The organism is Acidovorax sp. JHL-9 (genome assembly GCF_000426205.1).
GTDB lineage: Bacteria > Pseudomonadota > Gammaproteobacteria > Burkholderiales > Burkholderiaceae_C > Acidovorax > Acidovorax soli.
The window spans coordinates 168,495-225,625 of sequence record NZ_AUEX01000004.1 but is presented as its reverse complement, the minus strand read 5'-3'; the positions used below and the strand labels follow the sequence as shown (position 1 = coordinate 225,625).

The following is a 57,131-nucleotide window of genomic DNA, read 5'->3' as shown; positions in this document are numbered from 1 at the left end:
AGTACCTGCCGGTGCTGGCGCAGACCAAGGGCTACCAGGGCGTGACGGGCAGCATCAGCTTCGACGCCAAGGGGGATCTGCAGGGCGGTGCGCTGACCCTGTACACCTACAAGGCCGGTCAGCGCGAGGCCATCGGCGTGGTGCGCTGAAGGAGGGCGGCCGGGGCGGGATTCCCTGGCCGCCGGGAGCAACCAAGGTTTGCCTCCATGCAGAGCGGCATGGGGGCATTTTTTTAGCGGTTCCTGGCGGGTTCATTGGGGAAGGGCGTGGATCCTCCATTGCTCACGATTGGTATTTTTGGTATACCTAAACATATTTATGTATCCATTGATTCAAAATCACCAACCACGAGGATCTGTATGAACTCTTCCATGCACCGGGCGCTGGCGTTGGCTGGCTGCGCCATCTTTCCGCTTGCCACCTCGGCCCAGTCCGCGGACACCTCCCGGGTCAGCCTCTATGGCTTTCTCAAGGTCGATGTCGAGCAGGTGCGCGCATCGGGCACCCCGGGGGCTGTGGCCCTGCGCGCCAACCGCCTGTCCAACAACCTCTCGGTGCTGGGCTTCCGGACCCGGGAGGACCTGGGTGGCGGCATGGCCGCCTGGGCCCAGTTCGAGGGCAATGTCCGCGTGGACACTGGCGACGGGCCGTTCAACGGGCGCAACACGGCGGTGGGCCTGTCCACCCCGGCTGGCGAGCTGGTGCTGGGGCAGTGGGAGGCGCCGCTGCGCTTCACCTCGGTGTATGCCATCGACCCCTTCACGGCCGGCATATTCGCCTCCAACTCCATCATGGGCAACGGCTTCGCGACGGGGGCCAACGGCCAGTCCCCTGCCTCGTTCGACCGGCGCCAGCCCAATCTGCTGCAGTACTGGTCGCCTGCGATGGGGGCCTGGTCGCTGCGGCTGGCCTATGCCATGCCGGAGGAAAAGACCGACCAGTCCTCCCCCGACATGTTCAGCGGCCTGCTGAGCTACCGCGACGGCCCGCTCTATGCGGCCTGGGGCTACGAACTGCACCGCGCCTACTTCGGCGCGCACAGCCGCGACGATGCCCACCGTCTGGCGCTGGCCTACAGCTTCGGGCGGACCCGGCTGCGTGGCAGTTGGGAGCAGTTGCGCTACGAGCCCGCACCCGGCCAGTCCCTGCGGCGCAGTGCATGGCAGGTTGCCGTGACGCACCAGCTCGACGACTGGCAGGAACTGGCGCTGTCCTACGTCCAGGCCCAGGCGGCGCGCGGCAATGCCACCAGCGCAGTAGGCGGCATCGGCATCCCGGGCACGGACTCGGGGGCCCGCCAGATCTCGCTGGGCTATACCTACCGCCTGTCCAAGCGCACGGACCTGTGGGCGGCCTACACGCGCATTGCCAATGGCGCCACGGCGGCCTACAACCTGTCGGCCAATGGCATCAACGGTCTCAAGCCAGGGCAGGATCCTTCGGGCATGGGTATCGGCATCACCCACCGCTTCTGAGCAGCGGCCAGAAAAAACGGCACCCGAAGGTGCCGTTTTTTTCTGGCGCTGGTCGGGGCTCAGGCGGCTGCAGCGGCCTTGAGCTTCAGGCGCCAGGCGTGCAGCAGCGGCTCGGTGTAGCCGCTGGGCTGCTCGATGCCCTTGGTCACCAGCTCCACTGCGGCGCGGTAGGCGTACGAAGTGCCGAAGTTCCCCGCCATGGGGCGGTATAGCGGGTCGCCGGCATTTTGTTGATCGACCACGGCGGCCATGCGGCGGAAGGTTTCCTGCACCTGCGCCTCGGTCACCACGCCATGCAGCAGCCAGTTGGCCATGTGCTGACTGCTGATGCGCAGCGTGGCGCGGTCTTCCATCAGGCCCACGTTGTGGATGTCGGGCACCTTGGAGCAACCCACGCCCTGGTCCACCCAGCGCACCACGTAGCCCAGGATGCCCTGGGCGTTGTTGTCGAGCTCCTGCTGCTTTTCGGCATCCGACCAGTTCGGGTTGGCGCTCACGGGTACGGTGAGCAGGCCGGTCAGCAGGTTGTCGCGCTCGGCATTGGCGTCGATCTTCTCCAGCGCGATCTGGATGTCGCTCACCTTCACCTGGTGGTAGTGCAGCGCGTGCAGCGTGGCGCCCGTGGGGCTGGGCACCCAGGCGGTGTTGGCGCCGGCCTGGGGGTGGGCGATCTTTTGCTTGAGCATGTCGGCCATCAGGTCGGGCATGGCCCACATGCCCTTGCCGATCTGTGCCTTGCCGCGCAGGCCGCACGACAGGCCGACCAGCACATTGCTGCGTTCGTAGGCGGGCAGCCAGGCGCTGGTTTTCATGTCGCCCTTGCGCACCATGGGGCCGGCGTGCATGGCGGTGTGCATTTCGTCGCCGGTGCGGTCGAGGAAGCCGGTGTTGATGAAGGCCACGCGGCTGCGGGCGGCGGCGATGCAGGCCTTGAGGTTGACGCTGGTGCGGCGCTCCTCGTCCATGATGCCCAGCTTGACGGTGCTGTCAGTCAGTCCCAGCAGCTGCTCCACGCGGCCGAACAGTTCGGCAGCAAAGCCCACTTCGGCCGGGCCATGCATCTTGGGCTTGACGATGTAGACCGAGCCCTTGCGCGAGTTGCGGATACCGTTCTTGCCGTGGCCTTGCAGGTCGTGCAGTGCAATGGCCGTGGTCACCACCGCGTCCATGATGCCTTCGGGAATCTCGCGCTGCTGGCCCTGGGCGTCGGTCCACAGGATGGCCGGGTTGGTCATCAGGTGGCCCACGTTGCGCAGGAACATGAGCGAGCGGCCATGCAGGCGCACTTCGCCCTGGCCGCTGGCGGCCGTGTAGATGCGGTCCGGGTTCAGGCCGCGGGTCACGGTCTTGCCGCCCTTGTCGAACGACTCGGTCAGCGTGGCCTGCAGGATGCCCAGCCAGTTGGCGTAGCCCAGCACCTTGTCGTCGGCATCGACGGCGGCCACCGAGTCTTCGAGGTCGAGGATGGTGGACAGCGCCGCTTCCAGCACCAGGTCGCTCACGCCGGCAGCATCGGTCTGACCGATGGGCGTGGCGCGGTTGATCTGGATATCGAGGTGCAGGCCGTTGTGCTGCAGCAGCACCGACGAGGGCTGGGCTGCGCCGCCCTGGTAGCCGGTGAACTGGGCCGGGTTCTTGAGGCCCGTGGTGCTGCCGTTCTTCAGGGCCACGACCAGCTGGCCACCCTCCACGCGGTAGCCTGTGGCGTCCTTGTGCGAGCCACTGGCCAGCGGCGTGCTCTGGTCGAGCACATTGCGGGCGAACTCGATCACCCTGGCGCCGCGCACCGGGTTGTAGCCCTTGCCCTTTTCGGCGCCGTCGGTTTCGGGGATGGCATCGGTGCCATACAGCGCGTCGTACAGGCTGCCCCAGCGGGCGTTGGCGGCGTTCAGGGCGTAGCGGGCATTGAGGATGGGCACCACCAGCTGGGGGCCGGCCTGGATGGCGAGCTCGTCGTCCACGTTGGTGGTGGTGGCCTGCACGTCGGCGGGCTGGGGCACCAGGTAGCCGATGGTTTCCAGGAACTTGCGGTAGGCCGCCATGTCGGTGATGGGGCCGGGGTGGGCCTTGTGCCAGGTGTCGAGCTCGGTCTGCAGGCGGTCGCGCTCCGCCAGCAGCGCGATGTTGCGCGGGGCCAGGTCGGACACGATGGCGTCAAAGCCTTTCCAGAAGGCGCTGCTCTGCACGCCGGTGCCGGGCAAGACCTTGTCTTCCACGAAGCGGAACAGGGAGGTGGCCACTTGCAGGCCGTGGACAGAGGTGCGTGCGGTCATGGTGCGATGCCTAAGGTAGAGAAGTAAAGGGGGAAACCAGCCATTGGGCCCGCTGGCGCGAACCATGGAGAGACTGTATTGCAATTGTTTGGTGGCATAAAGTCTCTGGATATCTCGAAACCAATGACTTTTTTGCAAAAATAGCGTGACTGCTTCATGCAAAAACAATAGCTATCAAAGCTTGTTGAATAGGCGATAGAGGCATTTTTGGCGGAAATTTCTCGATCGCCACCATCCGATGGCGCAATTGCTACTTGTCTCCATAATCAGCGCCATGGACAAACTCAAGGCTTTCGAATCCTTTGTGTCGGTGGCGACGCGTGGCAGCCTCACCGCTGCTGCCAAGGCTGAAGGCGTGGCACCCGCCATCATGGGGCGCCGGCTGGATGCACTCGAAGAAAACCTGGGCGTGAAGCTCCTGGTGCGCACCACGCGGCGCATCAGCCTCACGCACGAGGGCAGCGCCTTTCTGGAGGACTGCCAGCGCCTGCTGTCCGACGTAGCCAATGCCGAGGCCAGCGTGTCAGCAGGGGGCGTCAAGGCCACGGGCCACCTGCGCATCACCGCGCCCGCCGGCTTTGGCCGCCGCCATGTGGCGCCGCTGGTGCCGCGTTTTCGCACGGCGCACCCCGATGTGACGATCTCGCTCAATCTCAGCGACCGGGTGGTGGACCTGGCCGGCGAGGGCTTCGATTGCGCCGTGCGCGTGGGCGATCTGCCCGATTCGTCGCTGGTGAGCGTGCGCATCGCCGACAACCGCCGCCTGTGCGTGGCCACGCCCGCCTACCTGCAGCGCCATGGCACACCGCGCCATCCGGGCGAGCTGTCGGCGCACGATTGCCTCACGCTGTCGAGCGAGGCCTCGCAGACGCGCGGCTGGGCGTTTCGCATGCCCGCCGAGAGGGGCGGCAGCGAGGTGGTGCACCTCAAGCCGGGCGGCCCGCTCGATTGTTCGGACGGCCAGGTGCTGCACGACTGGTGCCTGGCGGGCTATGGCCTGGCCTGGCGCAGCACCTGGGAGGTGGAGGCGGAAATCGCCGCGGGCCGTCTGGTGGAGGTGCTGGAGGAGTTTGCCGCGCCGCCCAATGGCATCTACGTGGTGTTTCCCCAGCGCAAGCACATGCCGCTGCGGGTGCGCCTGTGGATCGATTTCCTCAAGCACAATTACAGCCAGCCCGGTTTCTGGACGGCTGCGTAGCCCCCGCGCCGCCTTTTCTCTGGATCTGCAGGGCTTTCACAAGGAACTGACCCCATGACTCTCGAAGCCGTCCTGGCCGCCCTGCACCTGGTGGCCATACTGACCTTTGTGGTCTTTCTCTCGAGCCAGGCTGCGCTGTGCCGCATCGAATGGCTCAATGCCGCCGTGGTCGAGCGCCTGGTCCGGCTCGATGTGATCTATGCCGTGGCGGGGACGGTGATGGTAGCCAGCGGCCTCGCGCGCCTCATCTGGGGCGTCAAGGGCGCGTCGTGGTATCTGTCGCAACCGCTGTTTCACCTCAAGATCACCCTCGTTGTGGCCATGGTCGTGTTGTCGTTTGTGCCTTCGCTGGCGTTTCGCCGCTGGCACCGGACGCTCCGCAGCACCGGCGCCCTGCCGGACGCCACGGAAGTCGCGCGGGTGCGCCGCCTTGTGATGATCCAGTCCCATGTGCTGCCGGTGGTGGCGGTGATCGCCGTCTTCTGGGCGCGCGGCTGGTAGGCTCGCCCGGCACCGGGCGGTGCACTTCCTGGTTTCAACAACTGGTGGGCAGCCTGCGTCCCCGGGAGCGTGCGTCACTTCATTCAACCAAGGCTTTGCTGTGAATCGATCCTATCTGGATGGCCGTGTGGGCACATCCATGGCCCCAGTGCGCAGGGTGCTGCAAATGCCACTGGCCATGGCCATGCTTTTGCTCCTGTTCGGCGCGTTATGGCTGTGGCATCTGGACAGTGTTGCCCTGAGTCCGCCTGCGGACAACATTGAGCAGCTGACCTGGATGCGATCGCTGGAGTGGGGGTACTACAAGCACCCTCCGCTGCCCACCTGGATCATGTGGGCGTTCGTGCAGTTGGCGGGCTGGTCTGCGTGGTCCAGCTACCTGCTGGGGAGCTTGTTCACGCTGGCCAGTCTCGCCATTTTCAGCGCGCTGCTGTATGAAATCCATGGTCGCCACTATGCCTGGGTGGGCCTGTTGGCCGCCCTGGGAATCACGTTCTACAACGGGCGCATGAACTACTACAACCACAACATCGTGCTCATGCTCTGGGTCGCGTTGAGTGCATGGCTGTGGTGGCGCATCCTCACCCGGCCGCAACGGCGCTGGTGGCTGGCGCTGGGGGTGGTTGCCGGGCTGGGAATGCTCAGCAAATACCAGTATGCCGTGGCGGCGGTGTGCGGGCTGTGGCTGTTCGTGCGGCACGGGCTGTGGCGCAGTCCGGCCCAGCGCCAGGGCTTGCTGATGGCGCTGGCCATTGCGCTCGTGATCTTCTTGCCGCATGCGTTGTGGTTGCTGGAGCAGGAACGTGGGCCGATTGCCTACGCCATGCAGTCATCCCTGGGGGCACAGTTCGGGCCCGGCCAGCGGCTGACCGCCACGGCCCGGTGGCTGCTGGACTGGCTGTTCAACCGGTGCTTGCCCGCCGTCCTGCTGTTGCTGCTGGTGTGGTGGGCGCAGCGCCGCGCGCGCCGTCAATTGCCTTCACCGTCGGGGCCGCAAGAACCGCATGGGGCCGCGGTGCTGGGGCAGTCGCTGCTGTGGTGCTGGGGCCTGTTGCCGCCGGCGTTCATGGCGGCCATGGGGGTGCTGTGGGGCGTGGACCTGCAACTGCAGTGGGGCACGGCGTTTGCCCTCTGGACGGTACCGGCCTGCATGGCCGTTTTGGGTTTGCGCGAGGCGACTTTGCGCGCAGGATGGACATTGCCCGTGGCGGGCGTGGCGTTTGTGGCGCTGCAGGGCCTGCTGGTATGGCAGTCGTACGACACCTCCGCTTTTGGCCGCCATCCCCCGCGCTCGGCGCACTGGCGCGAATTCCGGTCCCAGGCGCTGGCGGAGGCGGTGGCACAGCCCGCGCGGCAGGAACTGGGCGGCCCCGTGCGCATCATCAGCGGGCCGGCAGCCGCCAGCGGCGCAGTGGCGCTGTGGCTGCCGGAGCAGCCACGGGTGCTCATTTATGGCGATCCGGCGTTGAGCCCCTGGATCACACCGCGCGAACTGGAGCGCGGGGGAATCCTGGAACTGTGGCCTCCCGGCGAGGGTCCTGCGGATGCGCACCGGGTGCTCGACGGCTGGGGCTGGCGGGTGCGGCCGCAGGCCGCTGCCAGCGGGGGCGGCGCCTGACATGGCGCGCCCCATCGTGATGTGCACCGACGATTTGGCGCTGGACGCCGACATATCGCATGGCAGACAGGGCCTTGCAGCGCTGCCAGCGCCTGCGGCGCGACAGTGGCCTGGTTGCGGCGCATGAAGCAGGAGATGGACGGTGTCTGGGCGGCGCAGGCAGCCATGGGAGTCCAGCAAGGATATGGAGCGCATCGCCGGCAGGGCATGGAGATGCGAGGTGCAAACATAAAAAAACCCCGCCATGCTGGGCTGGCGGGGTTTGGGGCCGATGGCCGTGAGAGCCTGTTTGCGATCCCCTGCGAGATCGTAAACAGGCTCTGAGATCTTACTTCTTGAGGCATTCGCTCATGAAGGCCTTGCGTTCATCGCCCTTCTTGCCTGCGGCCTCGGCGTTGCAGGTTTTCATCTTGCCTTGCTGCGTGGCCGGCTTGTTGCTCAGGCAGGTCTTCATGAAGGCCTTGCGTTCATCGCCCTTCATCTCGCCGGCATCCTTGTTGCAGGTCGCCATTCTGGATTGCTGCTTGGTGGGGGCCGGGGTGTTCTCTGCAGCGTGGGCGCTGAAACCCAGCGACAGAGCCAGACCGAGTGCAGTCAGGGAAAGAAGCTTTTGCATGGAATCTCCTGGTGTGAATGCGTTATGGGGGGTCCCGGCGGCATTGCACCATAGAACGTGCTGCGCGACAACGCGGACAAGCCATGAAAACAACCGCGTGAACTGCGACGGAGGGCTGTGGACGTTGATTTCTCAGCGCACGCGGGGTCTTGGCGCAGCTTGACCAGGATCACGTTGTCCTGGTTGTCCAGGTGCACGTGTTCCATGGTCTCCCAGGGCGCGGTGTGCGGGGCCTCCTGGCGCAGGTCGGTGATGCCGGTGGCGTCCATGGCCATAGCAGGGTCCCGTGCCCGGTAAGCCTCCGGCGCCGCTCTGCCCAGCGCCCCGGCGATACCCAATGCCACCAAAGCAGCGCACAAAAAGAATGCTGTGAAACAGGACGCATCCGCAGCGTGCAAGGTACCTGAAACACCAGGGGCCAGCGGCGTCGGTACAGCCCGATGGGCTGGGGCGGCCTGCGCCCAATCTCCTCGGCAATGGGTGGGTTGCGCCATTCGGCCTGGGGGCCCCGCCAGCCTGCGCGCATGCCCGCCGGGGTGCGCTGGCGTGGGCGTTCGATGGTCTGTGCCGGCCGCCCCGTAAAATCCACCGATGCTCACAGCCAAAAATGAATTGCTCGCAGCGCTTGCTGCCGAGCTGGAAATCCTGTCGCCCGGCGCTGGCGCCAAGGCAGCGTTTGAATCCCCCAAGGTCGCGGCCCATGGCGACTTCGCCTGTACCGCCGCCATGCAGCTGGCCAAGCCGCTCAAGCTCAACCCGCGCGCTCTGGGCGAGCAGCTCAAGACCGCGCTGGAGGCCACGCCTGCCTTCCAGCGCTGGGTGGCCGCCATCGAGATCGCCGGCCCCGGTTTTCTGAACATCCGCCTGCAGCCCGCGGCCAAGCAGGAGGTGGTGCGCGAGGTGCTGGCCGCTGGCGCGCGCTTTGGTTACCAGGCCGATCGGGGCGAGAAGGTGCTGGTCGAGTTCGTCTCGGCCAACCCCACCGGCCCGCTGCATGTGGGCCATGGCCGCCAGGCGGCTTTGGGCGATGCCATCTGCAACCTGTTCGGCACGCAGGGCTGGAAGGTGCACCGCGAGTTCTATTACAACGACGCGGGCGTGCAGATCGATACGCTGACCAAGAGCACGCAGCTGCGCGCCAAGGGCTTCCAGCCGGGCGATGACTGCTGGCCCACCGACAGCGACAACCCGCTGGCCAAGAACTTCTACAACGGCGACTACATTGCCGACATCGCCGAGGCCTTCAAGGCCCGGGCCACTGTGAAGGCCGATGACCGCGAGTTCACCGCCAACGGCGATGTGGAGGACTACGACAATATCCGCCAGTTCGCCGTGGCCTACCTGCGCAACGAGCAGGACAAGGACCTGCAGGCTTTCGCCCTGCACTTCGACGAGTATTACCTCGAATCGAGCCTGTACACCAGCGGCCGCGTCGAGGCCACGGTGAACAAGCTCATCGCCAACGGCAAGACCTACGAGCAGGACGGCGCGCTGTGGCTCAGGAGCACCGACTACGGCGACGACAAGGACCGCGTCATGCGCAAGCAGGACGGCACGTACACCTACTTCGTGCCTGACGTGGCCTACCACATCGCCAAGTGGGAGCGCGGCTTCACCAAGGTCGTCAACATCCAGGGCACGGACCACCACGGCACCATCGCCCGCGTGCGCGCCGGCCTGCAGGCGGCCGACGTCGGCATTCCCCAGGGCTACCCCGACTACGTGCTGCACACCATGGTGCGTGTGGTCAAGGGGGGCGAGGAGGTCAAGATCAGCAAGCGCGCGGGCAGCTACGTCACGCTGCGCGACCTGATCGAGTGGACCAGCAAGGACGCCGTGCGCTTCTTCCTTTTGAGCCGCAAGCCCGACACCGAGTACACCTTCGATGTGGACCTGGCCGTGGCGCAGAACAATGACAACCCGGTGTACTACGTGCAGTATGCGCATGCGCGCATCTGCTCGGTACTGCGCGCCTGGCAAGAGGCGGGCGGTGGCGATATGGCGGCGCTGAAGGATGTGGATCTGTCGGCCCTCGAAGGCCCGCAGGCCCAGGCGCTGATGCTGCAGCTGGCCAAATACCCCGAGATGCTCACCGCCGCCGCGCAGGGCGAGGCGCCGCACGACGTCACCTTCTACCTGCGCGACCTGGCCGCCAGCTACCACAGCTACTACGATGCCGAGCGCATCCTGGTGGACGACGAGGCCGTGAAGAAGGCACGCCTGGCCCTCGTCGCCGCCACCGCGCAGGTGTTGCACAATGGCCTGGCCGTGCTGGGCGTATCGGCTCCAGCCAGAATGTAAGCAGTTACTACCATGAAGAAAAAACAGACGGGTGGCGCCATCATCGGGTTCATCGTCGGGGTCGTCGTGGGCCTGGGTGCCGCGCTGGCCGTGGCCGTGTATGTGACCAAGGTGCCTGTGCCTTTCCTGAACAAGGGCGGCCTGCGTGGCGTGGACCAGGATGCCGCCGAGGCCCAGAAGAACAAGAACTGGGATCCGAACTCGCCGCTCTACGGCAAGAACCCCGCGCGCCCGCCGGCTCCGGCCGCCGCCGCGTCGGCCAGTGCCAATGGCACGGCCCCGGCCGCCGATGCCACCGCTGCGCGCACGCCCGCCAGCAAGCCTGCAACGGCCGAGGCCAAGCCCGCCACGAAGGCCGACGCCAAGCCTGCCGCCTCGGCGGACCCGCTGGGCGACCTGGCCAAGGCCAGGTCGGCGGCGGTCGATCCGTTTGACTATTTCGTACAGGCCGGGGCGTTCCCCACCCAGTCTGGGGCCGATGCGCAGCGCGCCAAACTGGCCATGCTGGGCTGGGAAGCCCGCGTGAGCGAGCGCGAACAGAATGGCCGCACCATGTACCGCGTGCGCGTGGGCCCGTTTTCCAAGCGCGACGATGCCGAGCAGCTGAAGGAAAAGCTGGAAGGCGCCGGCGTCGAGTCCGCGATGGTGCGTGTCCAGCGCTAGGATGTTCATCGCCATCGCCTGAACTTTTTCGTGGGGGCGTTCTCACACCCCCAGACCAGAACAAGGAGTGTCCCCGTCATGAAACGCCGCGAGTTTTCCCTGTCCACCGCTTCGGTGGTTGCCGCTTCCGCCCTGACCCTGCCGCTGGCCACGCCGGCCATGGCGCAGGCGCGCCAGTTCAAGGAGGGCAAGGACTACACCAGGCTCGCCAAGCCCCTGGCGCCGGATGCGCCCGCCGGCAAGGTCGATGTGATCGAGTTCTTCTGGTACAGCTGCCCGCACTGCAACTCCTTTGAGCCCGCGCTCGATGCCTGGGTCAAGGCAGCCCCCAAGGATCTCAGCATCCGTCGCATTCCCGTGGCTTTCAATGCCAGCTTCGTACCCCAGCAAAAGCTGTATTTCGCGCTCGAAGGCATGGGCAAGCTCGACACCTTGCACGCCAAGGTGTTCCGCGCCATCCACGTCGAAAAACTCAAGCTGGCCAAGGACGAGGACATCTTCGCCTGGGTGGCCCAGCAGGGGGTGGACGCAGCCAAGTTCAAGGAGGTCTACACCTCCTTCACGGTGTCCAGCCAGGTGCGCCGCGCCTCGGCGCTGCAGGAGGGCTATGGCGTGGAAGGCGTTCCTTCGATGGGCGTGGCCGGCCGGTTCTATACCGATGGCACCATGGCCGGCAGCATGCAGACCGTGCTGCAGGTGGTGGAGTATCTGGCGGGCGTGGCGCGCAAGGGTTGATGCCACATTTGCCCCCGTTCGAGAGGCCCGCGTTTGCGGGCTTTTTCATGGGCGCCAGCGCTGTGCGTGGCTACAATGAACGCAAGATTTGTGCCTCATGAAAAAAAGATACCTCCCGATCCTGCTGCTCTCGGCCCTGGCCTGCGCCCCTGGCGTGGGCCATGCCGAAAAGGCCGACCGCAACAAGCCCATGAACATCGAGTCCGATGCGCTGCGCCACGATGAGCTCAAGCAGACCAGCGTGTTCACGGGCCGGGTGGTCATGACCAAGGGCACCATCGTGCTGCGCGGTGCGCAACTGGATGTGCGCCAGGATGCCGATGGCTACCAGTACGGCGTGGTGACGGCCGAACCCGGCAAGCGCGCATTCTTCCGGCAAAAGCGCGACACCGTGGCCGGTGCCCCGGACGAGTTCATCGAGGGCGAGGGTGAGGTCATCGAGTACGACGGCCGTGCCGACAATGTGCGCTTCATCACCCGTGCCGAAATGCGCCGCTACCGGGAATCGGTGGTGACCGATCAGCTCTCGGGCGCCGTCATCGTCTACAACAACCTCACCGACGTGTTCACTGTCGATGGCCAGAAGAAATCGGCCAACAGTGCAGCGGGTGAAGCGCCGGCCCCCGGCGGGCGCGTGCGCGCCGTGTTGTCGCCCAAGGAGCAGCCTCCTGCCGCTGCCCCGGCCCCAGCAGCCAGCGGGCCGGTGCTGCGCCCCAGCAACACCCTCGGCGGCGCAAGCAAGTGAGTGCCGTGATGGTGAACACAAGCCCTGACACCCAGGCGGGCAGCCGCCTGGAAGTCGCGCACCTCGAAAAGTCCTATGGCAGCCGCAAGGTCGTCAAGGATGTGTCGCTGGTCGTGCAAAAGGGCGAGGTGGTGGGCTTGCTCGGCCCCAATGGCGCGGGCAAGACCACTTCGTTCTACATGATCGTGGGCCTGGTGCGCTGCGATGGCGGTGACATCCGCATCGATGGCCACTCGGTGGCGGACATGCCCATCCACCGGCGCTCGCGCCTGGGGCTGTCCTATCTGCCGCAAGAGGCGTCGATTTTTCGCAAGCTGAACGTCGAGGAAAACGTGCGCGCCGTGCTGGAGCTGCAGCGGGGCGACGACGGCAAGCCGCTCGCCAGGAAGGAGATCGAAGCACGCCTCACTGCCTTGCTGCAGGAGTTGCGCGTGGACCATCTGCGTGAATCGCCGGCCCTGGCCCTGTCGGGTGGCGAGCGCCGCCGCGTCGAGATCGCCCGCGCCCTGGCCACCCAGCCGCGCTTCATTCTGCTCGACGAGCCCTTCGCCGGCATCGACCCGATTGCCGTGATCGAGATCCAGCGCATCATCGGTTTCCTGAAGGCGCGCGGCATTGGCGTGCTGATCACCGACCACAACGTGCGCGAGACGCTGGGCATCTGCGACCACGCCTTCATCATCAGCGATGGCCGCGTTCTGGCCCAGGGCACGCCGTCCGAAATCGTGGACAACGCCGAGGTGCGCCGCGTCTATCTCGGCGAGCACTTCCGGATGTGAGCATGGCCCCCACGCTTCCTCACTTCGTGTGGTCGCTGCCCCCCAGGGGGCCCCAGACCGCCTTCGGGCGGCCGGGCGACGGGCGGATGGCTGCCCTTGTGTTGGCCGTTGCATGAAGCCCGGCCTTTCGCTGCGCGTTTCGCAGCACCTGTCGCTCACGCCGCAGTTGCAGCAATCGATCCGGCTGTTGCAGCTGTCGACGCTGGAGCTGTCGCAGGAAGTCGAGCAGATGCTCGACGAGAACCCTTTTCTGGAGCGCACGGCCGATGAAGCGCCGCGCGAGGAGTTTGGCCTGGAAACCGCCGACATGCCCGCGCAGGCCGATGACTACAGCGCGGACGATGCGCTGTTTTCAGGAGCTTCCAGCGCAGGCAGCACAAGCGCTGAAGGCCAAAATGATGTTGAAATGGCCAGCGCCGGTGCGGACGAGCCCGACTGGAGCGGCGACGGCACGGTGGACATGGCGCCCAATGACGCCGAGTGGGGTGGCGATGCGCCGGCCCGCAACCGCAACGATGCCGAAGGCGACGAGGCCGACGCCACCGAGCTGGCCCGCTCGCACGAATCACTGACGGCCTTCTTGCACCGCCAGGCGCTGGCACTGCGCCTGTCCGAGGTGGACCGCGCCGCGCTGCGCTTTCTCATCGAATCGCTCAACGACGACGGCTATCTCGAAGAACCGCTCGAAGCGCTGGCCATCGGCCTGGCCGGGCCGGACGACCTGGAGCAGATCGAAGAACTGGTGCACCGTTTCACCGTGGCCCAGCGCCTGCTGCAAAGCCTGGATCCCGTGGGCGTGGGCGCGCGTGGCCTGGCCGAGTGCCTGACCTTGCAGCTCAAGGCCCTGGCCGCCGACGAAGACAGCGAGATCGATCCTGGTACCGTGCAGACCGCGTTGCGCGTGTGCCAGCAGCCGCTGGAGATGCTGGCCCGCCGTGACATCCGCCGCCTGACGCAGTTGTGCGGCGATGGCGAAGAGCGCACGCGCGCCGCCATGGCGCTGATCGCCCGCCTGGAGCCGCGCCCCGGCCGCCGGTTTGCCGATGTGGAGCGCAACATCATCGTGCCCGACGTCATCGTGCGCAAAGCCGGGCGCGCCAACGGGCGTGACGGCCAGCACAACTTCATCGTGCAGCTCAACCCCGACGTGATGCCGCGCCTGCGCGTGCACGACATCTATGCCGGTGCGCTGCGCGGCCACAAGGGGGGCGAGGGCCACCAGGGCATGCAGCAGCGCCTGCAGGAGGCGCGCTGGTTCATCAAGAACATCCAGCAGCGCTTCGACACCATCCTGCGCGTCTCGCGCGCCATCGTCGAGCGGCAGAAGAACTTCTTCACCCACGGCGAGCTGGCCATGCGCCCCCTGGTGCTGCGCGACATCGCCGACGAGCTGGGACTGCACGAGTCCACCATCAGCCGCGTGACCACGGCCAAGTACATGGCCACGCCGATCGGCACCTACGAGCTCAAGTATTTCTTTGGCTCGGGCCTGGGCACCGAAACCGGCGGCAATGCATCGAGCACCGCCGTGCGCGCGCTGATCAAGCAGTTCGTGTCGGCGGAGAACCCGGCCAAGCCGCTGTCCGACAGCCAGATCGCCGAGATGCTCAAGGAGCAGGGCATCGAATGCGCGCGCCGCACCGTGGCCAAGTACCGCGAGGCGCTCAAGATCGCGCCGGCCAATCTGCGCAAGGCGCTGTAGCCTTTTGGGGGGGCGCGTGCCTGCTGCAGCGTGCCCTGTTTGCTGTTTTTTCTCCCGTCACCCCGCTTACCACGCCATGGCCCGCATCGTCTTCGACCTCCCCGCGCATTTCGGCTTTGCCACCGAGCTGCAGATCTACATCAGCCACGTCAACCAGGGCGGGCACCTCGACAACGCGCAGCTGCTGAGCCTGGTGTCCGAGGCGCGTGTGCGCTTCTTCCAGTCGCTGGGTTTCCCCGAGGCCGATGTGGGGGGCCTGTCGATCGTGGTGGGTGACATCGTGGCGCAGTACCGGTCGGAAGGATTCCATGGCGAAACCATGCGCGTCGAGATGACCCCCGTGGACTTCAACCGCTATGGTTTCGATCTGGTCTTTCGCATGACCGAGAAGTCGCAGGGCCGCGAAGTGGCGCGCGGCAAGACCGGCATCGTTTTCATCGGCAAGGCCGATCGCAAGGTGGCGGTTATCCCTGAATCCATCCGCCAGCTGCTGCTGGCCCGCGCGGGTGAGCCCGGTTCCCCCGTACTGCCCGAGCGCGTATCCTCCCCATCGACATGAACCAACTCCAACTTTTCCTGCCCTGCGCCGCCGGCGTCGAGGGCTACCTGGCCGATGAGGTGCATGGCATTACCGGCCTCACGGGGCAAGACCTGCTGGTGGGCCGGGGCGGCGTGCTGCTGCGCGCTTCGTGGCGCGATGCGCTGCTGCTCAACCTGCACAGCCGCCTGGCCCAGCGCGTGCTGGTGCAGCTGGCGCACCGGCCCTACCGTTCCGAGAACGACCTCTATGGCATGGCCAGCGACGTGGCCTGGGAGATCTGGTTCACCACGCGCCAGACCTTCAAGGTCGAGGTGACGGCCCAGCACAGCCCGCTGCAAAGCCTCAATTTCGCGGGGCTCAAGGTCAAGGATGCCGTGGCCGACCGCTTTCGCCACAAGAGCGGCGTGCGCCCCGACGTGAACACCCAGTGGCCCGACGTGCGCATTCACCTGCACCTGACCACCGACGAGGCCACGCTCTACATCGACACCTCGGGCGAGCCGCTGTTCAAGCGCGGCTGGCGCGAGGACAAGGGCGACGCCCCGCTCAAGGAAACCCTGGCCGCCGCCATGATCGCCGCCAGCGGCTGGGACCCGCTGGGCGACAACCCCCAGCCCCTGTACGACCCCTGCTGCGGCAGCGGCACCATCGTGGTCGAGGCGGCCCAGATCGCCTGCCGCATCCCGGCCGGCATGCTGCGGCGTTTTGCGTTCGAGAAACTGCTGCCGTTCCAGCCCCATGTCTGGACTGCGATCAAAAACGAGGCTGAAGGCGCCATACAGAAAAGCGCCGTACCCATTTTTGGCAGTGATGTTGCCTTCCGCATGGTCGATTTTGCCCAGCGCAATGCCGAGCGTGCCGGCGTGGCCGAGGCCGTGCAGTTGCGCGGTGGCGATGCCCTGCAGCGCATGCCGCCCTGCGAGCAGCCCGGCGTGATGCTGCTCAACCCGCCCTATGGCGAGCGCATCGCCGCCGCCGGCACGGCGGGCCGCAACGCCAGCGAGCGAGCGGCCGACCGCGCCCAGGGCCTGGCCGTGGGCCGCGAAGAAGCGCACACCGACGATGGTGGCGAGTTCTTCAGCCAGCTCGCCGCGCACTGGAAGAAGCACTACGCCGGCTGGCAGGCCTGGATGCTCACGCCCGACCTCAAGCTGCCCGGCAAGATGCGCCTGAAGGAATCGCGCCGCGTGCCCATGTGGAACGGCCCCATCGAATGCCGGCTGTTCCGCTTCGACATGGTCAAGGGCTCGGTGCGCGCGCCGCGTGCCGCCGATGGCACAGCCCCCAAGGCCCATGGCGGCTAGGCCACCGCGCTGCGTGCTGCAGTGGCCCGCACGCGGGCAGAGTGATGCTGGCGCGCGCCCGCTGGTGCTGGACACCAATATCGTGCTCGACCTGCTGGTGTTTGCCGACGCCGCCGTGGCGCCCGTGCGCCAGCTGCTGGATGCGCAGCGGCTGTGCTGGGTGGCCACGCCACCCATGCGCGACGAGCTGGCGCGTGTGCTGGCCTATCCGCAGATCGTGCCGCGGCTGGCTTTTTATGGGCTCAGCGCCGGCCAGCTGCTGCAGAGCTACGAAGCCCAGGTGCGCTGGGTTCACGTCGCACCGCGCGTGTCGGCCGTGTGCAAGGACGCCGACGACCAGCATTTCATCGACCTGGCCGTGGCCCACCGCGCCATCCTGCTCAGCAAGGACAAGGCCGTTCTTTGCATGCAAAAACGGCTGCTGGCGCTGGGTGCGCATGCGGCGACAGCGATTGTTCTTGAAGCAGACGAGCGGCTGGAAATGTCGGCGGCAAGCACCATCGCCCCGCCTGCTGCCATGCCCCCGGCTTGACTTGCCGCACCGGCTGGCGGCTACACTGGCCGCCTTTGCCCGGGGCCGCGGGCAGCATCCCAGCCCCGAGGCCCTGCCGACTGGAGCCCCGCCATGAACAACACCCCCCACCCAGAACCCACGGACGCCGCCGTCGCATCTGCCGCATTGGCCGCCCCGGCCCTGGGCCCCGATGAACTCGACGAGATCGACACCCTGCTGGACGATTTGCGCACGCGCGGCGAAGAGATCCCGCAGTGGGAGTTCTGCGACGGTTTCCTCACGGCGCTGATCTGCAGCCGCCGCCCCATTCCGCCCTCGGAATACCTGCCCATGCTGCTGGGCGATGGCGCGGCCATCGACCTGGCCGAAGGCGAGCCCCTGCCGCTGCTGTCGGCGTTTGCCGACGCGGCCCAGCAGGCGCGTTTCCTGGAGCTGTGGATGCTGCGCTGGAACGAGGTCGAGGCGCAGCTCGACGCTCCGGTCGAGTCGCTGGACGACGACCGCACCTTCCAGCCCGAGGCCATGGACATGCGTGGCGCCGTGGCCAGCCTGCCCGAGGACCAGCGCGCCGAAATGGCCGGCCAGGAGATCCCTTCGTTCGGCCAGGTGTGGGCGCTGGGCTTCATGTTCGCCGTCGAAAACTGGCCTGAGGACTGGGCCGCGCCGCGCGACAAGGAAGCCGCCAAGTGGCTCGACGATGCGCTGGACAGCATCGTTGCCCTGACCGAGGACGACACCGGCAAGCCCGAGGTCTGCATGTTCAGCGAGGACGGCCCGCCCAGCACCAGCCAGGCCCGCGTGGAAACCTTCGGCGAAGCCATCTGGGCCGTGTACGACCTGCGCCAGCTATGGAAAAGCCTGGGCCCGCGCATCGAAACCGTGCGCAAGGTGGCCGAACCGGGCCGCAACGAGCCCTGCTGGTGCGGCAGCGGCAAGAAGTTCAAGAAGTGCCACGGGGCCTGACGCGGCGCTGCCGTGCCGCGTGCGGGCTCCCCTGCGGCGCACGCGCGGCCCTGTTGCGCCCGCCGTCCTGGGCTTGGTAGAGGGCCGCGTCGGCACGTCGGACCAGTTTTGTGGGGCCGCCAGCAGGCGATTGCGCAGCGCATGGCGGGGCTCGATGGTGTGCTCCAGAGGCTGACGGGCGACACTGCGCCATACACAGGTGGTGCGGTGTGCGCGCATCCGCGGCAGCCACAAATGCGGACCCTTGCTCCGCAGGGCGATCCTCAGCTCGCGCTCGCGCAGGTTCGCACCCAGCAGGTTGGCCGCGCGGACTCCGCAAGAGGGATACGCCGCGAGCGGCCAGCCGCTACTCCTTCTTCAACAGCTGGATCAGTCGTGTCAGTGCATGCCGTGCCGTGGCCGTACGCACGGCGGCGCGGTTGCCCGGAAAGTGCCGCAGTTCGCTGTGCCTATGTCCGTCCACGCTCCAGGCCAGCCACACCGTGCCCACCGGCTTCTCGGCGCTGCCGCCCGTAGGCCCGGCCACCCCGGTCACGGCGACGCTGACCTGCGCGCGCGAATGCGCCACGGCGCCCTCGGCCATGGCGCGTGCCACCGGCTCGCTCACCGCGCCATGCGCTGCGATCAGCGCGGCGGGCACGCCCAGCATCTCGGTCTTGGCGGCGTTGGAATAGGTGACGAAACCGCGTTCGAACCACTGGCTGGAGCCCGCCAGGTCGGTGCAGGCGGCGGCGATCATGCCGCCGGTGCAGCTTTCGGCGGTGGCCAGCATCCAGCCGCGCGCCAGCAGCTGGGCGGAAATTTGAGTCAAAGTAGCCTCTGGCGCTGGTGCATCAGGCGCTGGCAGCGCATCTTTGGAGGGTAACGACGGGCTCACCAGAAGAACCTCCACAGCGCGATGACCAGCAGGGTGCAGAACGCCGCCACGAAGTCGTCGAACAGGATGCCCCAGCCGCCACGCCAGCCGAAGCCTTTGAACAGCTGGTCGGCCCAGCCCACGGGCCCGGGCTTGGCAGCATCAAAGTAGCGGAACAGGGCAAACGCCACGGCCTGGCCCCAGAACCCCATGGGCATGGCCAGCCACAGTACCAGCCAGAAGGCCACCACCTCGTCCCAGACGATGCTGCCGGGATCGGACACGCCCATGTGCCGCGCCGTGACGGTGCAGGCCCACCAGCCGACCAGCGTGCCGGCGCCGATCAGCAGGCCGATCTGCTGCGCGCCCAGCCAGTACTGCAGCACCAGAAAGGCCAGCCAGGCCCACAGGGTGCCCACGGTGCCCGGTGCCTTGGGGCTCAGGCCAGCGCCAAAGCCCAGCGCAATGCAGTGCGCCGGGTGCTGCAGCATGAAAGTGGCGCTGGGCCGCCGTGGCGGCGGTGGCGTGCCGAGGGGGCGCGGCGTGGCATCGGTCACGTCAACCGGGTCAACTGGACCGCGCGGGGCGCCAGGGGGGGAGGGAATCACGCAGGGGCTCCGGGCGTTGCATCAGGGGTGGGAATGCTAGCAGCCCACGCTGCCGTCGCCCGGCTGCAGCGCCAGCAGCGTTTTCAGGCGGACGGGGCGGGCGCGGCCTCGGGCAGGCGCACCAGCAGCACCGGCACGGGGGAGGTGCGGGCGATCTGCTCGGCATCGCTGCCCAGAAACATGCGCGCCAGGCCGCGCCGCCCCTGGGTGCCCAGCACGATCAGGCGGGCGCCCCATTGCCGGGCCTCGTCGATCACCAGCGTGGCCACCTGGGCGTCCATGGCTTCCAGCAGCCGGGTCTCGGCCTGGATGCCTTGCGCGCTGAGCTGATCGCAGGCCTTGCGCAGCATGGTGTCAGCGCCCTTCAGGGCCACGGGCAGGAAGTCGGTGCGATACACCTCGGGGCGCACGAAGCCAACCGCGTGCGTCAGCGGATCGATGATGTGCAGCAGGCGCACCTGCGCACCCACCTTCAGTGCCAGGCCGGCGGCTTCTTTCAGCGCTTGTTCCGAGGCGGGGCTGCCGTCGAAGGGGACCAGGATTTTTTCGTACATGGACAACTCTTTGCAAAGGTGGAAAAGGTGAGCTCAGTGGCCTGGCATGCCGACCAGCGCGAGGGCGCGCCAGGCGGCAATCCACTCTTCATTGGTGGGCTCCACCGCCACGGGTACGCGGCTGGCGGCGGTTGAGATGAGAGGGGCGTTGCGTGCATTGGCATCGCCATCCAGTGCCACGCCCAGGAAGGCCAGATCGCGGCAGATGCGCGCGCGGATGGCGGCGTTGTGCTCGCCAATGCCGGCGGTGAAGACCAGCATGTCCAGCCCGCCCAGCACGGCGGCCATGGCGCCGATCTCGCGCACGATGCGCCGCACATACAGCGCCAGCGCGGCCTGCACGCGTTCGTTGCCGGCCTCCTGCTGCAGCAGCACGCGCGGGTCGGACGACACGCCCGACAGGCCCAGCAGGCCCGATTCGTGGTACAGCACATGGCCCACCTGTTCGAGCGTGAGCTTTTCGATCTCCATCAGGTACAGCACCGCGCCGGGGTCGAGCGCGCCGCAGCGCGTGCCCATCATCAGCCCGTCGAGCGCCGAAAACCCCATGGTGGTGGCCACGCTGCGCAGGCCCTGCAGGGCGCACAGGCTGGCGCCGCTGCCCAGGTGGGCCACGATGGTGCGCCCGCGCGCGGCATCGCCATGGCGTTCGGCCAGCGCGACCGACATGTATTCGTACGACAGGCCGTGAAAGCCGTAGCGGCGCAGGCCACGCTCCCAGGCGTCGTAGGGCAGGGGCAGCATTTTTTCGACATCGGGCAGCGTGTGGTGGAACGCCGTGTCAAAGCAGGCCACCTGGGGCAGGCCGGGTGCCGTGGAAAGCAGCGCCTCGATGGCTTCGAGCGCAAACGGCTGGTGCAGTGGCGCCAGCGGGATGTAGGTTTGGAGGTCGGCCAGCACGGCGGCGTCCACGCGCACCGGGTCGAAGTATTTGGCGCCGCCGTGCACCACGCGGTGCGCCACGGCGGCGATGCGGTGGCTGCCCAGGCGGGCGAGCACGCGCGCGCGGATGTGCTCCAGTGCCGCGTGGTAGGGCTGGGCGGCATCCAGCGCCACCGGGCCGGGCGCGCTGCCGGTCTCGCCAAAGGTGGGTGCAGGGCCGGTGATGCCATCGACCTTGCCGTTCCACAGGGGCTGGCGCGGCAGTGGGCGGGTGCTGGCATCGAACAGCGCGAACTTGATGCTCGACGAGCCGCAGTTGAGCACCAGGATGAGGTCGCTCATGGCGGCAGCACCTTGTAGCGGTGCGCCAGCAGCACGGCCACGGCGCAAGACGCAATGCGGGTTTCGCGCGAGTCGGCGCGGCTGGTGAGCACGATGGGCACGCGCGCGCCCAGCACGATGCCGGCGCTGGCCGCGCTGCCCATGAATTCGAGCTGCTTGGCCAGCATGTTGCCGCTCTCCAGGTCGGGCACGACCAGAATGTCGGCCCGGCCCGCCACCTCGGAGACGATGCCCTTGGTGTGCGCGGCTGCCATCGACACGGCGTTGTCGAAGGCCAGCGGCCCATCGAGCAGGGCGCCGGTGATCTGGCCGCGGTCGGCCATCTTGCACAGGGCGGCCGCATCCAGCGTGGCCGGCATGTGCGGGTTGATGGTTTCCACCGCCGCCAGGATGGCCACGCGCGGCTCGGCCACGCCGATGGCATGGGCCAGGTCGATGGCGTTGCGCACGATGTCGGCCTTGTCGTCCAGCGTGGGCGCGATGTTGATGGCGGCGTCGGTGATGATGAAGGGGCGCGGGTAGGCCGGTGTCTGCATCAGGTAGCAGTGGCTGATGCGCCGCTTGGTGCGCAGGCCGGTGCCGCTGGCCACCACGGCCGCCATGAGCTCGTCGGTGTGCAGGCTGCCTTTCATGAGGGCCTCCACACGCCCTTTCGCCACCAGCTCCACCGCGCGTGCGGCGGCCGCATGGCTGTGGGGCACGTCTTCGATGGCGATGCCGGCAATGTCCAGCCCGCTCTCTTGCGCCACTGCCAGGATGCGCGCGCGCGGGCCCACGAGCACGGGCGTGATGAGCCCGGCCGCACGCGCATCCAGCGCACCCGAAAGGCTGAGCGCGTCGCAGGGGTGCACCACCGCCATGGGGCTTGCGCCCAGCGGGCGCACATGGTCCAGCAGCCGGTGCAGGCCGTCGCCGTTGACGGTCAGGCGCACCTCGGGCAGCGTGGTGCGCGCGCGTTCGATGCGCTCGGTGGGGGCGATCACATCGGCCTCGCCGCTGATCACGGCCACGCCGTCCTGGTTGGTGCAGCTGCAGGCCAGCTTCAGGCGTTTCTTGGCCTCGTCGCGTGCGGTCACGGTCACGCCCACGCGCAGGGTGTCACCCACGCGCACGGGTGCCAGAAATTGGAGCGTCTGCCCCAGGTAGATGGTGCCGGGGCCGGGCAGGCGTGTGCCCAGCACCGCCGAAATCAGGGCGCCGCCGAGCATGCCGTGGGCAATGACGCCCTGAAAGCGCGTGGAGGCGGCGTATTCCGCGTCCAGGTGCTGCGGGTTCACGTCGCCCGAGAGCACCGCAAAGAGCTGGATGTCCTCGGTGCCGAGCGTGCGCTCGAACGATGCGGTGTCGCCCACCGCGATCTCGTCGAAGGTGCGGTTGCGCACCGTGCCCAGGTCGTTGCCGGCAGCGATCGCGGGGGGGAGAGCGGGCAGGGTGTCTGGCATGGGACTCCGGAGGATGGGAAGGATGGATCAGGCCATCTGGCTGATGGTCTTGCGAAAACGCGCCAGCGAGGCCGTGAACAGCACGGCGCCAATGGCCAGTATGGCCAGCCATTGTGGCCAGACCATGTCGAGGCCGGCGCCCCGGTACAGGATGGCCTGCGCGGCCGTCACGAAATGCGTGGTGGGCGCGGCCAGCATCACATATTGCACCAGCTCCGGCATGCTTTCGCGCGGGGTCACGCCCCCCGACAGCATCTGCAGCGGCAGCAGGGTCAGCACCAGCAGCATGCCGAACTGCGGCATGGAGCGGGCCACGGTGGCCAGGAAGATGCCCATGGAGGTGGTGGCAAACAGGTGCAGCGCCGCCAGCACCATGAACAGCGGCACCGAGCCCTGCACTGGCACCTGCAGGGCGCCCTGCACCACGAACACCAGCGCCACCAGCGCCGCCAGCAGCACCACCAGCCCCATGGACCAGACCTTGGCCAGCATGATCTCGCCGGGCGTCACGGGCATGACCAGCAGATGCTCGATGGTGCCGTGCTCGCGCTCGCGGATCAGCGCCGCGCCGGTCAGGATGATGGACAGCATGGTGACGTTGTTGATGATCTCCATCAGCGAGCCGAACCAGGCCTGCTCCAGGTTGGGGTTGAAGCGCATGCGCACGTTCAGATCGACCGGCAGCTGCGCATCGCCGCGGTGGCGCTGCACGAACTCGCCCACCTCGCCCGCCACGATCTGCTGGATATAGCCGCTGCCGGTGAAGGCCTGGCTCATGCGCGTGGCATCCACGTTGAGCTGCACCACAGGGGCCAGCCCGGCCAGCACCTCGCGCTGAAAGTTGGGCGGAATGTCGAGGACGAAGGTGTAGTTGCCGTTGTCCATGCCGGCATCCATCTCGGCCAGCGTGATCAGGCGCGGGGTGGTGAAGTACGGCGGATAGAAGCTGGCCACGATGCGCGCCGACAGCGGCGAATCGTCTTCGTCCACGATGGCGATGGCCGCCTTGTGCAGGCTCTCGGGCATGGCCGTGGCGGCCACGTAGATCGACACGGTGAAGGTGTAGACGATCAGCACCAGCATCATGGGGTCGCGCACCAGGCTCCACAGTTCCTTGATGCCCAGGCGCCAGATGTTGGCAAGGGATGCGGCGTGCATGCTCAGGCCTCCTGCTTGCGCAGCAGCAGTATCGCCGCGCTGACGATCACCGGCGCCGCGATCAGCAAGGGCCAGAACGACGGCAGCAGGCTGCCCAGGTCCAGTGCCTTGCTGAAAACGCCCCGGCTGATGGTCAGGAAATGCGTGGCCGGGAAAATGCGGCCCACGAAGGCGCCCACGCCTTCGAGCGAGGACACCGGGTTGATCAGCCCCGCATACTGGATGGACGGAATCAGCGTGCCGATCATGGTGACGAACATCGCCGAAATCTGGCTGCGCGTGAAGGTGGAGGCCAGCAGGCCAATCCCCGTGGAAGACACCACGAACACCAGCGCTGCCAGCGCCAGGGTGGCAAAGCTGCCCTTGAGCGGCACGTCAAACACCGTGACGGCCATCGCGGTCATGAGCAGGAAGTTGAACATGGCCAGCACGATGTAGGGCAGCTGCTTGCCCAGCAGGAACTCGGCCCGCGTGACGGGCGTGACGTAGAGGTTGATGATGGAGCCCAGCTCCTTTTCGCGCACCACCGAGAGCGCCGTGAGCATGGCCGGTATCAGCATCAGCAGCAGCGGAATCACGGCCGGCACCATGGCGGGCAGGCTCTTCACGTCGGGGTTGTAGCGAAAACGGGTCTCGACCGCGCTGGCCGTCGCCAGCCGCACGCCCAGCCGGTGCCGCGCCTGGTCGGCCAGCCACATCTGGTGCATGGCGCCGATGTAGCCGCGCACGGTTTCCGCCCGCATGGGCATGGCACCGTCCACCCAGGCGGCCACCTGCACCGCGCGCCCATGCTGCAGGTCGCGCGCAAATCCGGGCGGGATCTCGATGACCAGCGCCAGCTCGCCGCTGCGCATGCGCTGGTCCAGCTCGGCGTGGCTGTGGACGGGGGGCTTTTCGATGAAGTAGCGCGAGCCCGCGAGGTTGAGGGTGTAGTTCTGGCTCAGTGTGGTCTGGTCCTGGTCGAGCACGGCGTAGCTGAGGTCTTCCACGTCCATGCTGATGCCGTAGCCGATGATGAACATCAGCAGGGCGGTGCCGAGCAGCGCCAGCGTGGCGCGCACCGGGTCGCGCCGCAGCTCCAGTGTCTCGCGCCACATGTAGCTCAGGGCGCGGCCCAGGTTGAAGAAGTCCCGGCGGCGCGGCGTGGCGGAGGGTGCGCTGTGCGGGTGGGGTGGGGGTGCGGTGGCGGCGGGTGCGGGCAGGTTGTGGGCGGGCACGTCCCGCCGTGCATCCGAGGCATCTGCCAGGTAGGCAATGAAGGCCTGCTCCAGCGAGCCCGCGCCGCGCTGCGCGGCAATGTCTGCCGGCGGGGCGCTGACCAGCACCTTGCCGGCATGCATGAGCGAGATGCGGTCGCAGCGTTCGGCCTCGTTCATGAAGTGGGTGGAGATGAAGATCGTCACCCGGTCGCGCCGCGACAGCTCGATCAGCAGGCGCCAGAAATTGTCGCGCGCCACCGGGTCCACGCCCGAGGTGGGTTCGTCCAGGATCAGCAGCTCGGGCTGGTGCACCATGGCCACGGCCAGTGACAGGCGCTGGCGCAGGCCCAGGGGCAGGGCATCGGGCAGGCTGTCGATTTCGTCCTGCAGGCCAAAGCGCTCGACCATGGCCTGCACGCGCGCCTGCACCTGCGCCTCGGGCACATGGAACAGGCGCGCGTGCAGCACCAGGTTCTGCCGCACGGTCTGCTCGCCATACAGCGAAAACGCCTGCGACATGTAGCCCACACGGCGGCGGGTCTCGATGTCGCGGGGGTCCACCTTCTGGCCGAACAACCAGGCCTCGCCCTCGCTGGCCGGCAGCAGCCCGGTCAGCATCTTCATGGTGGTGGACTTGCCGCAGCCGTTGGAGCCCAGAAAACCAAAAATCTCGCCGCGGCGGATGCGGAAATCCACCCGGTCCACGGCCACGAAGTCGCCAAAGCGCATGGTCAGGCCCTGCGCCTCGATGGCCACCTGTGTGTCCTCGTCCAGCGCCAGCGGCGTGATTTCCACGGGCTGGTGGCCGCGTTTCCTTTCCTCGGGCAGCAGCGCGATGAAGGCGGCCTCGAGGTTGCGGGTGCCGGTGCGTTGCAGCAGCGCGGGGGGCGTGCCGGTGGCCAGCACCTGGCCGTCGTCCATGGCCACCAGCCAGTCAAAGCGCTGGGCTTCATCCATGTAGGCGGTGGCCACGACCACGCTCATCTGCGGGCGCTCTTGCCGGATGCTGGCGATCAGGTCCCAGAACTGGGCGCGTGCCAGCGGGTCCACGCCGGTGGTGGGCTCGTCCAGGATCAGCAGATCGGGGTCGTGGATCAGCGCGCAGCACAGGCCGAGCTTTTGCTTCATGCCGCCCGAGAGCTTGCCCGCCGGGCGCGCCAGGAAGGGGTGCAGGCCGGTGCTGTGCGTCAGGTGGTCGATGCGCCGGCGGCGCTCGGCCGCATCGTGGCCGAACAGGCGGGCGAAGAACTGCAGGTTTTCCTCGACCGAGAGTGTGGGGTACAGGTTTTTCCCCAGGCCCTGGGGCATGTAGGCGATGCGCGGGCAGACCGCATCGCGGTGCCGTTGGCTGCGCATGTCACCGTCCAGCACCTGCAGGCTGCCCTGCTGCAGCGCCCGTGCGCCCGACAGCAAGGCCAGCAGGCTGGACTTGCCCACGCCGTCCGGGCCGATGAGCCCGACCATGCGCCGGGCCGGCAGCTCCAGCTGTATGTCCGCCAGTGCCACGGTCTTGCCATAGCGCAGGCCCACTCCGTCCAGACGGGCCACACAGGGTACAGCGGCCACGCCTTACTCCGGCAGCTTCACAGCCAGACGGGCGGGCCAGGGGGCCGCCGCATCGAGCTTGAGCCAGGCCATGCCGGGCAGGCCGGTCTTGACCAGCTGGGCATGCTTTTGCAGCAACTCGGGAGCGATCTGCGCCTTGACGCGGAACATCATCTTTTGCCGTTCGCTGGCGGTTTCCACCGTTTTGGGGGTGAATTGCGCGGTGCTGGCCACGAACGAAACCTTGGCCGGAATCACCAGCTGCGGCGCCGCATCGAGCACGATGCGCACCTCGCTGCCCAGGGCCAGCCTGCCGGCCACGGGTTCGGGCAGGAAGAAGGTCATGTAGACATCGGACAGGTCCACCAGATTGAGCACCTTGCCGCCGCCGCCGATCACCTCGCCCGGCTGGGCGATGCGGTATTGCACGCGGCCGCTGCGGGGCGCCACGAGCGCGCTGTCGTCAATGTCGGCCTTGATGCGCGCCACGGATGCTTCGGCGGCCGTCACGGCAGCGCGCGCGCTGGCCACCTGGGTGCGTGCGGCGGTGATGGCAGCCTGCGCGGCATCGGCCTGGGCCTTGGCCGCCACCACGGCGGCCTGCAGGCTGCGTTCGCGGGCGCGGTCATCGTCCACTTCCTGGTCGGACGAGGCGCCTTCGCGCACCAGCGTCTGCGAGCGGGCCAGGCGCCGCTGCGCAGCCTCCAGCTCGCTCTGGCGCTGCGCCACCAGGGCCTGCACGGCCTGCCGGTCGCTTTCGCGCACTGCGACCTGGGCCTGGGCGCTGGCCACGGCAGCAACGGCCTGCTGGTGCCGTGCCTGGGCTTCGTCGCGCGAGGCTTCCAGCGTGCTGATCTGCATGTGGGCCAGGGTCTGGCCGGCGGTGACGAAGTCGCCCTCTTTCACCACAATGCCCTGCACGCGGCCGCCCAGCTTGGCCGCCACGTCGATCTCGGTGGCTTCGATGCGGCCATTGCCGCTGACAAATCCGTCGCCGGGGCCCTGGGGGCGCAGCGTGGACCAGGCGTAGGCGCCACCGGCCAATATGGCGGCTGCAATGGCCAGGAGGATGAGCCGGTTCTTGAGGGTGGAATTCATGGTGCTTGACGGGGGCTCAGGGAACGGAATCTGTGGGTGGCGTGGCCATGGCGGGCGCGGCCAGCGCGCCACCGCCCAGCGCGGCATACAGGCCGACCTGGCTGGACAGGACGGCGCGGCGCATCTGCACCACCTGCTGCTCGGCCACCAGCAGGTCGCGCTGGGCATCGAGCACCTCCAGGAAGGCGGCGGCGCCGTGGTCATAGCGCAACTGGGACAGGCGCGCGCGCTCGCTCTGGGCGGCCCGCGCATCCTGGGCAATGGCCAGCTGGCGGGCCAGTGCCTGGCGCGCCACCAGCGCGTCGGACACATCGCGGAAGGCGCCCTGCACGGTTTTCTCGTAGTTCGCCACGGCGATGTCGCGGCGCACCTCGGTCAGCCGAAGGTTGTTGCGCAAGCGTCCGCCGTTGAAGAGGGGCAGTGAAATACTGGGCGAGAACGTCCAGGCCTGGCTGCCGCTGTCGAACAGGCCACCGAGCTCGGCGCTGGCGGTACCCAGCAAGCCCGTGAGGGCCACGCGCGGGAAAAAAGCCGCACGCGCCGCGCCGATCTGCGCCTGGGCTGCGCGCAGCTGGTGCTCGGCCGCCATGATGTCGGGGCGCTGGACGAGCAGGTCGGAGGGCAGGCCCGCGCGCAGCGGCGGCATCGACAGGCTGTCCAGCCGCGCGGCTGCGGCGGGCGGTGCCACGGGCGACCCCACCAGCAGCGCCAGGGCGTTGGCCTGCTGCGCGCGCGCCTGCTCCAGCTGGGCGCCCAGTGCCTGGGCCTGGGTGAGCAGTGTCTGCACCTGGGTCAGGTTCAGCCGCGAGGCGGAGCCCACATCCACACGGCGCTGGAAGATGCGCAGGCTTTCCTGGCGGCTGGCGATGGCCTGGTGCGCCAGCTCCAGGCGTTCGTCGAGCTCCCGCAGTGCCAGTTCGCTCTGGGCGACCTGTGCGATCAGGCCCAGGGTGGCGGCGTGGCGGGCGGCATCGGTGGCCAGGTAGTTTTGCAGTGCCGCGTCGTTCAGGCTGCGCACCCGCCCCCAGAAGTCGATTTCCCAGCTGGCCAGGCCCAGGCCCGCCTGGTACTGGCTGCTCAGGAGGGGCTGGCCCGTCAGGTTCAGGTCGGCCGGCACGCGCGAGCGGTCCAGGCTCGCCTGGGCGCCGAAGGTGGGCAGCAGATCGGCGCGCTGGATGCCATGGGCGGCGCGGGCCTCCTGCACGCGCAGCGCGGTGGCGCGCAGGCCGCGGTTGTTCGCTAGCGCCTGGGCAATCAGGGTTGGCAGGCGCGGGTCGGTGAAATAGTCGCGCCAGCCGGTGGTGGCGGCCGGGGTGCCCTCGTCGGGCGCGGGCATGGCGTAGTGCGCAGGCACCGGCAGGGCGGGCGTTTCATGGGGTGGCGCCATGGAGGCGCAGCCGGCCAGCGCCCCGATGGCGGCCACCAGGGGGAAGGCGCGCAGTGCGGTGGGATGACTGGTGTGGTACGGGTGGCGATCCATGGCTATTTCTGCAGCACATAGGTGCCCGGGGCGTCGCCGACGGGCTTGTAGGCGCCCGACCCGGTGCGTGGGGGCTTGACCGGTGCGCCCGAGCGCGCCTTCAGCCACGCCAGCCAGGCGGGCCACCAGGAGTCGGGTGTTTCCGGGGCGGTGGCCAGCCACGCGTCAGGCGGCAGGTAGTTGCCGCCCGCCGGACGGGTCAGCATCTGGAAATGCCGGCGCGGGTTGCCGGGCGGGCTGACGATGCCTGCATTGTGGCCGCCACTGGTGAGCACGAAGGTGGTTTCGGCGGGGCTCAGCTGCTGCAGCTTGAAGACCGAACGCCAGGGCGCCACATGGTCGGTGACGGTGCCGACCATGAAGGTGGGCAAGGTGATGTCGCCCAGCGCCACGGGCTTGCCGCCCACCGGGTAGCGGCCTTCGCTGAGGTCGTCGTCGAGGAACAGCCGGCGCAGGTACTGCGAGTGCATGGTGGCCGGCATGCGCGTGGTGTCGGCGTTCCAGGCCATCAGGTCGTTCACGGGGGGCCGCTCGCCCAACAGGTATTCGTTGACCAGGCGCGACCAGAGCAGGTCGTAGGAGCGCAGCATCTGGAACGCGCCGGCCATCTGGGCCCCGGTGAGGTAGCCGGTCTGGGCCATTTGCGCTTCCAGCAGGCTGATCTGGCTGTTGTCGATGAACAGGGCCAGTTCGCCCGGCTCGGTGAAGTCGGTCTGCGCCGCGAACAGCGTCATGGAGTCCAGGCGCTCATCCCCGTCGCGCGCCATGGCGGCGGCCGCAATCGCCAGCAGCGTGCCACCCAGGCAGTAGCCGGCGGCGTGCACCTTGGCCTGGGGCACGATGGAGTGAACGGCGTTCAATGCGGCGTGAAAGCCCTGGTCCAGGTAATCGTCCATGCCCAGATCACGGTCCTCGGGACCGGGGTTGATCCAGGAAATACAGAACACCGTGTGCCCCTGGTCCACCAGATATTGGATGAGCGAGTTGGGGGGCGACAAGTCGAGGATGTAGTACTTCATGATCCACGCCGGCACGATCAGGATCGGTTCGGGGTGCACGGCTTGGGTGGTGGGCGTGTACTGGATCAGTTCCATCACGCGGTTCTTCAGCACCACCTTGCCGGGGGTGATGCCCACATCGCGGCCGACCACGAAATGCTCGGCGCCCGCGGGTGGTGCGCCTGCGGCATGGCGCCTGGCGTCCTCCAGCAGATGGAGCGCGCCACGCGCCAGGTTGGCGCCGCCTTGCGCGAGCGTGCGGTTCAGCACCACGGGGTTGGTGGCCAGCTGGTTGCCGGGCGAGAACACGTCGAGGAACTGCCGGGCCGCGAAGGCCACCATGTCTTCGTGGTGCTTGTCCACCCCCCACACGCCGTGCGTTGCGGCGGCCCACCATTGCTCGGTGAGCACAAAGGACTGGTGCACGAGGTTGAAAGGCCACTGCTGCCACGCGGGGTCGGCAAAGCGCCGGTCCTGGGCAGGGGTCGCCACGGCATGGCGGGCTTCCTTGTCGGGGCCGGCCGCCATCCGGGCCTGGGCGTAGGCGGCCATCTCCTGCCCCTGGCGCAGCGCCAGGTGCGCCAGGTCCATGCACTTGCCTGGCGAGGCGGCCAGATGCAGGGCCCAGTCACTGCCCGCCATCAGGGCGGAGGCGTGGAACAGCGACGCGACGCTGCGGGCCAGTGCCGCATGGACGGTGGGGTCGAGCCTCTCGGCCATGGACAGGGGCGTGTTGGTGGGGGTTGGCATGTGGGGAGTCTCCGGCGAAGAGCGGGCCAAGGGTGCCGGGATACTTTACGAAGTGGCGGCGTGTGCGAATTGACGTGTGTCAATTTGTGGCGGATTGCCGACGGGGCGGCCGCTGTCAGCGCACCCGCATAGGCAGGGACCAAGACACAACGATGTCAACGATGTCCCCGCCGAACGCGCCGAACGCGCCGAACGCGCCGAACGCGCCGTCGCACGATGCCCTGCGGTGCGCGTGCGGGGATGTGAATCCGGGCGCGAATTCAGCCGGGCGCGAAGTGATCGAATGATGCGTAGCGCCGTGCGACCGGCTGCCCCTGCGCATCCACCAGCCGCAGGCCCGGCGTGGCCTCGATGCGACCGATGCGCGTGACGGGCGTGTCGCTGGCCAGGGCCGCGGCGGCCACCGCAGCGCGCCGGGCCAGCGGGGCGGTGAACGCCAGTTCGTAGTCGTCGCCCCCCGCCAGCGTGCATTGGCGAACCAGTTCGGGATCAAATCGGCCGATAGATTTTGGTGGATAGGCGCTGGCAGCTATCAAATTTGAAATTATTTGGGTGTCGAGGCACGCCCCGACACCCGACGCTTTCAGGATGTGCGACAGGTCGCCCAGCAGCCCGTCGCTCACATCCAGGGCACTGCTGGCCACGCCGCGCAGGGCCTGGCCCAGGGCCACGCGGGGCGTGGGCTGCTCCAGCCGCAGGCGGCTGGCGGCCAGCACCTCGGGGGGCAGGACGATGTGTCCCTGCAGCGCCTCCAGCGCCAGGCGGGCGTCGCCCAGCGTGCCGCTCACATAGATGTCGTCACCGGGCCGTGCGCCGCTGCGCAGCAGGGCTTGGCCGGCTGGCACTTCGCCGAACACGGTGATGCAGATATTGAGCGGGCCCTGCGTGGTGTCGCCTCCCACCAGCTCGCAGCCATGGGCATCGGCCAGCGCCAGCAACCCGCTGGAGAAGCCCGCCAGCCAGGCCCCATCCACGCGGGGCAGCGCCAGCGCCAGCGTGAAGGCCAGCGGGCGCGCGCCGCAGGCCGCCAGGTCCGACAGGTTCACGGCCAGCGCCTTGTGGCCCAGGCGTTCGGGGGCTACGTCGGCAAAGAAATGCCGGCCCTCCACCAGCATGTCGCTGGACACGGCCAGCTGCATGCCCGGCGTGGGCGCCAGCAGCGCGCAGTCGTCGCCCACGCCGAGCGCGGCGCGCTGCACGGGCCGCGTGAAATAGCGTGCGATCAGGTCGAATTCACCCATGGGTGAGGATTGTGCGGTGTATCGAGTGCAGAGCCGCCAGTGCGTGGTACGGGCGCTGGCGGCGTCCCCCTGGGGAAAGGCGCCGAAGGCGACTCAGGGGGGATCAGTTCGTGCCACGAAAGCGCAGCGCGGCCTGGCGGCTGACTTCGGCCAGCAACTGTTCTTCGCGCTGGCACTCGCGCAGCCAGCGGGCGTCGTTGTGACCGGCTTCGGCCTCGGTGCGCAGCATGTGCATGGCGTTCGATGCACCTTGCATGGCGGCGTGTCCGGCGATCTGGTCCATGGTCATGCGGATATGGTCGCGCAGCGGCATGTGGCTGCCGGTGGCCGGGTCCACATACACGGCGTCCATGCCAAAGCGGCAGGCCTGAAAGCGGTTGTAGGTGTAGACGAGGTAGTCATCTTCCTGGGGCATGAACGGCTGCTCGGCCAGGAACCATGCGCCCAGCGACTGCACGAAACCGGCCAGCGCGGCGGCGCGCTCGATGGTCAGCGGGGTGTCGAACACGCGGATCTCGATGGTGCCGAACTCGGGCTTGGGGCGGATGTCCCAGTAAAAGTCCTTCATGCTCTTGACCACGCCGGTGCGCGTCATCTTGTTGAAATAGGCCGTGAAATCGTCCCAGGTCAGCGCAAACGGCGCACGGCCCGACAGCGGAAACGCAAACACCGAGTTGAGCCGCGCCGAGTCGAACGCCGTGTCCTGCCCCTGCACGTAGGGGCTGGACGCCGACAGCGCAATGAAGTGCGGGATGTAGCGCGACATGCGGTGCAGCATCAGGAGCGCCGCGTCGGCATCGGGACAGCCGATGTGCACATGCTGGCCAAAGATGGTGAACTGCTTGGAGAGGTAGCCATACAGCTGCGACAGTTCCTGAAAGCGCGGTTTGTCGTAGATGCGCCGCTCATGCCACTGCTGGAACGGGTGTGTGCCGCCACCCACCACGGCAATGTTGAGCTTGTCGGCGCTCTTGACCAGCGCTTCGCGGATGGGACTGAGCTGACCCAGCACCTCGCTGGCCGAATGGCAGATGCCGGTGGAGATCTCGATCATGCTGTTGGTCATCTCGGGGACCACGCTGCCGGGCAGCGGCACCTTGCGCATCAGGCGCAGCATGTCTTCGGCGTAGGGCGCCAGGTCGTAGTCGTGGGTGTTGACCAGCTGCAGTTCCAGCTCGACGCCCAGCGTCAGCGGCTCGGAATGGTGAAATGCTTCAAGACTCACTGCTGTCTCCATGGCCGCCGCGCGCGAGCGGGGCCCAGGGTTTGGAACTCTCGCCCGCGCGGTAGATGGCCACCGTGGCGATCACGGCACCCAGCACTTCCATGAGCAGGATGGCCGGCAGCGCCACGCGGGCGATCAGATGGCCCGTGGAGGGCGATGCCACCACGAACTGCGATGCGATCAGCAGCGCGATGGCCGACATGGGTGTCATGGCGCAGCCCACCCACAGGGCCTGGCGCCAGCTGGCGCCGCTGCCCACATTGCCCAGTCCCACGCCCACGGCCTTGGCCACCAGGCGCACGGCGATCAGCGCCAGCACCACGCCGGCCACGGGGCCGCTCCAGTCGGCCTGCGCCGCTACCGTGGACACCAGCACGAACATCAGCATGGTGAGCAGCGACGAGGCGGTGCCCAGCTGGCGCGGCCAGGCCCAGGGGCGCGGATTGAGCTGCTTGAGCAGCATGCCGCCCAGCAGCGCCGCCAGGGGGGCAGAGCCGCCCATGTGCGCGGCCACCGCCGTGGCCGCGGCGATCAGGGCCAGCAGCAGCATGGAGGTGTTCTCGCTGGTGGGGTTCATGAAGCGCAGGGCCATGCGCAGCACCAGCGACAACACGGCCGCCACGATGATCGACACGCCCAGCACCACCACCACGGGATACATGGTGTCGAGCAGCGTGACGCTTTGGCGGTTGATCTGCTCTGCGCGGGCGCTGCCCAGCGTCAGCGCATACAGGGTGGACAGGGTGGCGAGCACGATGGCGCGCTCGGTCACCGGGCCGGCTGCGCGGGTGTCCGCCACCACGCGCGTGAGCACGGCGGGCGAAGCCGCGAGAGCCACCAGGGCCAGGGGGGCGGCCACATGCGCAGGCATGTCGAGCCACACCAGCACCCAATAGACGGCAAAGTAGGTCAGCGCCGATTCGGCAATGCTCTGCACCAGCACCATGGGGTTGTGGCGAAACCAGCGCAGCGGAATGCGCGCGCCGCATTCGAACAGCACGATGGAGATACCGAGCTCCAGCAGAAACAGCCCAATGCCCTGCAACGGCCACACCGCCCCGCTGAAGCCCGCCAGACCGGCAACGGTGCCGACCAGGGAATAGCCCACCACCTTGGGCAGACCCGTGTGGCGCTGGGTGAGGTAGCCCACCATGGCGGCCACTGCCAGCAGCAGTGACCACTGCACGGTGGGCAGCCCCGCCGAAGGGCGCAGCCACTGGGCCCAGAAGCTCAGGATTTCATTCATGTCATAGGTCCTCTCCATCAGACGGGCAGCGCCCGGTGGACGGGAAGAAAAAGCAGGCTGCCAGCCGGCCCCGCAGTCCTTCCCGGCGGTTGCCTGAATTTACCTGCGCAAACGCGAGGCCTCTGTAGGACAGGGGCGTTCGTGCTGGCGCAGGCCAGTTACGCCCGAATCAGGCGGCCCGGCGTTCAGGTACGAAAAAGCTCAGAGGCGCCTTGCGCAGGCGGCGCCGCATCGCTGCATAGATGCGTGAGCGGTCTACACCGCTCACGTTGTGGGCACGCAATGCCAGGCGAAAAGCCAGGTAAAAACTCACACTGACATTGAGGGCGCCGAGCAGGGGAATGGTAGCAAGGGCCCACCAGAACGCACTTTGGTGAAAGGTGTTCCAGCCCAAGGCCGCCGTGGCCGCACCCAGCTGGCCCGAAGACAGTGTGACATGGCGCACATCCAGCCCCAGCCCGAAAAACCCTGCAAACGCCGGGACCAGGCCGAGCATGAAGCCCAGCGAGATGTTGGCGGCAAAACCCGACAGGTTTTCGCGCAGGAAGCGTGCCCAGCGCGCCGCACGTTCCTGGCCCAGGCGGGCGGTGATGCGCGGGTTGTAGTGCACGGCCGAGTCGAGCCGGTGCAGCACGAACCAGTTTTCGGTCCAGCCGGCGATGATGCTGGACGCGAACAGCAGCACGCCGGTGAATGCGGCAAACAGCAGCGAGGGCCCCAGCAGGTGCAGGGACTCCAGCACATGGCCCGCCTCGTCCGCACTGATGGCCGGAGAGCCCTTGGCCCAGGCCATCAGCAGCGCCAGGCCCAGAACCAGGGGGGACACCACCAGCACATTGCCCAGCACGGCCGCCACCTGCGAGCGCACCAGGTGGGTGACTTCGTCCACGAACGACTCGATGGCCTCGCCCGAAGCCAGTTCCTTGAGCTTGGCCGCCATGGCGGGTGCCGTCATGGCCGGCTGCTTGGTCGCCACGGTGAAATGCAGCAGCTGCACCAGCACAAAGCTCGCCGCATAGTTCACGCCGGCCCAGAAACCGCCCCAGAACGCCGACAGGGCCAGCGCATACAGGCCAAACTTGACCAGCGTGGTCAAGGCCATCACGGCGCCCCCACCGGCGGCCTTTTTTACCATCGAGCGGTACTCGGCCGCCGTGCGCGTGATGTAGTGCTCGCCCGTCTCGGCGCTGCGCTCGGCCACCTTGGCCGCCAGCAGCGAGGAGTTGGAGGCCAGCAGCGCCCGCAGGCTGCGCCGCTCCCGCCCCACCTCCACCAGGTGCGCCAGAAGGCGGGCCGCGGTAACGGCGGGCTGGGGAGACAGCAGGCACTCGAGCAGTTCCCGCACCCGCAGGATGCGCGCGCGCAGCTGCCGCAGCCGAAACACCAGGTCCACGGAAATGCCGTTGTCCTCGAAGTGGGTGTACACGGTGGCTGCAGCGGCCCGGCAGGCTTCCAGGCGCTCGCGCAGGCGCTGGGCGGCCTCCTGCAGCCGGTCGGGCGTGCGCAGCGCGTGCAGCACCTCGGTGCGCAGGCTCTCCACGTCGCGAATCAGCGCATGAAAGGGCTGTGCTTCGCGGGCGGACTCGCTCATGCGCAGGCGCAAGCCGGGCGCAAAACCGGTCGAAAGGATCTGCCCTGCGCAGTAGGTGATGGCGTCGAGCAGCGCATGCTGCCAGCGTGATGCACCCTGGGGGCTTTGCGGCATCAGCAGGGCCGCCAGCCGGTTCAGCAGGGTTTCGTCCAGCGCGCCGAGCCACTTGGCATCGAAAGCGCTGGGCAGAGCCAGTACGAAGAGTTCCGAGGCGTCAATGGTTTCGGGGCTGTGCGGCAGCAGCTGGTTGCGCAGTCGCTCTGCCGCTTCGCTGAGCACGGCCGTGTCCTTGGCGAAACCAAAATCGGCCAGCAGCGTGGTGATGTCCACGGACTCCACGAGGGTGGCCCACCAGGCCTGCAGCCGGGGCTGTACGTCAGAGCGCGCCTCGACCGCTTCCAGGAACAGCTGCACACGCGCCGTGGCGCCCGGCACCGAATCGCGCGCGCCGCGCACCCAGTTCAGCAGGTCGATCAGCCACAGGTGGCGCTGTGCCATTCCTGCCTGCGGGTCCAGCGCCGCCAGCAGTCCTGCCAGGTCGGTGGCTGGCCGTTTCAATGCAGCACCCTGCCGGCCAGCGGTTGTCCTGAGGCCCCGGGATGGGTGGCTTCCAGCACAAACAAGGGTACCGGGCAGCTGAACGGCTCGCCGTCTTCCGCCACGCAATGGAATGTGCCATGCATAGTGCCGCTGGCGGTACGCAGGCCGCATCCGCTGGTGTACTGGAACGACTGCCCGGGCTGGAGCAACGGCTGCTGTCCCACCACGCCGAGGCCCTTGACTTCTTCCGTGTGGCCCCTGGCATCGCTGATGACCCAGTGGCGCGAGATCAGCTGTGCGGGCGTATCGCCCGTGTTGGTGATGGTGATGGTGTAGGCAAAGCGGAAGACGCCGGAGTCCGGGGAGGATTGTTCTGGCAGGTACTCCGGCTGTACCTGCACGTCAAACTGGTACTTGGGCATGGACGGATGGTAACTGCGACAATCGCGCCATGAGCCGTACTTTTCGCATTGCCCCTTCGATCCTCTCTGCCGATTTCGCCCGCCTGGGTGAAGAGGTGCGCAGCGTCATTGCCGCCGGTGCCGACTGGATCCACTTTGACGTGATGGACAACCATTACGTGCCCAATCTCACCTTCGGCCCCATGGTCTGCCAGGCGCTCAAGCCGCATGCGAGGACGTCCGCCGGCGTGGCGGTGCCCGTGGACGTGCACCTGATGATCCAGCCCGTGGATGCCCTGGCCGCGGCGTTTGCCGAGGCGGGCGCAGACTACATCAGCTTTCACCCCGACGCCTCGGGCCATGTGCACCGCAGCATCCAGGCCATTCGCAGCAAGGGCGTGAAACCGGGCCTGGTGTTCAACCCGGCCGAGCCGCTGGATGTGCTGGATTGGGTGATCGATGACATCGACCTCATCCTGATCATGAGCGTGAACCCCGGCTTTGGTGGCCAGAGCTTCATCGATTCGGCCCTGCGCAAGATCGAAGCCGTGCGCAGGCGCATCGATGCATCGGGCAAGGACATCCGCCTGGAAGTGGATGGCGGCATCAAGGCGGACAACATCCGCCGCGTGGCCGATGCAGGGGCGGACACCTTTGTGGCGGGGAGTGCGATTTTCGGCAAGCCCGATTACCGGGGTGTCATCGACGCCATGCGTGCGCAGCTGGCCTGCGAGATCGTAAACAGGCTCTGAGGACACCGCCGGCTTGCATCGCAGGGTTCAGGAAGCCGAAGCCAGTTGTTGTTGCACATGCGCCAACAGTCCGTCGCAGGCGTCTTCCAGCAGGTCCAGTACATGCTCGAAACCCTGTGCGCTGCCATAGTAGGGATCGGGCACCACGGGGCTGTCATGGCGCAGGCAGAACTCGGTCAGGCGCCGCAGGCGGTATTGCTGCCCGGGGGGGCAGCGGCGGTGCAGCTCTGACAGGTTGTCGTCATCCATGGCCAGCAGCAGGTCGAAGCGGTAGAAATCACCGTCGGTGACCTGGCGCGACCGAAGATCGGCCAGTGCATAGCCGCGCCGCCGGGCGTGGGCCTGTGCGCGGACGTCGGGTGGTTCGCCCCGGTGCGATCCGTGGGTTCCGGCGGAGTCGATGCGCACGCTTTCGACCAGCCCGGCGCGTGCGACACGCTGGCGAAACACGCCGAGTGCGCTGGGGCTGCGGCAAATGTTGCCCATGCAGACGAAGAGAACAGAAAACTGGTTCATTTCCTTGAATGCCCCCGTCGGGTGAGGGCGCGATTGTAGGGGCGCTGCATTCGCCGGTTCCATCGAAATGGCACGGCTTGAGGCGCAAAACATTTGGAATAAGATGATCGAACAGCATGGCTTGCGGTGTGAAGCGCTGGCCATCCAGCAACGCCGCGTTGGTTCACGGTGAGACCCATGTCTGCAGATAAACGGGGAGCAAGCAAACCATGTTGATCCAGCCGGTGGTGTTGTCCGGCGGTTCGGGCACGCGCCTGTGGCCGCTGTCGCGTGAAAAATACCCCAAGCAATTGCTCGCGCTCATGGGCGACGATTCGCTGCTGCAAGCGACTTTGCGTCGGGTGGAGGGGACGCCTGGCGCCGACATCGCACCACCGCTGGTGGTATGCAACGAGGAATACCGTTTCGTGGTGGCGGAACAATTGCGTGTGATCGGCATGCAAGGCCGCATCGTGCTGGAGCCGGTGGGCCGCAACACCGCTCCCGCACTCACGCTTGCGGCGCTGGCCGCGCAGTCTGGCGGCGCCGATCCGGTGTTGCTGGTCATGCCCTCGGACCACGTGGTTGCCCAGCCCGCAGTCTTTCAGGAAGGCGTGCGCCACGCCGCGAGGCTTGCGCAGGATGGCGCCATCGTCACTTTCGGCATCACCCCGGATCGACCCGAAACGGGCTACGGTTATATCCAGGCGGGTGCCTCGGTGGGGGAGGACGGCGCTCGCGCCATCACCCGTTTTGTGGAAAAACCCGATCTCGCCACGGCCGAAAGCTATCTGCAAGCGGGCGATTACCTCTGGAACAGCGGCCTGTTCGTGCTGCGTGCTTCCGTCTGGCTCGAAGCGCTGGAGCGGTGCCGTCCCGATATCCTGGCTGCATGCCAGGCGTCGTGGAAAGATGGCGTATCCGACCTGTCGTTTCTGCGGGTCGAGGTCGAGGCATTCGCTGCCTGCCCGAGCGATTCCATCGACTACGCCGTGATGGAGCGATTGGGCGGAGCGCAGTCTCTGCTGGATCTGCCATCGGGTGTGGTGGTGCCGTTGTCGGCTGGCTGGTCCGACGTGGGCGCCTGGGACGCACTGTGGCAAATCCTGCCCAAGGATGCGCAGGGCAATGTGGCGCAAGGGCGGACGCTGATGCAGGACAGCTGCAATACCTTGGCGCTGTCTTCGGGGCGCCTGCTGGCGTGTGTCGGCGTGCAAGGGCTGGTTGTGGTGGAGACGCCTGACGCAGTGCTCGTGGCCGATCAGCGCCACACCCAGGAGGTGAAAAAAATTGTCGACCGTCTCAAACGTGACGGCCGTACCGAGGGACTGCTGCACCGCAAGGTATATCGCCCCTGGGGCTGGTACGACGGCGTTGACGCGGGTGAGCGCTTCCAGGTCAAGCGCATCCTGGTCAAGCCTGGCGGCAAGTTGTCGCTGCAGATGCACCACCACCGGGCCGAACACTGGATCGTCGTGCGTGGGACGGCCCGCGTGACCAAGGGTGACGAGGTGTTTCTTCTTTCCGAGAACCAGTCCACCTACATCCCTTTGGGGGTGACGCATCGCCTGGAAAACCCAGGCCAGGTCGATCTGGAGATGATCGAGGTGCAGTCCGGCTCGTATCTGGGGGAGGACGACATCGTGCGGTTCGACGACCTGTATGGGCGCTGATGACCGCGTTGACACCATTGGACTGGAACTACCTTGCATGAAGACTGAAAGAAAACCCCCATATGTACTTGTGACCGGCGCGGCTGGCTTCATTGGCAGCCATGTGGTTGAGCGCTTGCTGGCGCGTGGCGACCGGGTTCTGGGCCTGGACAACCTCAATGATTACTATGATCCGGCGCTCAAGCAGGCCAGGCTCCGGCGACTCGAAGGGGCGCCAGGCTTTCGTTTTGTGCGGCTCGACCTGGCCGATCGCACTGGAATGGCCGATCTCTTTGCCGCCGAACGCTTCGACGGCGTCATCCACCTTGCCGCCCAGGCCGGCGTGCGCTACAGCATCACCCATCCCAATGCCTATCTGGACTCCAACCTCACAGGTTTTGGTCATGTCCTGGAGGGTTGCCGCGCCCTGGGTGTCGCGCATCTGGTGTATGCGTCCAGCTCCAGCGTCTATGGCGGCAACACCAAGATGCCGTTTGCCGAAACGGATGCCGTCGATCACCCCGTGAGCCTGTATGCCGCCACCAAGAAAGCCAATGAGCTCATGGCCCATACCTACAGCCATCTCTATGGTTTTCCAACCACCGGGCTGCGCTTTTTCACGGTCTATGGCCCCTGGGGGCGGCCCGACATGGCGTACCACCTCTTTACCCGTGCCATCCTCGCCGGCGAACCCATTTCAGTTTTCAACCATGGGGACATGCGGCGCGATTTCACCTACATCGATGACATCACCGAGGGCGTGTTGCGCGTACTGGATAAACCTGCTACCCCAGAACGCATGGGCGCGGCCCCTTACCGGGTGTTCAACATCGGTAACAGCGAGCCTGTGCCCCTGCTCGATTTCATCCGTTGCATAGAAAACGCGCTCGGCAAGGCGGCTATCCGGCAGCTGCTTCCCATGCAGCCCGGGGATGTGCCGGCAACCTATGCCAGCACCCAGGCACTGCGGGACTGGGTGGGTTTTGCGCCGTCGACGCCGCTGGCGGAAGGCATAGAGAACTTCGTGCGTTGGTACCGGGCGTATTACCGCTGCGCTTGAGTCTGCCGGCCAAGGGTTGCGAGCGGGGGCGTTCGGGCGTTGTCCTCCGGAGGGGCACGGGGTTTGCCGTCAAGATGTAACGGCCCTGCGGGTATGGCCTCCAGGTTGGGAGCAGGTTTTTTGCGGTCAAAAAGGCATTTACGCGTGACATTCGTTCGGGGTATGCTGCAGCGAGGCTAGGTTATTCGGACTGTAGCCGTGCAAATGATGTAAGGGGTTGTGTCATGCAGAAATACGTTTCGACGCTCCTGGACTCCATGGTTCGCGCGGTGGCAATGGCCGCATTGGCAATGGCGGTGGCTGGCTGTGCGAGTTGGGCGGGAGCTGGCCATCCGGCAGCACCGGCCAAGGCATCCGCTCCGGATTACAACTACATCGTGGGGCCTGGCGATACGCTCAATATCATCGTCTGGCGCAATCCCGAGCTGTCGCAAGTGGTGCCCGTGCGTCCTGACGGGCAGGTGTCCACGCCGCTGGTTGACGGGCTCGTTGCGCAGGGTAAAACATCGGTGCAGATCGCCCGGGACGTTGAAAAGGAACTCGGTAAATACGTGCGTGATCCGGTCGTCACGGTCATCGTGACGGGGTTCGTCGGTCCCTATAGTGAACAGATCCGCGTGGTGGGAGAGGCCACCAAGCCGCAGTTCCTGCCCTACAAGCAAAAAATGACGGTCCTCGATGTGATGATCGCCGTGGGCGGCTTGACCGATTTTGCGGATGGCAACCGCGCAACCCTCGTGCGCTCGGCCGAGGGCAGCAAGCGCTACAACGTGCGCCTGAATGATTTGATCAAACATGGCGATATCGGCGCCAATGTGGAAGTGCTTCCCGGCGATATCCTCATCATCCCCCAAGGGTGGTTCTGACTTGCCTGAGTAAGGACTGGTGCCGGCGAGGCGCCCGGCGAACAGGACATGCGTGGAGGGGGATTGAATGGATGAGTTGCTAGGCCAGATCACCACAGCCGTTCGCGGCATGTGGATCTATCGCCGTTTAGCCATGCTGATCACCTGGCTGGTTGCTGCGGTGGGGGTGGGTGTGGTGCTCATGATGCCGGACCACTACCAGGCTTCGGCGCGCGTATTTGTCGATACGCAATCCATCCTGCGACCTCTCATGACGGGCATTGCCGTGCAGCCGAACATCGAGCAGCAGGTGGCCATGCTCAGCCGCACGCTCCTGAGCCGGCCGACCGTGGAGCGACTGGTCCGCACCGTTGACCTGGATCTGGGGGCGCATTCCAAGGCGGCCAAGGATGCGGTGGTCGATGCCGTGACCAAGTCCATCAGCATCCAGACCACCGGACGGGACAACCTCTACACGCTGTCCTATCGCGACCAGAATCCCGAGAAAGCGCAGCGCGTCGTGCAGGCTCTGCTGACCATCTTCGTCGAATCCAGCCTGGGTGCATCGCGCCAGGATTCGGACAGTGCGCGGCGTTTTCTGGACGAGCAGATCAAGAGCTATGAAGCCAAGTTGACGGACGCAGAAGGTCGCCTCAAGGCGTTCAAGCTGCGCAACATCGAATTGCAGTCCCAGAGCGGCCTGGACTCTGCAGGGCGGGCCGCCGAAATCGGCAATCTTCTCAGTCAGGCCAGGCTGGAACTGCGTGAGGCCGAAAGCGCGCGCGCGGCGGCAAGCCGCCAGCTGGAAATGCTGCGCGCGCAAACGGGCGAGTCGCTCCTCGGTTCTGCGGTCGGCATACAGACGCCTGAGCTGGACGCACGCCTTTATGAGCAGAAGCGCAATTTGGATACCCTGCTTCAGCGCTACACCGACGAGCACCCTGATGTGGTCAACACGCGCAGATTGATCGGGGAGCTGGAAACGCAAAAGCGTCGCGAAATGGAAGAGCTGCGGCGCAAAGCCCAGGCGGCGCCCGGATCGCCGGCAGTTCCAACCAACCCGGCGGCGGTGGAGCTCAGCCGCATCTATTCTGCCGCCGAGGTTCAAGTCGCTTCGCTGCGCGCGCGGGTGGTCGAGTACGAGTCACGCGCCAACCGTGTGCAGCAGCAACTCAAGGTGGCTCCCCAGTTGGAGGCAGAGTTGGCGCAGCTCAACCGGGACTATCAGATCAATCAAAAAAACTATGCGGATCTGGTGTCGCGCCGTGAGTCGGCCATGATGTCGGGGCAGCTGGAAAACACGTCCAATGTGGCCGAATTTCGCGTCATCGACCCGCCGCGCGTGGCTCCCAAGCCCGTTGCGCCCAATCGGGTGCTGCTGATGCCCATCACCTTGCTGGTGGCCTTGGGTGCGGGGCTGGGCATGGCGTTTCTCATGAGCCAGATCCGGCCGGTGTTCTTCGATGGCGTTGCCTTGCGCCAGTTGACCCAGCTGCCGTTGCTGGGGGTGGTGGATCTGATCCCCAGCGATGATTTCCGCCAACGCGAATCGAGAAGTTTCAAACGCTTCATCATGGCCTTGCTGGCGCTCGTTTTCCTCTATGCGGGCGGCATGCTTGCGCTGTCCTACCTGTCGGGCCTTCTGGGGTGACATGCCATCATGACAAGTTCCATTGAAAAAGCGGCCCAGCGGCTAGAGCAACTGCGAAAGGCGGGGGCGCCCATGCCAGGCGACGGTGTGCCATCTGAAGGGTTTGCCGCGCCGGGCACCTTGCAGCCGCTCACACCAACGGACTCGCCCGCACAAGATGTGGCCGTCGATGTGCCGCGCAGCGAGCCAGCTTCCAAGCCGGGGTCCAAGAGCGTGCATATCGATTTGACGGCCTTGGCTGCGGCAGGCTTTGTCACGCCTCATGCGCCTCGGTCCGCCACGACGGACCAGTTTCGTGTCATCAAACGGCCACTCCTGGAAAATGCAACGGGCAAAGGTGCATCGGCGGTGGCCAATGGCAACCTCATCATGGTCACCAGTTCGTTGCCTGGGGAAGGCAAGACCTTCACCGCCATCAACCTGGCCATGAGTCTGGCAATGGAGCTGAACCACACGGTGATGCTGGTGGATGCCGATGTCGCACGCCAGTCCGTCATGAAAACGCTGGGTTTGCAGCCAGCACCTGGGCTGCTGGACTTGTTGCTGGACGACAAGATCGGACTGCCCGACGTACTGCTGCGCACCAACATCGACAATTTCACGCTGTTGCCGACGGGTCTGCCGAATCCGCGTGCGACCGAATTGCTGGCCAGTGATGCCATGGTCGCCCTGCTCAACGACATGGGCAAACGCTACAGGGACCGCATCATCGTTTTCGATTCGCCTCCATTGCTGCTGACCACCGAAGCGCGGGTGCTGGCCAGCCACATGGGCCAGGTCGTCATCGTGGTGCAGGCCGAGAAAACGCTCCAGTCCCAGGTCCAGTATGCCCTGTCCACCATCGAAGCCTGCCCCATCAGGCTCATGGTGCTGAACCAGGTGCGCAGCCGTGGCCTGGATGCCTATGGTTATGGCTACGGCCACGGCTTTGGTTACGACCAGAACGCCGGCGAGCCCAGGCCAGCCAAGGCCGTGGCATGACATAAAAGGAGAACGCGCGTGAACCTGTCGCAGCGGCGCACCCTAAGTATTTCCCTTCGCCGCGCCTCGTTGGTGCTGGCCATGGGGCCGATACTTCTGCCTGGCACGGCCACGGCGCAACAGGAAGAGGCGCAGGCAGCAGCACGCCAACCCAGCCTGGTATTCGAGCCGCGGATTTCGGTGCAGCACACCATCACCAACAATGCCCGGCTGCATGCCACCGGCATCAGCGACCAGGTGACGGAGGTGATTCCAGGGTTTCAGCTGATCAGCAACACGGCCCGTGTCAAAGGGTTTGTCGATTACTCGCTGCACGATACCTATTACGCACGGGAGTCAGGCTTTAATCAGATCCGGCACAGCCTGAATGCCCGCGCTGTCGTTGAGGCGATCGAGCAATGGGCCTTTATCGATGTGTCCGGCGTCGTCGCTTCGCAGCCCATATCGGCTTTTGGTGCGCCGGTCGATGGCACTCCCGCCAACCCCAACACTTCCCAAACTTCGAGTTTCCGCTTGTCGCCGTACCTGCGAGGTCGTCTCGGGTCCGCGGTGGATTACGAGGCGCGTTATAGCGTGCAAGACACGCAGACCAAGACTGGCCGTCGTTCGGATGTCACGGCGCAAGACTGGCTCTTGCATCTGGGTAACAGGGGGAGCGGTAAATTGCTGGGCTGGTCCGCAGATGCCGCCCATCAGGTTGTCGATTATTCGCTCGGTCGGAGTATCGAAACCACGGCGCTGCGTGCGCGGGTGAGCTGGGCTGTCACGCCGCAATGGGTTCTCACAGGGATTGGGGGAACCGAATCGACCAATCAGCTCTCGCTGACACAGGAGTCTCACCGCATCTCGGGTTTTGGCGTCAACTGGCAGCCATCGGAGCGATCGCGACTGTCTTTTGAACGTGAGAGCCGTTACTTCGGCGAATCCCACAACGCCGCACTGGAGCACCGCACCGGGCGCACCGTCTGGCGCTACACCGATGTCAAGGCCATTTCCAACGGGTTGGGCGCGCAGTCGGCCTCGCTGGGGTCTCTGTTCGATCTGCTGGAGGGCTTCTATACCCCCCTGGAGCCTGACCCCATTCGGCGTACACAGCTCGTACTGGCAGAAATTGAACGCTTGGGTTTGCCTGCCAACGTCCAGGTGTTTCAGGATTTCCTCCGGTCATCGACCGCGTTGCGGCGGGTGCAGCAACTTTCCCTGGCACTGCTGGGCCAGCGCAGCACCATCACGCTGGCCGTGTCGCGTTCGGATACGCGTTCAATTGGCGGTGTGCTCCAGCTGGGCGATGATTTCGACGCCAATTCCCGCATTCGCCAGCATGGCTGGAACCTGTGGCTTGCGCACCGTCTCACGCCGAATTCTTCGGTCCATGCGAATCTCGGCGTGCAGCGCAGTGAAGGCAGTTTGCCAGGGCTGGAAACCCGGGTGCGCTCACTCGTGTTGGGCGGGAACACGCTGTTGGCCCCCCGCACCAGTGGGGGGCTCCAGATACGCCGCGTTGTGTCGGATGGCGTCGCCAGCCCCTACCGCGAATCAGCCATCGTCGGAACGATCACACACCGGTTTTGATCCATGTATGAAGCGTTCTATGGGTTGAACAGCAAACCCTTCCAGCTCAATCCCGATCCCGGCTTCTATTTCAGTAGCAAGCAGCACCAGCGCGCACGCGCGTATTTGGAATATGGCGTGATGCGCTGCGAAGGGTTCATCGTGATTACGGGGGAGGTCGGGGCGGGCAAGACCACGATTGTCCGCGGTCTGATCGACAGCCTGGATCCTGAAACCGTTGTGGCGGCCCATCTGGTGAGTACGCAGTTGGGGGCCGAAGATACCTTGCGTTTGGTGGGTGCCGCTTTCGGGATCCATGTGCGGGGTGTCTCCAAAGCAGACCTGCTGCTGGCACTGGAGGCCTTTTTCGTCGCCCAGACGCTGCAAGGAAAACGATGCCTGCTGATCGTGGATGAAGCGCAGAACCTTCAGCCACAGGCGGTGGAGGAACTGCGCATGCTGTCGAATTTCCAGAATGGCCAGCACGCACTGCTGCAGACTTTTCTGGTGGGCCAGCCCGAGTTCCGCGAAATCCTGCAAAGCCCAGGCATGGTGCAACTGCGCCAGCGCGTGACTGCCACATGCCACCTGGGGCCCCTGGAGGCGGATGAAACCCGCGAGTACATCCAGCATCGCCTGAAATGCGCGGGTGCCAGCGACAAGCCTACCTTCGACCCCGCAATATTCGATGGAATCTACCGCTACACAGGCGGAATTCCGCGGCGCATCAATACCTTGTTCGACCGTATCCTGTTGCAGGGTTTCCTGACGGACCGGGCACACATTGATCTGGAACTGGTCGGCGAAATCATTCAAGAAGTGCAATCTGAAATGCTGGTTTCGTCCAAGGCAGCATCTCCTTGGGAGATGCCGTTGAGAGCGGCGACCCGAAGCGCTGCACACGAAGAACTGGTGGATGGCGAACTGGAATCGGAGACCTTGGGGCTGGATCTGGATCTGGATCTGGAGAGTTCGCTGGCGGACAGCATGTCGCAGCAACTTGCGCACATGACGGCCGAACAACTGAGTGCCCATTTGTTGCGGATAGAGCGCAGCGTGTTGCGCCAGGAGCGCGTGATCCTGGAAATCTTGGTGAATCTGCAAAAGCTGGTGGTTGCAAGTCGGCATGCGCACTCAGACAGCGCCTCCGGCTAGAACAGGAAGTCCACCGCCATGCGCAGCATGCCCTCCATCACCAACGCGCTGACCATCGACGTTGAGGACTACTTTCAGGTGTCGGCTTTCGCGCCCTACATTGAACGCAGTGAATGGGACTTGCGTGAATGCCGGGTGGAGCGCAACGTGGATCGCATCCTGGCCTTGCTGCAAGAGAACAACGCCCATGCCACTTTCTTCACCTTGGGCTGGATTGCCGAACGGTATCCGGCTTTGGTGCGCCGCATCGTGGACGGTGGACATGAGCTGGCCAGCCATGGCTACGGCCATGAGCGTGTGAGTGATTTGTCCGAGGAGGCGTTCTTCCACGACATCCACCACGCCAAAGGCCTGCTGGAAGACATTGCCGGTGTGTGTGTGCAGGGATACCGTGCACCCAGCTTTTCCATCGGTTCAGGAAATTTGTGGGCGCTAGACACGCTGCAGCGTGCGGGCTACCGCTACAGCTCCAGCATTTACCCCATCCGGCACGACCATTATGGAATGCCGGATGCACCGCGCTTTGCCTATCAGGTACGCGACGGACTGATGGAGGTGCCGCCGACCACCCTGCGCATTTTCCACCGTAACTTGCCCTCGAGCGGCGGAGGTTACTTTCGCCTCCTCCCTTATGCGTTGTCGCGCTGGATGCTGCGTGAGGTGCATCGCCAGGACCATTCACCGGCCGTTTTTTATTTTCATCCCTGGGAAGTGGATGTCGAACAGCCGCGCGTCCAGGGCATCAGTTTCAAGACCCACTTCAGACACTATGTGAACATCGGTCGCATGGAACGGCGGCTGGGCCACCTGCTGCGGGACTTTCACTGGGGTCGCATGGACCATATTTTCCTTTCCCCGAAAGCGCAAGAGGTGCCCCTTGTCTGACGTTGCCGCCAGGCTCTCCATTGGCCGCCTGGACGTGCACAGCGCCGCCGACGCTGCGCGTTGGGACGCGTTTGTGCTGGGTTGTCCGCAAGCCACCTTTTTCCACCGCGCCGGCTGGCAGACGCTGATTCGCGAGGTGTTTCGCCACGACACCTACTTTCTCTATGCACAGGCCGGTGACAGCATCCGGGGGATATTGCCGCTGGGGCATGTCAAGAGCCGCCTGTTCGGCAATGCGCTCACCAGCCTGCCTTTTTCGGTGTATGGAGGCGTTGTCGCGCAGGACGAGGAAGCGGCTGCAGCGCTGGAGCGGGAGGCCGAGCAACTGGCCCAGCGCCTGGGTGTGGACCACCTGGAGTTGCGCCATGTGCAGCGCCGGCACGCCGACTGGCCGCTGCAAGACCTGTATGTGACGTTTCGCAAGTCCATAGCGCCGAAAGAAGAGGACAACCTGCTGGCCATCCCGCGCAAGCAGCGCGCCATGGTGCGCAAGGGCATCAAGAATGGGCTGACGTCCCATATCGACACCACGGTGGATCGGTTTTTTGCGCTCTATGCCGACAATGTGCACCGCCATGGAACGCCAGCCTTTCCCAAGGCCTACTTCAGCGGGTTGCGTCGCGTTTTTGGGTCTGACTGCGAGGTGCTCACCATTTGCGCGCCCGATGGCCGCCCCATCAGCAGCGTGCTGAGCTTCTATTTCCGCGACGAGGTGCTGCCTTACTACGCCGGTGACGACGAGGCGGCCAGGGAGCTGGCAGCCAACGATTTCAAGTACTGGGAGCTGATGCGCCTGGCCTGCGCCCGGGGGCTGAAGGTGTTCGACTATGGCCGCAGCAAGCAGGGCACGGGCTCGTATGCGTTCAAGAAGAACTGGGGCTTTGAACCCACCCCGCTGCACTACGAATACCGGCTGTACAAGAGCGACAGCGTGCCCCAGAACAACCCCGCGAACGCAAAGTACCGCTGGCTGATCGCTGCATGGCGGCGCATGCCCATTGGACTGGCCAACTGGCTCGGACCAAAAATCGTGCGCAACCTTGGCTGAGCACCACCAACGCATCACCACCATGGGCAACATCCTCTACCTGGTGCACAGATTGCCGTACCCGCCCAACAAGGGCGACAAGGTACGCTCGTACCACCTGCTGCGCCAATTGCAGCAGAACCACCGCGTTTTTCTGGGCACCTTCATCGACGACCCGGACGACGTGCAGCACCTGCCGGCACTGCAGGCCATGTGTCCAGACCTGCACGTGGAGCACATTCATTCACCTAGCGCCAAGGTCAAAAGTCTCCGCGGTCTCCTGTCGCGGGAAGCGCTCACGCTGGCCTACTACCGCAACCCCGGTATGCGGCGCTGGGTGGAGCAGACAACGGCGGAGCACAAGCTGCAGGCCAGCGTGGTGTTTTCTTCGGCCATGGCGCAGTATGCGCAGCCACTGTTGCCGCAGGTGCCCATGCTGGTGGACTTTGTCGACGTGGACTCTGCCAAATGGACCCAGTACGCCCCCGCACACCGCTGGCCCCTTTCCACGCTGTACCGCATGGAGGGGCGGCGCCTGCTTGCCTACGAGCGTGCGATGGCCATGCTGGCGCGTCGTTCGTATTTCGTGACGTCCAATGAAACCGCTTTGTTTTTGTCCCAGGCGCCGGAATGCGAGGGGCGTGTGCAGTCCATGGGCAACGGGGTGGATGCCGATTTTTTCATGCCAGAACCCCGGCGGCCCAACCCCTTCCAGGCCCATGAGCAGGCGGTGGTGTTCACCGGCGCCATGGACTACTGGCCCAACATTGACGGCGTCAGCTGGTTCGTGACCGACGTGCTGCCGCTGTTGCGCACGCGCTGGCCGCAGGTGCGCTTCTACATCGTTGGCCGCAGCCCCTCAGCACAAGTGCAGGCGCTGGCTTGTGGGCATGTGGTGGTCACCGGAACCGTGCCGGACGTGCGGCCCTATTTGCAATACGCCAGTGCGGTGGTGGCACCGTTGCGGGTTGCGCGTGGCATTCAAAACAAAATTCTGGAAGCCATGGCCATGCAAAGGCCCGTGGTCACGGTCAGCAGCTGTGCGGATGCCATCGGCGCGAGTGCGGGGCAGGGGCTGCTGCGCGCAGACTCGCCAGAAGAATTTGTGCAGGCCTTGCAGCCGCTGCTGGAGTCTCCCTACAACGCCGTAGCATTGGGGCACCAGGCCCGCCGCTACGTGGAGCAGGAGTGCAGCTGGCAGGCACATCTGAGTGGCATCGACCATTGCCTGGCCGGTATGCGTGCCTCGCATCCCTGCGATGTCATCGCATGAGAGGCCGAACGTGACTGGCCGCACCCAACTCCTCCCCCGCCATTGGCGCCGGCCCCTGGCTGCGCTGGTATTGCTGCATGCAGTCATTCTGATCGCCTACTGGCATTCGGCCTGGGGCATGGCGATGATCTGGGCGCGTTCCGACACCTACGCGCATGGTTTTGTGGTGCCCATCATCTCGCTCTGGCTGGTGTGGCGCCAACGCGCGGTGCTCGCACCCATGGTTCCCCGCCCGGGGCGGTTGGCCTGGTTGCTGATGGCGGGCGCGGCGGCGCTCTGGCTGGCCGGTGATCTGGTGGCCGTGAATGCCGCCACGCAACTGGCGTTGGTCACGCTGATCGTGCTGTCCGTACCTGCAGTGTTCGGTTGGCGCGTCGCCAGAGCACTGGCTTTTCCTTTGGGTTTTCTTTTCTTTGCCGTGCCCATCGGGGATTTCCTGTTGCCACGCCTGATGGATTGGACCGCCGATTTCACCGTGATGGCCCTGCGTGCGAGCGGGATTCCGGTCTATCGGGAGGGCCTGCAATTCATCATTCCTTCAGGAGCATGGTCGGTCGTGGAGGCGTGCAGCGGAATTCGCTACCTGATCGCTTCCGTGACCGTGGGCTGCCTGTTTGCGTACCTCAGCTACCAAAGCACGCGCAAGCGCCTGGTGTTCATGGTGGTGGCCATCCTGGTCCCGCTGGTGGCCAATTGGGTGCGCGCCTATCTGATCGTGATGCTGGGGCACCTCTCGGGCAACACCATCGCGACAGGGGTGGACCACCTCGTGTACGGGTGGTTGTTTTTCGGGATCGTGATCGGCGTGATGTTCCTCATCGGTGCGCGCTGGGTCGACCCCCTGCCGCCGCCGCCCAAGGCGGTGGTTCCTGGTGGCCTGGAGCCAACAGGCGCCGCTCCTCAAACGGCTTGGCTTGCGTTGGCGATCGCCTTTGCCGTGGTGCTGGCGCCGCATGGCGCGCTGGCGGTCATCGATTTGGGCGCGCAGACACGGCCTGTGCAAGTAGTCGAACCCATGGTTGCGGCCCCATGGCGTGCCACAGCGATGCCACCCAGCCACTGGCGGCCGGCTTTTGAACAGGCCTCTGACACGCTGGACATGGGCCTGACCGATGGCCGAAACCAGCCGCTGGGACTGCATGTCAGCTATTACCGCCAGCAAGACTACCAGCGCAAGCTGGTCAGTTCAGAGAGCGTGCTGGTGAAGAGCCAGGACCCGGTCTGGGTGCGTGTGGCCAGTGGTTCTGTCCATGCGCGGCTTCAAGGCCGGACCCTGCGTGTGGCAAGTGCCGTGCTGCGCCAACATGCGCCTGGCACGGTCGCCGATGCGCAGCGGCTGTTGGCTTGGCGCTTCTACTGGGTCCACGGCACTTTCACCGCCAGCGACTACGCCGGCAAGATCCAGGGGGCTCTGGGGCGCCTCAGCGGATGGGGCGATGACGGGGCCCATATCGTGATCTACACACCCTTGTCGGATGCCAGGGAGTCCGAGGCCGAGGCTTCTGCACGCCTGCAGTCCTATCTGGACAGCCAGGGCGACGCGCTGGTGGTGGCGCTGGAGCAAACACGAGGGCGCAGCTGACCATGTGTGGCATTTCCGGTCTTTTCGATACCCAGGGTATGCGCGCCTTCTCGCGCGACCTGATCGCACGGATCAATGACGTCCAGTCCCATCGCGGGCCCGACGAAGACGACGTGCATCTGGAGCCCGGGCTGGCGCTGGGCCATCGGCGCCTGTCCGTCATCGACCTGGCCACAGGCAAGCAGCCCCTGTTCAATGAAAACGGCACCGTGGGCATCGTCTTCAACGGCGAGATCTACAACTACCGTGAACTGATGTCCGAGCTCAAGGCCCTGGGCTACCACTTCAGGACACGCAGCGACACCGAAGTGGTCGTGCACGCCTGGCAAGCCTGGGGCGAGGCCTGTCTGCACCGGCTGCGGGGCATGTTTGCTTTTGCCCTGTGGGATCGCAGCCAGCAAACCCTGTTTCTTGCGCGCGACCGCATGGGCGTCAAGCCCATGCACTACGCCTGGCTGCCCGATGGCAGTTTCATCTTCGGCTCTGAACTCAAGGTGCTGACCGCACACCCGGGCTTTGTGCGCGACATCGACCCGCTTGCGGTGGAAGACTATTTCTCGTTCGGCTATGTTCCGGATCCGCGCTGCATTTACCGCAACGCCCACAAGCTGCCAGCGGCCCATTCCCTCACGCTGCGCCGCGGCGCCTCTGCCCCCGCCCAGCCGGTGCCCTATTGGGACGTGCATTTCAGCAATGACAACCCCATCGGACTGATAGACGCACAAGCCGAGCTGCGCGAGCGGGTGAAGGAATCGGTGCGGCTGCGCATGATCGCCGATGTGCCTCTGGGGGCCTTTCTCTCCGGCGGGGTGGACTCCAGCGCCGTGGTGGCCACCATGGCCGGTCTTTCAGACACGCCGGTTCACACCTGTGCCATTGGCTTCGACGATCCGCGCTTCAACGAATCCGCCTTTGCCCAGCAGGTGGCGGACCGTTACCACACCGACCACAAGCTCGAAGTCGTCAGCAGTGACGACTTCGATCTCATCGACACGCTGGCAGGGCTCTACGACGAGCCTTTTGCCGACAGCTCGGCCATCCCCACTTACCGTGTCTGCCAGATGGCGCGCAAGCACGTCACCGTAGCGCTTTCCGGCGACGGTGGCGACGAGAGTCTGGGCGGCTACCGGCGCTACCGCATGCACCAGGGCGAGGAGGCCGTGCGCAACTGCCTGCCGCACGGTCTGCGCCGTTCGCTGTTTGGCGCACTGGGCCAGATGTACCCCAAGGCCGACTGGGCGCCGCGCCTGCTGCGCGCCAAGACCACCTTGCAGGCCTTGGCCATGGACACGGTGCAGGCCTACCAACACAGCATGTCGCACCTGCGGGCCGACCAGCGCCAGGCCCTGTTTTCGTCCGCATTCCAGCGCAGCCTGGGCGGTTACAGCGCGCTCGACGTGTTCCGCCGCTACGCCTTGCAGGCCCAGACCGACGATCCTCTGGCCCTGGTCCAGTACCTGGACTACAAAACCTGGCTGGTCGGCGACATCAACACCAAGGTGGACCGTGCCAGCATGGCGCATTCGCTCGAAGTGCGCGAGCCCTTGATGGACCACCCGCTCGTCGAATGGCTCGCCACGTTGCCCAGCGACCTGAAGATCCGGAACGGCGAGGGCAAATATGTGTTCAAGAAAGCCTTCGAGCCTTTGCTGCCGCACGACGTCCTGTACCGGCCCAAGATGGGGTTTTCGGTGCCATTGGCCAGTTGGCTGCGCGGCCCGCTGGCGCAACGCATGCAGGAGTCGGTGCTGAGCCCGCGCATGCTGGCATCGGGCTACTTCAATGCGGGCACGTTGCAGACCCTTATCCACCAACACCTGGGCGGGCATCACGACCATTCGACGGCCTTGTGGATGCTCATCATGTTTGATGCGTTTTTGCGGCAAGCGCTGGCGCCGGTCCGATCCGTCGCGCATGCAGCCACCGCCGACGTGGTCGCGGCATGAGCAGCACACCGCGCCGCCGGCGCATCGTTCATGTGGTGTACAGCTTCGGCGTGGGGGGGCTGGAAAACGTCATCGTTCAGCTGATCAACCGCCTGCCTGCGGACCGGTTTGAGCACGTGGTGCTGTCACTCACCACCATCGGTGATTTCAAGCGCCGCATCACCCAGCCCGGTGTGCGCTTCATTGAGCTGCGCAAGCCAACAGGCCACGCCGTGCCGCTCTATCCTCGCATCTACCGTCTGCTGCGTGAGCTCCAACCCGACGTGGTGCACACCTGCAACCTCGCCGCACTGGAGATCACTCCGCTGGCCTGGCTGGCCCGCGTGCCGCTGCGCATCCATGCCGAGCACGGCTGGGATGCGCACGACCCCCAGGGGCACAACATGCGCTATCAGCGCCTGCGCAGGCTGTACAAACCCTTCGTCAGCCATTACGTGGCGGTGTCGAAAGACCTGGATGAATACCTGGCACGGGCCATCCGCGTGCCCACCCGCCGCCGTTCGCTCATTGCCAATGGGGTGGATACCCAAACGTTTGCACCACCACACCATGGGGCGGCGCAATCCTTGCCCGGCTGCCCCTTTGCCACCGGCCAGCACTGGATGGTGGGTACGGTGGGACGGTTGCAAACCGTCAAAAACCAGCCCTTGCTGGCCCGCGCTTTCGTGAAACTGCTGGAGATCCACCCAGAAGCCAGATCACGCATGCGCCTGGTGGTGGTGGGGGCGGGGCCATTGCGGGCGGAAGTGGAGGCGGTGCTTGCTGAAGCCCATGTCCAGCATCTGGCGTGGCTGGCAGGCGCGCGGGATGATGTGGCCGACATCTTGCGCATGCTGGGCTGTTTTGTGCTGCCTTCCCAGGCCGAAGGAACGTCCTGCACGCTGCAGGAAGCCATGGCCAGCGGTTTGCCTGTGGTGGCGACAGCGGTGGGGGGGACCCCCGATGTGGTGGAAGACGGCGTTACCGGACTGCTTGTTCCTTCTGACGATGCCAACGCCATGGCGAACGCTCTGTGGAGTGTTTACACCAACTCGGCCAGAGCACGCTTATTTGGCCAGGCAGCACGTCGGCAGGCATTGAAAAAATGGGGCATTGATGCGATGGTGCATTCCTACCAGCGACTCTTTTCCGGTCAGCCCTTGGGGGAGCCGGTACCCAGCGCTCCGGGTTATTCCGCAGATTCATGAGAATCCTCTACCACCACCGCACCGCTTCGAAGGATGGACAAGCCGTCCACATCGAAGAAATGGTTGAAGCCCTGCGCAGCCAAGGGCACGAAGTGCGCGTGGTGGCGCCGGGGGCGTCCCAGGTCCCTGCGGATGTGTCAGCACATGGGGCTGGTCGCATGGGTCGCGACATGGATTGGGTGCATCGCCTCAAGGCCTTGCTGCCCAAGGCCGCCTACGAGGGGATGGAGCTGGCCTACAACCTGGTGGCCTATCGCAAGCTGATGGCCGCCGCGCGCGAATTTCAGCCGCACGTGATTTACGAGCGGTACAACCTGTTCCTGCTGGCAGGCCTGCTGGTCAAAAAGCGCTTGGGTATTCCGCTGCTGCTGGAGGTGAACTCTCCCCTGGTGCTGGAGCGCTCGCAGCACAGCGGAGGGCTGGCTCTGCGCCGACTTGCGCGCTGGGCCGAGGGCACTGCATGGCGCGGTGCAGATGCCGTGCTGCCTGTCACGCAGGTGCTGGGCGATCATGTGCGTGCGTATGGTGTGCCCGGCGATCGCATCCATGTGGTACCCAACGGCATCAATCGCGCACACTTCGCCGATGCGCCCACGCCCGATGTGGCCAAGGCCCGCCTGGGCCTGCAGGGCCGGGTGGTGTTGGGCTTCACCGGGTTTGTGCGCGACTGGCATGGCGTGGACCGCATCATCGACTGGATGGCATCGCCCCAGGCGCCGCAAGAAACGCATTTGCTGGTGGTTGGCGACGGGCCGGTGCGCGCGGAGCTGGAGGCGCAAGCAAAGCGACTGGGCCTGGCCGGGCGCGTGACTTTCACGGGCGTGATCCACCGCGAACAGCTGCCCGCCCATGTGGCCGCCTTCGACGTGGCGCTGCAACCCGCCGTCACGCCGTATGCCTCACCATTGAAGCTGATGGAATACCTGGTGCTGGGCAAGGCGGTGGTGGCACCTGCCACGCCGAATCTGCTGGAAGTGCTGACCGACAACGTCAACGCCCTCATGTTCGAACCAACCCGGCAGGGCGCACTGGAGGGCGCACTGACACGGCTGTGCACCGACGCACCGCTGCGGCAGCGTCTTGCACAAGGTGCCGCGGACACCATTGACCGGCTGGGCCTGACATGGGGCCGCAACGCACGGCGGGTCACCGCACTGGCGGAGGCTGGCGCATGAAAGTCTTGCTGTTCTCCACGCTCTACCCCAGCGCGGTGCGGCCCATCCATGGCATCTTTGTGGAAACGCGCCTGCGCGAACTGCTCCAGACCGGCGAAGTGCAGGCCAAGGTGGTGGCGCCGGTTCCGTGGTTCCCATTCAAGGCACAGCGCTTTGGCGAGTACGCCCAGTTCGCCGCCACGCCCCGCCAAGAGCAGCGCAACGGCGTGGAGGTGCACCACCCGCGCTACCTGCTGCTGCCCAAGGTGGGCATGAACCTCGCGCCTTACGCCATGGCCCTGGGGGCTTTGTCCACCATCCGCCGCCTGCAACGCCAGGGCTTTGACTTTGACCTCATCGACGCCCACTACTACTACCCCGACGGCGTGGCCGCAGGCCTGCTGGCCCGCTGGCTGGGCAAGCCTTTTGTGGTGACGGCGCGTGGCACCGACCTGAACCTCATTGCGCAATACCCGTTCCCGCGCAAGCGCATCCTGCAAACGGCCGGGCAGGCCAGCGCCTCGATTGGCGTATGCCAGGCGCTGATGGACACCCTGGGCGAACTGGGTGCGGACCGCGCCAAGCTGCACACCTTGCGCAATGGGGTGGACCTGGAGCGCTTCGTGCCCGAAGACCGTACCGAGGCCCGCCAGCGCCTGGGCCTGCCGATGGATGGGCGCTACCTGCTTTCGGTAGGTCACCTGATCGAGCGAAAAGGCCACCATGTGGCCATCGAGGCCCTGCTTCACCTGCCCGGGGTCACGCTGCTGATTGCCGGCGCTGGCCCGCAAGAGGGTGCGCTGAAGGCCCTGGCCCAGCGCCTGGGCGTGGCCGAGCGTGTGCGCTGGGCT

The 57,131-nt window shown here is 66.1% G+C and carries 50 protein-coding genes (2 of these 50 cut by a window edge); 31 read left to right on the top strand and 19 right to left on the bottom strand.

Going from position 1 to position 57,131, the window contains the following annotated elements:
* Together K225_RS0105195 and K225_RS0105190 are read left to right on the top strand one after the other, a co-directional pair.
* On the top strand, positions 1-149 hold the final stretch of the coding sequence (locus K225_RS0105195; RefSeq protein ID WP_051248718.1) for a branched-chain amino acid ABC transporter substrate-binding protein. Its footprint begins 967 nt before the window's first position; only the last 149 of its 1,116 coding nucleotides appear in the window; the start codon falls outside the window, past its left edge; the stop codon is at positions 147-149.
* A gap of 210 nt (positions 150-359) precedes the next feature.
* Positions 360-1,475: a porin gene (locus K225_RS0105190; RefSeq protein ID WP_051248704.1), complete on the top strand. Its 1,116-nt coding sequence runs from the start codon at positions 360-362 to the stop codon at positions 1,473-1,475.
* 59 nt (positions 1,476-1,534) lie between these two features.
* Here K225_RS0105190 and K225_RS0105185 read toward each other — a convergent pair whose 3' ends face one another.
* A complete protein-coding gene (locus K225_RS0105185; RefSeq protein WP_026435421.1) occupies positions 1,535-3,748 on the bottom strand; it encodes a malate synthase G in 2,214 nt (737 codons plus the stop codon).
* Between the two features lie 274 nt (positions 3,749-4,022).
* Between K225_RS0105185 and K225_RS0105180 the strand changes: the two genes are divergently transcribed.
* The 3 genes from K225_RS0105180 to K225_RS20385 all read left to right on the top strand — a co-directional run bounded on the left by K225_RS0105180 (position 4,023) and on the right by K225_RS20385 (position 7,065).
* A complete protein-coding gene (locus tag K225_RS0105180; RefSeq protein WP_026435420.1) occupies positions 4,023-4,946 on the top strand; it encodes a LysR family transcriptional regulator in 924 nt (307 codons plus the stop codon).
* 54 nt (positions 4,947-5,000) lie between these two features.
* Entirely contained in the window at positions 5,001-5,447 is a 447-nt protein-coding gene (locus tag K225_RS0105175) for a DUF2214 family protein (RefSeq protein ID WP_026435419.1), read from the top strand.
* A gap of 100 nt (positions 5,448-5,547) precedes the next feature.
* Positions 5,548-7,065 carry a glycosyltransferase family 39 protein gene (locus K225_RS20385; protein ID WP_155885228.1) on the top strand — a complete coding sequence of 506 codons (1,518 nt, stop codon included), beginning with the start codon at positions 5,548-5,550 and terminating at the stop codon, positions 7,063-7,065.
* Positions 7,066-7,393: 328 nt separating this feature from the next.
* On the opposite strand, the gene K225_RS0105160 is transcribed toward K225_RS20385, so the two are convergent.
* A complete protein-coding gene (locus K225_RS0105160) occupies positions 7,394-7,681 on the bottom strand; it encodes a PsiF family protein (RefSeq protein ID WP_026435417.1) in 288 nt (95 codons plus the stop codon).
* A complete protein-coding gene (locus K225_RS21435) occupies positions 7,660-7,956 on the bottom strand; it encodes a hypothetical protein (protein ID WP_051248700.1) in 297 nt (98 codons plus the stop codon). Before K225_RS21435 ends, K225_RS0105160 begins: the two co-directional genes overlap by 22 nt.
* A 316-nt stretch (positions 7,957-8,272) precedes the next feature.
* On the opposite strand from K225_RS21435, the gene argS reads away from it, so the two are divergent.
* The 10 genes from argS to K225_RS0105105 all read left to right on the top strand — a co-directional run bounded on the left by argS (position 8,273) and on the right by K225_RS0105105 (position 17,928).
* Entirely contained in the window at positions 8,273-9,982 is a 1,710-nt protein-coding gene (gene argS / locus K225_RS0105150) for an arginine--tRNA ligase (protein WP_026435416.1), read from the top strand.
* Positions 9,983-9,994: 12 nt separating this feature from the next.
* Positions 9,995-10,645, top strand: a complete 651-nt coding sequence (locus tag K225_RS0105145) for an SPOR domain-containing protein (protein WP_026435415.1) — start codon at positions 9,995-9,997, stop codon at positions 10,643-10,645.
* A gap of 78 nt (positions 10,646-10,723) precedes the next feature.
* Positions 10,724-11,380 carry a thiol:disulfide interchange protein DsbA/DsbL gene (locus tag K225_RS0105140; protein ID WP_026435414.1) on the top strand — a complete coding sequence of 219 codons (657 nt, stop codon included), beginning with the start codon at positions 10,724-10,726 and terminating at the stop codon, positions 11,378-11,380.
* 97 nt (positions 11,381-11,477) lie between these two features.
* Positions 11,478-12,125, top strand: coding sequence for a lipopolysaccharide transport periplasmic protein LptA (gene lptA, locus K225_RS0105135; RefSeq protein WP_026435413.1), 648 nt, complete (start codon positions 11,478-11,480; stop codon positions 12,123-12,125).
* Positions 12,126-12,133: 8 nt separating this feature from the next.
* Positions 12,134-12,904: an LPS export ABC transporter ATP-binding protein gene (gene lptB, locus K225_RS0105130; RefSeq protein WP_026435412.1), complete on the top strand. Its 771-nt coding sequence runs from the start codon at positions 12,134-12,136 to the stop codon at positions 12,902-12,904.
* Positions 12,905-13,016: 112 nt separating this feature from the next.
* Positions 13,017-14,606: an RNA polymerase factor sigma-54 gene (locus tag K225_RS0105125; RefSeq protein ID WP_026435411.1), complete on the top strand. Its 1,590-nt coding sequence runs from the start codon at positions 13,017-13,019 to the stop codon at positions 14,604-14,606.
* 76 nt (positions 14,607-14,682) lie between these two features.
* Positions 14,683-15,165, top strand: a complete 483-nt coding sequence (locus tag K225_RS0105120) for a thioesterase family protein (protein WP_026435410.1) — start codon at positions 14,683-14,685, stop codon at positions 15,163-15,165.
* Positions 15,162-16,451, top strand: a complete 1,290-nt coding sequence (locus K225_RS0105115) for a class I SAM-dependent RNA methyltransferase (RefSeq protein WP_026435409.1) — start codon at positions 15,162-15,164, stop codon at positions 16,449-16,451. The genes K225_RS0105120 and K225_RS0105115 overlap by 4 nt, the downstream gene beginning before the upstream one ends.
* A complete protein-coding gene (locus K225_RS20375; protein WP_051248698.1) occupies positions 16,441-16,983 on the top strand; it encodes a putative toxin-antitoxin system toxin component, PIN family in 543 nt (180 codons plus the stop codon). Before K225_RS0105115 ends, K225_RS20375 begins: the two co-directional genes overlap by 11 nt.
* Positions 16,984-17,076: 93 nt before the next feature.
* Entirely contained in the window at positions 17,077-17,928 is an 852-nt protein-coding gene (locus K225_RS0105105) for a YecA family protein (RefSeq protein WP_051248696.1), read from the top strand.
* 346 nt (positions 17,929-18,274) lie between these two features.
* Here K225_RS0105105 and K225_RS0105100 read toward each other — a convergent pair whose 3' ends face one another.
* The 15 genes from K225_RS0105100 to apaG form a co-directional block, all read right to left on the bottom strand.
* The gene (locus K225_RS0105100; RefSeq protein ID WP_081679598.1) at positions 18,275-18,739 is read right to left on the bottom strand and encodes a CinA family protein; all 465 of its coding nucleotides are present in this window, start codon (positions 18,737-18,739) and stop codon (positions 18,275-18,277) included.
* Between the two features lie 62 nt (positions 18,740-18,801).
* Positions 18,802-19,275 (bottom strand): phosphatidylglycerophosphatase A, encoded by a 474-nt coding sequence (locus K225_RS0105095; RefSeq protein WP_081679597.1) that lies wholly within the window; start codon positions 19,273-19,275, stop codon positions 18,802-18,804.
* Positions 19,276-19,475: 200 nt separating this feature from the next.
* Positions 19,476-19,946 carry a universal stress protein gene (locus tag K225_RS0105090; protein ID WP_026435405.1) on the bottom strand — a complete coding sequence of 157 codons (471 nt, stop codon included), beginning with the start codon at positions 19,944-19,946 and terminating at the stop codon, positions 19,476-19,478.
* 33 nt (positions 19,947-19,979) lie between these two features.
* Positions 19,980-21,170 (bottom strand): acetate/propionate family kinase, encoded by a 1,191-nt coding sequence (locus K225_RS0105085; protein WP_026435404.1) that lies wholly within the window; start codon positions 21,168-21,170, stop codon positions 19,980-19,982.
* A complete protein-coding gene (locus K225_RS0105080; RefSeq protein WP_026435403.1) occupies positions 21,167-22,612 on the bottom strand; it encodes a bifunctional enoyl-CoA hydratase/phosphate acetyltransferase in 1,446 nt (481 codons plus the stop codon). Before K225_RS0105080 ends, K225_RS0105085 begins: the two co-directional genes overlap by 4 nt.
* 27 nt (positions 22,613-22,639) lie before the next feature.
* A complete protein-coding gene (locus K225_RS0105075) occupies positions 22,640-23,770 on the bottom strand; it encodes an ABC transporter permease (RefSeq protein WP_026435402.1) in 1,131 nt (376 codons plus the stop codon).
* 2 nt (positions 23,771-23,772) lie between these two features.
* A complete protein-coding gene (gene rbbA / locus K225_RS0105070) occupies positions 23,773-26,535 on the bottom strand; it encodes a ribosome-associated ATPase/putative transporter RbbA (protein ID WP_026435401.1) in 2,763 nt (920 codons plus the stop codon).
* A 3-nt stretch (positions 26,536-26,538) separates the two neighbouring features.
* Positions 26,539-27,612: an HlyD family secretion protein gene (locus K225_RS0105065; RefSeq protein ID WP_026435400.1), complete on the bottom strand. Its 1,074-nt coding sequence runs from the start codon at positions 27,610-27,612 to the stop codon at positions 26,539-26,541.
* A 16-nt stretch (positions 27,613-27,628) separates the two neighbouring features.
* A complete protein-coding gene (locus K225_RS0105060; RefSeq protein ID WP_051248694.1) occupies positions 27,629-29,092 on the bottom strand; it encodes an efflux transporter outer membrane subunit in 1,464 nt (487 codons plus the stop codon).
* Positions 29,093-29,094: 2 nt separating this feature from the next.
* Positions 29,095-30,840 (bottom strand): alpha/beta fold hydrolase, encoded by a 1,746-nt coding sequence (locus K225_RS0105055; RefSeq protein ID WP_034711797.1) that lies wholly within the window; start codon positions 30,838-30,840, stop codon positions 29,095-29,097.
* 260 nt (positions 30,841-31,100) lie between these two features.
* A complete protein-coding gene (thiL, locus tag K225_RS0105050) occupies positions 31,101-32,081 on the bottom strand; it encodes a thiamine-phosphate kinase (protein WP_026435397.1) in 981 nt (326 codons plus the stop codon).
* 103 nt (positions 32,082-32,184) lie between these two features.
* On the bottom strand, positions 32,185-33,306 hold the full coding sequence (locus K225_RS0105045; protein WP_026435396.1) for a YbdK family carboxylate-amine ligase: 1,122 nt from the start codon (positions 33,304-33,306) through the stop codon (positions 32,185-32,187).
* Positions 33,296-34,552 (bottom strand): cation:proton antiporter, encoded by a 1,257-nt coding sequence (locus K225_RS0105040; RefSeq protein WP_026435395.1) that lies wholly within the window; start codon positions 34,550-34,552, stop codon positions 33,296-33,298. Before K225_RS0105040 ends, K225_RS0105045 begins: the two co-directional genes overlap by 11 nt.
* Positions 34,553-34,721: 169 nt before the next feature.
* Positions 34,722-36,641 (bottom strand): site-specific recombinase, encoded by a 1,920-nt coding sequence (locus K225_RS0105035; RefSeq protein ID WP_051248715.1) that lies wholly within the window; start codon positions 36,639-36,641, stop codon positions 34,722-34,724.
* A gap of 56 nt (positions 36,642-36,697) precedes the next feature.
* Positions 36,698-37,105, bottom strand: coding sequence for a Co2+/Mg2+ efflux protein ApaG (gene apaG, locus K225_RS0105030; protein ID WP_026435393.1), 408 nt, complete (start codon positions 37,103-37,105; stop codon positions 36,698-36,700).
* 29 nt (positions 37,106-37,134) lie between these two features.
* Here apaG and rpe point away from each other — a divergent pair, with 29 nt between their 5' ends.
* Positions 37,135-37,836: a ribulose-phosphate 3-epimerase gene (gene rpe / locus K225_RS0105025; protein WP_026435392.1), complete on the top strand. Its 702-nt coding sequence runs from the start codon at positions 37,135-37,137 to the stop codon at positions 37,834-37,836.
* Positions 37,837-37,863: 27 nt separating this feature from the next.
* On the opposite strand, the gene K225_RS0105020 is transcribed toward rpe, so the two are convergent.
* Positions 37,864-38,352, bottom strand: coding sequence for a low molecular weight protein-tyrosine-phosphatase (locus K225_RS0105020; protein WP_026435391.1), 489 nt, complete (start codon positions 38,350-38,352; stop codon positions 37,864-37,866).
* Positions 38,353-38,561: 209 nt separating this feature from the next.
* Here K225_RS0105020 and K225_RS0105015 point away from each other — a divergent pair, with 209 nt between their 5' ends.
* The 15 genes from K225_RS0105015 to K225_RS0104945 all read left to right on the top strand — a co-directional run.
* A complete protein-coding gene (locus K225_RS0105015) occupies positions 38,562-40,004 on the top strand; it encodes a mannose-1-phosphate guanylyltransferase/mannose-6-phosphate isomerase (RefSeq protein ID WP_026435390.1) in 1,443 nt (480 codons plus the stop codon).
* 37 nt (positions 40,005-40,041) lie between these two features.
* Positions 40,042-41,043 carry an NAD-dependent epimerase gene (locus K225_RS0105010; RefSeq protein ID WP_026435389.1) on the top strand — a complete coding sequence of 334 codons (1,002 nt, stop codon included), beginning with the start codon at positions 40,042-40,044 and terminating at the stop codon, positions 41,041-41,043.
* Positions 41,044-41,267: 224 nt separating this feature from the next.
* Positions 41,268-41,909 (top strand): XrtA/PEP-CTERM system exopolysaccharide export protein, encoded by a 642-nt coding sequence (locus K225_RS0105005; RefSeq protein ID WP_026435388.1) that lies wholly within the window; start codon positions 41,268-41,270, stop codon positions 41,907-41,909.
* A 67-nt stretch (positions 41,910-41,976) separates the two neighbouring features.
* Positions 41,977-43,539 (top strand): XrtA system polysaccharide chain length determinant, encoded by a 1,563-nt coding sequence (locus tag K225_RS0105000; protein ID WP_026435387.1) that lies wholly within the window; start codon positions 41,977-41,979, stop codon positions 43,537-43,539.
* Positions 43,540-43,548: 9 nt separating this feature from the next.
* Positions 43,549-44,520, top strand: coding sequence for an XrtA-associated tyrosine autokinase (locus K225_RS0104995; protein WP_026435386.1), 972 nt, complete (start codon positions 43,549-43,551; stop codon positions 44,518-44,520).
* 18 nt (positions 44,521-44,538) lie between these two features.
* On the top strand, positions 44,539-46,092 hold the full coding sequence (locus K225_RS20370; RefSeq protein ID WP_051248692.1) for a TIGR03016 family PEP-CTERM system-associated outer membrane protein: 1,554 nt from the start codon (positions 44,539-44,541) through the stop codon (positions 46,090-46,092).
* A gap of 3 nt (positions 46,093-46,095) precedes the next feature.
* Positions 46,096-47,226 carry an XrtA/PEP-CTERM system-associated ATPase gene (locus K225_RS0104985; protein WP_026435385.1) on the top strand — a complete coding sequence of 377 codons (1,131 nt, stop codon included), beginning with the start codon at positions 46,096-46,098 and terminating at the stop codon, positions 47,224-47,226.
* Positions 47,227-47,244: 18 nt separating this feature from the next.
* On the top strand, positions 47,245-48,111 hold the full coding sequence (locus K225_RS0104980; RefSeq protein WP_026435384.1) for an XrtA system polysaccharide deacetylase: 867 nt from the start codon (positions 47,245-47,247) through the stop codon (positions 48,109-48,111).
* Complete coding sequence (locus K225_RS0104975) at positions 48,104-49,159, top strand: FemAB family XrtA/PEP-CTERM system-associated protein (RefSeq protein ID WP_051248689.1); 1,056 nt, start codon at positions 48,104-48,106, stop codon at positions 49,157-49,159. The genes K225_RS0104980 and K225_RS0104975 overlap by 8 nt, the downstream gene beginning before the upstream one ends.
* A 22-nt stretch (positions 49,160-49,181) precedes the next feature.
* Positions 49,182-50,411 (top strand): TIGR03087 family PEP-CTERM/XrtA system glycosyltransferase, encoded by a 1,230-nt coding sequence (locus tag K225_RS0104970; RefSeq protein WP_026435382.1) that lies wholly within the window; start codon positions 49,182-49,184, stop codon positions 50,409-50,411.
* 10 nt (positions 50,412-50,421) lie between these two features.
* Positions 50,422-51,993, top strand: a complete 1,572-nt coding sequence (gene xrtA, locus K225_RS0104965) for an exosortase A (protein WP_238323191.1) — start codon at positions 50,422-50,424, stop codon at positions 51,991-51,993.
* A 2-nt stretch (positions 51,994-51,995) separates the two neighbouring features.
* Complete coding sequence (locus K225_RS0104960) at positions 51,996-53,939, top strand: XrtA/PEP-CTERM system amidotransferase (RefSeq protein WP_026435380.1); 1,944 nt, start codon at positions 51,996-51,998, stop codon at positions 53,937-53,939.
* Positions 53,936-55,126: a TIGR03088 family PEP-CTERM/XrtA system glycosyltransferase gene (locus K225_RS20365; protein WP_051248687.1), complete on the top strand. Its 1,191-nt coding sequence runs from the start codon at positions 53,936-53,938 to the stop codon at positions 55,124-55,126. Before K225_RS0104960 ends, K225_RS20365 begins: the two co-directional genes overlap by 4 nt.
* On the top strand, positions 55,123-56,301 hold the full coding sequence (locus K225_RS0104950; RefSeq protein WP_026435379.1) for a glycosyltransferase family 4 protein: 1,179 nt from the start codon (positions 55,123-55,125) through the stop codon (positions 56,299-56,301). Before K225_RS20365 ends, K225_RS0104950 begins: the two co-directional genes overlap by 4 nt.
* Positions 56,298-57,131, top strand: partial view of a glycosyltransferase family 4 protein gene (locus K225_RS0104945; RefSeq protein WP_026435378.1) — the 5' portion only. 348 nt of this gene lie beyond the right edge of the window; the window shows 834 of its 1,182 coding nt (coding positions 1-834); it begins with the start codon at positions 56,298-56,300; its stop codon lies beyond the right edge, outside the window. Before K225_RS0104950 ends, K225_RS0104945 begins: the two co-directional genes overlap by 4 nt.

Excerpts from the sequence above, each read along its gene's own strand:
- K225_RS0105190 (WP_051248704.1), top strand. The coding sequence starts at position 360 with ATGAACTCTTCCATGCACCGGGCGCTGGCGTTGGCTGGCTGCGCCATC.
- K225_RS0105185 (WP_026435421.1), bottom strand. The coding sequence starts at position 3,748 with ATGACCGCACGCACCTCTGTCCACGGCCTGCAAGTGGCCACCTCCCTG.
- K225_RS0105180 (WP_026435420.1), top strand. The coding sequence starts at position 4,023 with ATGGACAAACTCAAGGCTTTCGAATCCTTTGTGTCGGTGGCGACGCGT.
- K225_RS0105175 (WP_026435419.1), top strand. The coding sequence starts at position 5,001 with ATGACTCTCGAAGCCGTCCTGGCCGCCCTGCACCTGGTGGCCATACTG.
- K225_RS0105160 (WP_026435417.1), bottom strand. The coding sequence starts at position 7,681 with ATGCAAAAGCTTCTTTCCCTGACTGCACTCGGTCTGGCTCTGTCGCTG.
- K225_RS21435 (WP_051248700.1), bottom strand. The coding sequence starts at position 7,956 with ATGGCCATGGACGCCACCGGCATCACCGACCTGCGCCAGGAGGCCCCG.
- argS (WP_026435416.1), top strand. The coding sequence starts at position 8,273 with ATGCTCACAGCCAAAAATGAATTGCTCGCAGCGCTTGCTGCCGAGCTG.
- K225_RS0105145 (WP_026435415.1), top strand. The coding sequence starts at position 9,995 with ATGAAGAAAAAACAGACGGGTGGCGCCATCATCGGGTTCATCGTCGGG.
- K225_RS0105140 (WP_026435414.1), top strand. The coding sequence starts at position 10,724 with ATGAAACGCCGCGAGTTTTCCCTGTCCACCGCTTCGGTGGTTGCCGCT.
- lptA (WP_026435413.1), top strand. The coding sequence starts at position 11,478 with ATGAAAAAAAGATACCTCCCGATCCTGCTGCTCTCGGCCCTGGCCTGC.
- lptB (WP_026435412.1), top strand. The coding sequence starts at position 12,134 with ATGGTGAACACAAGCCCTGACACCCAGGCGGGCAGCCGCCTGGAAGTC.
- K225_RS0105125 (WP_026435411.1), top strand. The coding sequence starts at position 13,017 with ATGAAGCCCGGCCTTTCGCTGCGCGTTTCGCAGCACCTGTCGCTCACG.
- K225_RS0105120 (WP_026435410.1), top strand. The coding sequence starts at position 14,683 with ATGGCCCGCATCGTCTTCGACCTCCCCGCGCATTTCGGCTTTGCCACC.
- K225_RS0105115 (WP_026435409.1), top strand. The coding sequence starts at position 15,162 with ATGAACCAACTCCAACTTTTCCTGCCCTGCGCCGCCGGCGTCGAGGGC.
- K225_RS20375 (WP_051248698.1), top strand. The coding sequence starts at position 16,441 with ATGGCGGCTAGGCCACCGCGCTGCGTGCTGCAGTGGCCCGCACGCGGG.
- K225_RS0105105 (WP_051248696.1), top strand. The coding sequence starts at position 17,077 with ATGAACAACACCCCCCACCCAGAACCCACGGACGCCGCCGTCGCATCT.
- K225_RS0105095 (WP_081679597.1), bottom strand. The coding sequence starts at position 19,275 with ATGCTGCAGCACCCGGCGCACTGCATTGCGCTGGGCTTTGGCGCTGGC.
- K225_RS0105090 (WP_026435405.1), bottom strand. The coding sequence starts at position 19,946 with ATGTACGAAAAAATCCTGGTCCCCTTCGACGGCAGCCCCGCCTCGGAA.
- K225_RS0105085 (WP_026435404.1), bottom strand. The coding sequence starts at position 21,170 with ATGAGCGACCTCATCCTGGTGCTCAACTGCGGCTCGTCGAGCATCAAG.
- K225_RS0105080 (WP_026435403.1), bottom strand. The coding sequence starts at position 22,612 with ATGCCAGACACCCTGCCCGCTCTCCCCCCCGCGATCGCTGCCGGCAAC.
- K225_RS0105075 (WP_026435402.1), bottom strand. The coding sequence starts at position 23,770 with ATGCACGCCGCATCCCTTGCCAACATCTGGCGCCTGGGCATCAAGGAA.
- K225_RS0105065 (WP_026435400.1), bottom strand. The coding sequence starts at position 27,612 with ATGAATTCCACCCTCAAGAACCGGCTCATCCTCCTGGCCATTGCAGCC.
- K225_RS0105060 (WP_051248694.1), bottom strand. The coding sequence starts at position 29,092 with ATGGATCGCCACCCGTACCACACCAGTCATCCCACCGCACTGCGCGCC.
- K225_RS0105055 (WP_034711797.1), bottom strand. The coding sequence starts at position 30,840 with ATGCCAACCCCCACCAACACGCCCCTGTCCATGGCCGAGAGGCTCGAC.
- thiL (WP_026435397.1), bottom strand. The coding sequence starts at position 32,081 with ATGGGTGAATTCGACCTGATCGCACGCTATTTCACGCGGCCCGTGCAG.
- K225_RS0105040 (WP_026435395.1), bottom strand. The coding sequence starts at position 34,552 with ATGAATGAAATCCTGAGCTTCTGGGCCCAGTGGCTGCGCCCTTCGGCG.
- K225_RS0105035 (WP_051248715.1), bottom strand. The coding sequence starts at position 36,641 with ATGGCACAGCGCCACCTGTGGCTGATCGACCTGCTGAACTGGGTGCGC.
- apaG (WP_026435393.1), bottom strand. The coding sequence starts at position 37,105 with ATGCCCAAGTACCAGTTTGACGTGCAGGTACAGCCGGAGTACCTGCCA.
- rpe (WP_026435392.1), top strand. The coding sequence starts at position 37,135 with ATGAGCCGTACTTTTCGCATTGCCCCTTCGATCCTCTCTGCCGATTTC.
- K225_RS0105020 (WP_026435391.1), bottom strand. The coding sequence starts at position 38,352 with ATGAACCAGTTTTCTGTTCTCTTCGTCTGCATGGGCAACATTTGCCGC.
- K225_RS0105015 (WP_026435390.1), top strand. The coding sequence starts at position 38,562 with ATGTTGATCCAGCCGGTGGTGTTGTCCGGCGGTTCGGGCACGCGCCTG.
- K225_RS0105010 (WP_026435389.1), top strand. The coding sequence starts at position 40,042 with ATGAAGACTGAAAGAAAACCCCCATATGTACTTGTGACCGGCGCGGCT.
- K225_RS0105005 (WP_026435388.1), top strand. The coding sequence starts at position 41,268 with ATGCAGAAATACGTTTCGACGCTCCTGGACTCCATGGTTCGCGCGGTG.
- K225_RS0105000 (WP_026435387.1), top strand. The coding sequence starts at position 41,977 with ATGGATGAGTTGCTAGGCCAGATCACCACAGCCGTTCGCGGCATGTGG.
- K225_RS0104995 (WP_026435386.1), top strand. The coding sequence starts at position 43,549 with ATGACAAGTTCCATTGAAAAAGCGGCCCAGCGGCTAGAGCAACTGCGA.
- K225_RS0104985 (WP_026435385.1), top strand. The coding sequence starts at position 46,096 with ATGTATGAAGCGTTCTATGGGTTGAACAGCAAACCCTTCCAGCTCAAT.
- K225_RS0104980 (WP_026435384.1), top strand. The coding sequence starts at position 47,245 with ATGCGCAGCATGCCCTCCATCACCAACGCGCTGACCATCGACGTTGAG.
- K225_RS0104970 (WP_026435382.1), top strand. The coding sequence starts at position 49,182 with ATGGGCAACATCCTCTACCTGGTGCACAGATTGCCGTACCCGCCCAAC.
- K225_RS0104960 (WP_026435380.1), top strand. The coding sequence starts at position 51,996 with ATGTGTGGCATTTCCGGTCTTTTCGATACCCAGGGTATGCGCGCCTTC.
- K225_RS20365 (WP_051248687.1), top strand. The coding sequence starts at position 53,936 with ATGAGCAGCACACCGCGCCGCCGGCGCATCGTTCATGTGGTGTACAGC.
- K225_RS0104950 (WP_026435379.1), top strand. The coding sequence starts at position 55,123 with ATGAGAATCCTCTACCACCACCGCACCGCTTCGAAGGATGGACAAGCC.